This window comes from Streptomyces scabichelini (genome assembly GCF_011045015.1).
In the GTDB taxonomy this organism is placed as follows: domain Bacteria; phylum Actinomycetota; class Actinomycetes; order Streptomycetales; family Streptomycetaceae; genus Streptomyces; species Streptomyces scabichelini.
This window is the reverse complement of the sequence record NZ_JAAKZY010000012.1, coordinates 1-57,671: the sequence shown is the minus strand read 5'-3', so window position 1 is coordinate 57,671 and position 57,671 is coordinate 1. Positions and strand designations below refer to the sequence as shown.

The 57,671-nt window shown below is 70.1% G+C and carries 46 protein-coding genes and 1 tRNA gene (1 of these 47 running past the window's edge); 24 read left to right on the top strand and 23 right to left on the bottom strand.

Translation table 11 applies throughout. The features are described from left to right. The 3 genes in view from iolD to iolC are tightly spaced (each overlapping or abutting the next) and all read right to left on the bottom strand, a layout consistent with a single transcriptional unit that may run on beyond the window. Positions 1–1,633: the 5' portion of a 3D-(3,5/4)-trihydroxycyclohexane-1,2-dione acylhydrolase (decyclizing) gene (gene iolD / locus G5C60_RS06195; protein WP_165255374.1), read on the bottom strand. The gene continues 269 nt to the left of window position 1, outside the view; only the first 1,633 of its 1,902 coding nucleotides appear in the window; it begins with the start codon at positions 1,631–1,633; the stop codon falls past the left edge of the window. After that, a complete protein-coding gene (iolB, locus tag G5C60_RS06190) occupies positions 1,630–2,469 on the bottom strand; it encodes a 5-deoxy-glucuronate isomerase (RefSeq protein WP_338145714.1) in 840 nt (279 codons plus the stop codon). The genes iolD and iolB overlap by 4 nt, the downstream gene beginning before the upstream one ends. Further along, positions 2,403–3,386: a 5-dehydro-2-deoxygluconokinase gene (iolC, locus tag G5C60_RS06185; RefSeq protein ID WP_165255371.1), complete on the bottom strand. Its 984-nt coding sequence runs from the start codon at positions 3,384–3,386 to the stop codon at positions 2,403–2,405. Before iolC ends, iolB begins: the two co-directional genes overlap by 67 nt. Positions 3,387–3,612: 226 nt before the next feature. Here iolC and G5C60_RS06180 point away from each other — a divergent pair, with 226 nt between their 5' ends. After that, positions 3,613–3,813, top strand: a complete 201-nt coding sequence (locus G5C60_RS06180; RefSeq protein ID WP_165255368.1) for a helix-turn-helix transcriptional regulator — start codon at positions 3,613–3,615, stop codon at positions 3,811–3,813. Between the two features lie 315 nt (positions 3,814–4,128). On the opposite strand, the gene G5C60_RS06175 is transcribed toward G5C60_RS06180, so the two are convergent. Continuing rightward, positions 4,129–5,496, bottom strand: coding sequence for a M1 family metallopeptidase (locus G5C60_RS06175; protein ID WP_338145716.1), 1,368 nt, complete (start codon positions 5,494–5,496; stop codon positions 4,129–4,131). Between the two features lie 98 nt (positions 5,497–5,594). After that, on the bottom strand, positions 5,595–9,470 hold the full coding sequence (locus G5C60_RS06170; protein WP_165255361.1) for a Pls/PosA family non-ribosomal peptide synthetase: 3,876 nt from the start codon (positions 9,468–9,470) through the stop codon (positions 5,595–5,597). 368 nt (positions 9,471–9,838) lie between these two features. Between G5C60_RS06170 and G5C60_RS06165 the strand changes: the two genes are divergently transcribed. The 4 genes from G5C60_RS06165 to G5C60_RS06155 all read left to right on the top strand — a co-directional run bounded on the left by G5C60_RS06165 (position 9,839) and on the right by G5C60_RS06155 (position 12,843). Beyond that, entirely contained in the window at positions 9,839–10,615 is a 777-nt protein-coding gene (locus tag G5C60_RS06165) for a DeoR/GlpR family DNA-binding transcription regulator (protein WP_338145713.1), read from the top strand. Between the two features lie 85 nt (positions 10,616–10,700). Beyond that, positions 10,701–11,795, top strand: coding sequence for a glycoside hydrolase family 76 protein (locus G5C60_RS06160; protein ID WP_165255359.1), 1,095 nt, complete (start codon positions 10,701–10,703; stop codon positions 11,793–11,795). A gap of 164 nt (positions 11,796–11,959) precedes the next feature. Further along, complete coding sequence (locus G5C60_RS50960; protein ID WP_206439145.1) at positions 11,960–12,151, top strand: hypothetical protein; 192 nt, start codon at positions 11,960–11,962, stop codon at positions 12,149–12,151. After that, positions 12,148–12,843 carry a DUF2637 domain-containing protein gene (locus G5C60_RS06155; protein WP_206439144.1) on the top strand — a complete coding sequence of 232 codons (696 nt, stop codon included), beginning with the start codon at positions 12,148–12,150 and terminating at the stop codon, positions 12,841–12,843. Before G5C60_RS50960 ends, G5C60_RS06155 begins: the two co-directional genes overlap by 4 nt. A 160-nt stretch (positions 12,844–13,003) precedes the next feature. Here G5C60_RS06155 and G5C60_RS06150 read toward each other — a convergent pair whose 3' ends face one another. The 4 genes from G5C60_RS06150 to G5C60_RS06135 are packed head-to-tail and all read right to left on the bottom strand — an operon-like array spanning position 13,004 to position 16,425. Beyond that, a complete protein-coding gene (locus tag G5C60_RS06150; RefSeq protein ID WP_165255354.1) occupies positions 13,004–13,804 on the bottom strand; it encodes an ABC transporter permease in 801 nt (266 codons plus the stop codon). Then, positions 13,801–14,616 (bottom strand): ATP-binding cassette domain-containing protein, encoded by an 816-nt coding sequence (locus G5C60_RS06145; RefSeq protein WP_165255351.1) that lies wholly within the window; start codon positions 14,614–14,616, stop codon positions 13,801–13,803. Before G5C60_RS06145 ends, G5C60_RS06150 begins: the two co-directional genes overlap by 4 nt. Continuing rightward, positions 14,609–15,442, bottom strand: coding sequence for an ABC transporter permease (locus G5C60_RS06140; RefSeq protein WP_165255349.1), 834 nt, complete (start codon positions 15,440–15,442; stop codon positions 14,609–14,611). Before G5C60_RS06140 ends, G5C60_RS06145 begins: the two co-directional genes overlap by 8 nt. Beyond that, the gene (locus G5C60_RS06135; RefSeq protein WP_241266544.1) at positions 15,439–16,425 is read right to left on the bottom strand and encodes an ABC transporter substrate-binding protein; all 987 of its coding nucleotides are present in this window, start codon (positions 16,423–16,425) and stop codon (positions 15,439–15,441) included. Before G5C60_RS06135 ends, G5C60_RS06140 begins: the two co-directional genes overlap by 4 nt. Positions 16,426–16,666: 241 nt before the next feature. Here G5C60_RS06135 and G5C60_RS06130 point away from each other — a divergent pair, with 241 nt between their 5' ends. Both G5C60_RS06130 and G5C60_RS06125 read left to right on the top strand, forming a co-directional pair. After that, the gene (locus G5C60_RS06130; RefSeq protein WP_165255343.1) at positions 16,667–17,725 is read left to right on the top strand and encodes a LacI family DNA-binding transcriptional regulator; all 1,059 of its coding nucleotides are present in this window, start codon (positions 16,667–16,669) and stop codon (positions 17,723–17,725) included. A gap of 49 nt (positions 17,726–17,774) precedes the next feature. Further along, positions 17,775–18,941, top strand: a complete 1,167-nt coding sequence (locus G5C60_RS06125; RefSeq protein ID WP_338145712.1) for an amidohydrolase family protein — start codon at positions 17,775–17,777, stop codon at positions 18,939–18,941. A 182-nt stretch (positions 18,942–19,123) separates the two neighbouring features. Here the strand turns inward: G5C60_RS06125 and G5C60_RS06120 are convergent. Then, positions 19,124–19,208: transfer RNA gene (locus G5C60_RS06120), tRNA-Leu, on the bottom strand. A 187-nt stretch (positions 19,209–19,395) separates the two neighbouring features. On the opposite strand from G5C60_RS06120, the gene G5C60_RS06115 reads away from it, so the two are divergent. The 3 genes from G5C60_RS06115 to G5C60_RS06105 all read left to right on the top strand — a co-directional run bounded on the left by G5C60_RS06115 (position 19,396) and on the right by G5C60_RS06105 (position 22,014). Then, the gene (locus tag G5C60_RS06115; RefSeq protein ID WP_165255342.1) at positions 19,396–20,721 is read left to right on the top strand and encodes a M20/M25/M40 family metallo-hydrolase; all 1,326 of its coding nucleotides are present in this window, start codon (positions 19,396–19,398) and stop codon (positions 20,719–20,721) included. A gap of 172 nt (positions 20,722–20,893) precedes the next feature. After that, positions 20,894–21,127, top strand: coding sequence for a chaplin (locus tag G5C60_RS06110; RefSeq protein ID WP_165255341.1), 234 nt, complete (start codon positions 20,894–20,896; stop codon positions 21,125–21,127). Between the two features lie 143 nt (positions 21,128–21,270). Continuing rightward, positions 21,271–22,014, top strand: coding sequence for a chaplin (locus G5C60_RS06105; RefSeq protein ID WP_165255340.1), 744 nt, complete (start codon positions 21,271–21,273; stop codon positions 22,012–22,014). Positions 22,015–22,112: 98 nt separating this feature from the next. Here the strand turns inward: G5C60_RS06105 and G5C60_RS06100 are convergent, their stop codons facing one another. Then, positions 22,113–22,301, bottom strand: a complete 189-nt coding sequence (locus tag G5C60_RS06100; protein ID WP_054231126.1) for a DUF5703 family protein — start codon at positions 22,299–22,301, stop codon at positions 22,113–22,115. A 47-nt stretch (positions 22,302–22,348) separates the two neighbouring features. Between G5C60_RS06100 and G5C60_RS06095 the strand changes: the two genes are divergently transcribed. After that, positions 22,349–23,068, top strand: a complete 720-nt coding sequence (locus tag G5C60_RS06095) for a hypothetical protein (protein ID WP_165255339.1) — start codon at positions 22,349–22,351, stop codon at positions 23,066–23,068. Between the two features lie 142 nt (positions 23,069–23,210). Here the strand turns inward: G5C60_RS06095 and G5C60_RS06090 are convergent, their stop codons facing one another. Further along, positions 23,211–25,556, bottom strand: a complete 2,346-nt coding sequence (locus G5C60_RS06090; RefSeq protein WP_165255338.1) for a helix-hairpin-helix domain-containing protein — start codon at positions 25,554–25,556, stop codon at positions 23,211–23,213. After that, positions 25,553–26,536, bottom strand: coding sequence for an aldo/keto reductase (locus G5C60_RS06085; protein WP_165255337.1), 984 nt, complete (start codon positions 26,534–26,536; stop codon positions 25,553–25,555). Before G5C60_RS06085 ends, G5C60_RS06090 begins: the two co-directional genes overlap by 4 nt. Before the next feature lie 151 nt (positions 26,537–26,687). Between G5C60_RS06085 and G5C60_RS06080 the strand changes: the two genes are divergently transcribed. The 6 genes from G5C60_RS06080 (at position 26,688) to mshC (ending at position 32,380) form a co-directional block, all read left to right on the top strand. After that, positions 26,688–27,743, top strand: a complete 1,056-nt coding sequence (locus G5C60_RS06080) for an LLM class F420-dependent oxidoreductase (protein WP_165255335.1) — start codon at positions 26,688–26,690, stop codon at positions 27,741–27,743. A 223-nt stretch (positions 27,744–27,966) separates the two neighbouring features. Continuing rightward, positions 27,967–28,755 (top strand): ferritin-like domain-containing protein, encoded by a 789-nt coding sequence (locus G5C60_RS06075; RefSeq protein ID WP_165255333.1) that lies wholly within the window; start codon positions 27,967–27,969, stop codon positions 28,753–28,755. A 141-nt stretch (positions 28,756–28,896) separates the two neighbouring features. After that, positions 28,897–29,583 (top strand): histidine phosphatase family protein, encoded by a 687-nt coding sequence (locus G5C60_RS06070; protein WP_165255330.1) that lies wholly within the window; start codon positions 28,897–28,899, stop codon positions 29,581–29,583. Positions 29,584–29,682: 99 nt separating this feature from the next. Beyond that, positions 29,683–30,273 (top strand): DUF3090 family protein, encoded by a 591-nt coding sequence (locus G5C60_RS06065; protein WP_165255328.1) that lies wholly within the window; start codon positions 29,683–29,685, stop codon positions 30,271–30,273. Beyond that, positions 30,237–31,049 (top strand): SCO1664 family protein, encoded by an 813-nt coding sequence (locus G5C60_RS06060; protein ID WP_206439142.1) that lies wholly within the window; start codon positions 30,237–30,239, stop codon positions 31,047–31,049. The genes G5C60_RS06065 and G5C60_RS06060 overlap by 37 nt, the downstream gene beginning before the upstream one ends. A gap of 101 nt (positions 31,050–31,150) precedes the next feature. Then, on the top strand, positions 31,151–32,380 hold the full coding sequence (gene mshC / locus G5C60_RS06055; protein WP_165255323.1) for a cysteine--1-D-myo-inosityl 2-amino-2-deoxy-alpha-D-glucopyranoside ligase: 1,230 nt from the start codon (positions 31,151–31,153) through the stop codon (positions 32,378–32,380). A 124-nt stretch (positions 32,381–32,504) separates the two neighbouring features. Here mshC and G5C60_RS06050 read toward each other — a convergent pair whose 3' ends face one another. Beyond that, positions 32,505–33,128 (bottom strand): hypothetical protein, encoded by a 624-nt coding sequence (locus tag G5C60_RS06050; RefSeq protein ID WP_241266543.1) that lies wholly within the window; start codon positions 33,126–33,128, stop codon positions 32,505–32,507. 73 nt (positions 33,129–33,201) lie between these two features. Then, the gene (locus G5C60_RS06045; RefSeq protein WP_165255319.1) at positions 33,202–34,950 is read right to left on the bottom strand and encodes a S8 family peptidase; all 1,749 of its coding nucleotides are present in this window, start codon (positions 34,948–34,950) and stop codon (positions 33,202–33,204) included. A 356-nt stretch (positions 34,951–35,306) separates the two neighbouring features. Between G5C60_RS06045 and G5C60_RS06040 the strand changes: the two genes are divergently transcribed. Then, on the top strand, positions 35,307–36,269 hold the full coding sequence (locus tag G5C60_RS06040) for an NHL repeat-containing protein (RefSeq protein ID WP_165255317.1): 963 nt from the start codon (positions 35,307–35,309) through the stop codon (positions 36,267–36,269). Between the two features lie 156 nt (positions 36,270–36,425). Here G5C60_RS06040 and G5C60_RS06035 read toward each other — a convergent pair whose 3' ends face one another. The 6 genes from G5C60_RS06035 to G5C60_RS06010 form a co-directional block, all read right to left on the bottom strand. After that, positions 36,426–37,445 carry a PAC2 family protein gene (locus G5C60_RS06035; protein WP_165255314.1) on the bottom strand — a complete coding sequence of 340 codons (1,020 nt, stop codon included), beginning with the start codon at positions 37,443–37,445 and terminating at the stop codon, positions 36,426–36,428. Positions 37,446–38,431: 986 nt separating this feature from the next. Then, positions 38,432–39,103, bottom strand: a complete 672-nt coding sequence (locus tag G5C60_RS06030; RefSeq protein ID WP_165255312.1) for a FadR/GntR family transcriptional regulator — start codon at positions 39,101–39,103, stop codon at positions 38,432–38,434. Between the two features lie 201 nt (positions 39,104–39,304). After that, on the bottom strand, positions 39,305–40,921 hold the full coding sequence (locus tag G5C60_RS06025) for a glycerol-3-phosphate dehydrogenase/oxidase (protein WP_165255310.1): 1,617 nt from the start codon (positions 40,919–40,921) through the stop codon (positions 39,305–39,307). 8 nt (positions 40,922–40,929) lie between these two features. Then, positions 40,930–42,477, bottom strand: a complete 1,548-nt coding sequence (gene glpK / locus G5C60_RS06020) for a glycerol kinase GlpK (RefSeq protein ID WP_165255308.1) — start codon at positions 42,475–42,477, stop codon at positions 40,930–40,932. A 128-nt stretch (positions 42,478–42,605) separates the two neighbouring features. After that, positions 42,606–43,394, bottom strand: coding sequence for an MIP family channel protein (locus G5C60_RS06015; protein WP_165255306.1), 789 nt, complete (start codon positions 43,392–43,394; stop codon positions 42,606–42,608). 273 nt (positions 43,395–43,667) lie between these two features. Then, positions 43,668–44,432 carry an IclR family transcriptional regulator gene (locus tag G5C60_RS06010; RefSeq protein ID WP_165255303.1) on the bottom strand — a complete coding sequence of 255 codons (765 nt, stop codon included), beginning with the start codon at positions 44,430–44,432 and terminating at the stop codon, positions 43,668–43,670. A 290-nt stretch (positions 44,433–44,722) separates the two neighbouring features. On the opposite strand from G5C60_RS06010, the gene metH reads away from it, so the two are divergent. From metH to G5C60_RS05990, 4 genes are all read left to right on the top strand, one after another. Beyond that, positions 44,723–48,241, top strand: coding sequence for a methionine synthase (gene metH / locus G5C60_RS06005; RefSeq protein ID WP_165255301.1), 3,519 nt, complete (start codon positions 44,723–44,725; stop codon positions 48,239–48,241). Between the two features lie 195 nt (positions 48,242–48,436). Then, complete coding sequence (locus G5C60_RS06000) at positions 48,437–49,132, top strand: HAD family hydrolase (protein WP_165255299.1); 696 nt, start codon at positions 48,437–48,439, stop codon at positions 49,130–49,132. Positions 49,133–49,605: 473 nt separating this feature from the next. Then, positions 49,606–51,210 (top strand): ABC transporter substrate-binding protein, encoded by a 1,605-nt coding sequence (locus G5C60_RS05995; RefSeq protein ID WP_165255297.1) that lies wholly within the window; start codon positions 49,606–49,608, stop codon positions 51,208–51,210. A 56-nt stretch (positions 51,211–51,266) separates the two neighbouring features. Next, positions 51,267–52,850 (top strand): ABC transporter substrate-binding protein, encoded by a 1,584-nt coding sequence (locus G5C60_RS05990; RefSeq protein WP_165255295.1) that lies wholly within the window; start codon positions 51,267–51,269, stop codon positions 52,848–52,850. Positions 52,851–52,930: 80 nt separating this feature from the next. On the opposite strand, the gene G5C60_RS05985 is transcribed toward G5C60_RS05990, so the two are convergent. Continuing rightward, complete coding sequence (locus G5C60_RS05985; RefSeq protein ID WP_016639462.1) at positions 52,931–53,602, bottom strand: response regulator; 672 nt, start codon at positions 53,600–53,602, stop codon at positions 52,931–52,933. A gap of 14 nt (positions 53,603–53,616) precedes the next feature. Beyond that, the gene (locus G5C60_RS05980; protein WP_165255292.1) at positions 53,617–54,597 is read right to left on the bottom strand and encodes a RecB family exonuclease; all 981 of its coding nucleotides are present in this window, start codon (positions 54,595–54,597) and stop codon (positions 53,617–53,619) included. A gap of 183 nt (positions 54,598–54,780) precedes the next feature. Here G5C60_RS05980 and G5C60_RS05975 point away from each other — a divergent pair, with 183 nt between their 5' ends. Both G5C60_RS05975 and G5C60_RS05970 read left to right on the top strand, forming a co-directional pair. Then, a complete protein-coding gene (locus G5C60_RS05975; RefSeq protein ID WP_165255289.1) occupies positions 54,781–56,379 on the top strand; it encodes a site-2 protease family protein in 1,599 nt (532 codons plus the stop codon). A gap of 47 nt (positions 56,380–56,426) precedes the next feature. After that, positions 56,427–57,329, top strand: coding sequence for a tRNA (adenine-N1)-methyltransferase (locus G5C60_RS05970; RefSeq protein WP_165255287.1), 903 nt, complete (start codon positions 56,427–56,429; stop codon positions 57,327–57,329). Positions 57,330–57,671 lie beyond the last annotated feature (342 nt).

Genomic DNA, 57,671 nt, shown 5'->3' with positions numbered 1-57,671 from the left:
CGACGGGCAGCGGCCGCCCCGTGTACGTACCGTCCTCCGACTGGTACCGGTACGCGGTGCCGAACCGCTCGCCGCCCACCGTCTCGGAGAGTCCGCCGATGGACGCGTACCCGTGGTTCTGCAGGATCACGACCTTGATCGCGACGCCTTCCTGCACGGCCGTGACGATCTCCGTCGGCATCATCAGATACGTGCCGTCGCCGACCAGCGCCCACACGGGCCGGTCGGGGGCCGCCAGCCGTACGCCGATCGCGGCCGGGATCTCGTAGCCCATGCAGGAGTAGCCGTACTCGACGTGGTACTGGTCCGCCGACCGCGCCCGCCACAGTTTGTGCAGGTCGCCGGGGAGCGAACCGGCCGCGTTGATCAGGATGTCCTCCCCGGTGACCAGCTCGTCGAGCAGGCCGAGGACCTGCGGCTGGGTCGGCCGGGTGTCCGGCTCGTCCGCCTCGTAGGCCGCGTCGACCCGGTGCTCCCAGCGTTCCTTGTCGTCCGTGTAGTCGGTGACGTACGCGGGCTCGGCGCGGTAGCGGTGCAGCGAGAGGGCCTCCGTGAGCGCCTCCAGGCCCGTGCGGGCGTCCGCGACGAGCGGCTGCCCGGACAGCTTGTGGCCGTCGAAGGGCGCGATGTTGAGGTTCAGGAAACGGACGCCCTGGGCGGCGAAGAGGGTGCCGGACGCGGTGGTGAAGTCGGTGTAGCGGGTGCCGACGCCGATCACCAGGTCGGCCATGCGCGCCAGTTCGTCGGCGGTCGCGGTGCCGGTGTGCCCGATGCCGCCGACGTCCGCCGGATGGTCCCAGGCCAGGGAGCCCTTGCCCGCCTGGGTCGAGGCCACCGGGATGCGGGTGACGTCGGCGAACTCCTTGAGCGCGTCCTCGGCCTCGCTGTGGTGGACCCCGCCGCCCGCGACGACCAGAGGGCGCCGGGCGTCCCGTACGGCCCTGACGGCGGCGGCCAGCTCCTCCGGGTCCGCGCCAGGACGCCGGACGGCCCAGACGCGCTCGGCGAAGAACTCCTCCGGCCAGTCGTACGCCTCCGCCTGCACGTCCTGCGGCAGCGCGAGCGTGACGGCGCCCGTCTCGACCGGGTCGGTGAGCACCCGCATGGCCTGAAGCGCGGCCGGAATGAGTGCCTCGGGACGGGTGATCCGGTCGAAGTACCTGGACACCGGACGCAGACAGTCGTTGACCGACACATCACCCGCGTACGGAACCTCCAACTGCTGGAGGACCGGGTCGGCGGGGCGGGTCGCGAAGATGTCGCCGGGCAGGAGCAGCACCGGCAGGTGGTTGATCGTGGCGAGGGCCGCACCCGTGACGAGATTGGTGGCGCCCGGCCCGATGGAGGTCGTGACGGCATGCGTGGAGAGGCGGCGCGACTGACGCGCGTACCCGACCGCCGCGTGCACCATGGCCTGCTCGTTACGCCCCTGGTGGTACGGCATCTCCTCCGCGTACTCGACGAGCGCCTGCCCGAGCCCGGCGACGTTGCCGTGCCCGAAGATGCCCCAGGTGGCGCCGATCAGCCGGCGCCGTACCCCGTCCCGCTCCGTGTACTGGGCGGCGAGGAACCGCACCAGCGCCTGCGCGACCGTCAGCCTTGTCGTCGCCTTTGACGTCGTCGGCTCTGTCATCGGTAGCCCTCTGTGCTTTCTACGTGTCCCGGGTGGAAGCAGATCCGCCACTCCCTCTCCCCCGGACCGGCCATCACGTTCAAGTAGTACATCGCGTGACCGGGCTGGGCGATGGACGGACCGTGCCATCCGTCGGGGACGAGGACGGCATCGCCGGTGCGGACCTCGGCGAGGACGTCGGATCCGCCCCCACGCGAGGGAAATACGCGCTGATAGCCGAATCCGTTCGGGCCGTCGATCTCGAAGTAGTAGATCTCCTCGAGCTCGGACTCGACACCGGGCCGGTGCTCGTCGTGCTTGTGGGGCGGGTAGGAGGACCAGTTGCCGTCGGGGGTGATGACCTCGACGGCGATCAGCTTGTCGCAGTCGAAGCCGTCGGCGGAGGCGAAATTGCGCACCATGGGGGTGCCCCCGCGCGAGGTTGTTCGAGCGTGGGGGAGTGCGCAGCTGCCACTGCCGCGGTCTTCGACGGGGACCTCCGGCGCGGGGCCGTAGCGGGCGGGGAGTCGGCGCTCGCACTTCGCTCCTGCCAGGGCGAAGCGGCCTCCCGCGCCGGAGGCGATCTGCACCCGGGCGTCGCGAGGGACGTAAGCGAAGTCGGTGACTCCGCTGAACACGTCCTCCCTGCCCAGGAGTTCGAGTGTTTTGTCCTCTGTACGGACGGTACAGGCGCCGCTCAGCGGAAGCACGATCCACTCGCTGTCACCGGTGGTGAACTGGTGCGGGTCGTTCTTCATGTCCTTGATCACGGGAGTCACAGGCCCCGCGCTCACAGAACTGCCCCCGCCTTCAGCGCCTGCTCGACCTCCGTCGGGGTCGGCATGGCGGAGGAGCACTCCAGACGGGACGCGACGATGGCGCCCGCGGCGTTGGCGTAACGCATGGTGTGCTCAAGGTCCCAGCCAGCGAGCAGGCCGTGGCAGAGGGAACCGCCGAAGGCGTCGCCGGCACCGAGGCCGTTGAGGACCTTCACCGGGAGGGGCGGGACCTCCGCCGAGTCGCCCTGCCGGTTCATGGCCAGGACGCCCTTGGGTCCCTGCTTGACCACGGCCAGCTCGACGCCCGCGTCGAGGAGCGCGCGGGCGGCCGCGTACGGGTCGCGCTCGCCCGTCGCGACCTCGACCTCGTCGACGTTGCCGACGGCGACGGTGGTGTGCCGGAGCGCTTCCTTGTAAAAGGGGCGGGCGGCGGCTGGCCCGTTGCTGTCGCCGCGCCAGAACATGGGGCGCCAGTCCAGGTCGAAGACCGTCGTACCGGACTTGGCGCGATGGGCCAGCGCCGCGAGGGTCGCCGTGCGGCTCGGCTCCTCACTCAGGCCCGTGCCGGTCACCCAGAAGACGCGGGCCGCGCGGATGGCGTCCAGGTCCAGTTCGTGGGCGTCGATCTCCAGATCCGGGGCCTTCGGCTGCCGGTAGAAGTACAGCGGGAAGTCGTCCGGCGGAAAGATCTCGCAGAACGTGACCGGCGTGGGCAGCCCCGCCACGGGCGTCACCCAGCGGTCGTCGACGCCGAAGTCCCGCAGCGCCTCGTGGAGATACGTCCCGAAGGGGTCGTCACCGGTGCGCGTGATCACCGCCGTACGCCGCCCGAGCCGCGCTGCGGCCACCGCGACGTTGCTCGCGGAGCCGCCGAGGAACTTCCCGAAGGACGTCACCTGCGGGAGCGGCACACCTGTCTGCAGCGGGTAGAGGTCCACACCGATCCGCCCCATGGTGATCAGCTCGTACGCACTGGACTCCGCGGACTCGCCCATCGAGTTCCCTTCGCTTCGGCTGCTCCCAGGTCTAGCCGCGCTTCTGGACGCCTGTCAATTGGTTGTCCGGACATTCGGACCAGGCCTTGCCGCAAACATCTCCTCCTTGTCACACATGTCCCGTGTACGCGGGCTCCGCGTCACACCCGAGCAACAAGCACTGGCCCGCGGTCACGCTGCGTCGTTCACCCGACACACGCTTCGTGACCGCAGGGAGGTGCCACTGATGACCGACCGAAGGCTCTGGTCGTACAAGGAGATCGCGGCGCACATCCGAGTACAGCCGGACACCGTGCGCTCCTATCGCAAGCACGGGTTGCTCCCTCCGCCCGACCATGTGGAGGCCGGCAAGCCCTACTGGTACGCGGACACCATCCACGCGTGGGTGGCTTCGCGCCCCGGCAACAGGGGGCGCAGACCTGACTGACGGTTCGTTGTCGGCTGCAGCGCCGTCGTGGCTGGTCGCGCAGTTCCCCGCGCCCCTAAAAGCAAAAGCCTGCGCCCCGACGAAACCTGCACTTGCCCACCGGCGGGAGGGGTCGTGGGCCGGTGCGTCGTACGCCCGTCGCGTAGGTTCGGTCTCAGGTCACCAGGGCCGTGTACCGACACCGGGCCGTATGCCCACCCTGCGACGGGCTGACGCACCGGCCCACGACCCCGACCCCCAACGAACCCAGGGGCGCGGGGCTGTATCAATTTGCGGCTCCGCCGCGCGGGCGCGACCAGCCACAACGACCCGCAGCTACCCCGCGCCACCCAGCGGAGCGCCCGGCGGATAAGGCGGCCGAGCCGGAATCGCCCCAGCAGCGGACGGCAACGCCGGCAACGCCGTCTCGTACAGCCAGGCGGAGAACAGGTCGTCCAGCGAAGCGTCCGCGTACCGCGCGACGTGCCGCGTAAACGCCTCCGTCGTCACCACACCCCCCCGATGCAGCGCCGCCCACGCACGCAACATCCGGAAAAACGCCTCGTCCCCCAACGCACAGCGCACCGCATGCAACACCAGCCCACCACGCTCGTAGAGCCGGTCATCGAACATCAACTTGCGCCCAGGATCCGCCAGTTGAAGATCCTGCGGCAACGAAGCCAGCTTCCGGTGCGCGACACCCGCAAGAGCCTGCGCCGTACGCCCACCCGACCGCTCGGACCACAACCACTCCGCGTACTTCGCGAACCCTTCGTTCAGCCAGATGTGCCGCCAGTCGGCGATGCTCACACTGTTGCCGAACCACTGGTGCGCCAGCTCATGAGCCACCAGCCGTTCCGAACCCCGCGCCCCGTCCACATGGTTGGCGCCGAAAAGCGACAACCCCTGCGCCTCCACCGGAACGTCCAGCTCCTCCTCGGTGACGACCACCGCGTACTCACCGAACGGATACGGGCCGAAGACCTCCTCGAACAGCTCCATCATCGCGGGCTGCCGTGCGAAGTCCCGGGAGAACGGGGTGAGCAGATGCGCCGGGATGTGCCCGGCCTGTGGCACACCGCCGAGGCCGGGGTCGCCAAGCAGCACCGTCTGGTACTTGCCGATGGACAGCCCGACCAGGTAGCTGGACGTCGGCGCCGACTGCTCGTACACCCAGGTCGTGGTGCTCGCCTTCGTCGTCCGGGTCAGCAGCCGCCCGCCCGCCACGACCGAGTACGCGGACGGCGTGGTGATCGACAGCTGGTACGAGGCCTTGTCGGCGGGCCGGTCGTTGCACGGGTACCAGGACGGCGCCCCGACCGGCTGGCTGGCCACCAGCGCCCCGTCCTCCAGCTCCTCCCAGCCGAGCCCGCCCCAGGGGCTGCGCACCGGCTTGGGGTTGCCCGACCAGTGCACCTCCACCGTGAAGGCCGCCCCGGCCCGGATCGGCTTCGCCGGGCGGACGCGGAGCCTGCCGCCCCGGTGCGTGTAGTGCGGCGCACGGCCGTCGACCCGTACCCGGCCGACCTTGAAGTCGGCCAGGTTGAGCAGGAATTCGGCGAGCGGCGCCCGGCCCGCGATGGCGTTGAGCCGGGCGGTGCCGGACAGCCGGTTGGGTCCGGGACGGTAGTCCAGGGCGAGTTCGTACCGGTGCACCCGGTAACGGGCATCCCCGTTCGCCGGGAAGTACGGGTCCACTCCCACTGTCCGCTGAACCACTGCTGTGTTCGCTCCCTGCGCTGTACTCGTACGACGTGCCGGTGCATCGACTGCTGTCCGAGGCGCCGCCGTACGGGCCGCGCCTAGGAACGCCATGCTTCGATCGGGTTGCCCAGCCAACGGGTGTCGTCGGGAACGGATTCCGCCGCCATGACGAGGGATGCGGGACCCAGTGTGCTGCGCGCTCCGACGGTGCTGCCGGGCAGGACGATTCCGCCCGGGCCCAGGGTGGCGCCCTCACGGAGGACCACAGTATCCGTCCGCAAGATCCGGTCGTGGAAGAGGTGGGTCTGCAGGACGCAGCCGCGGTTCACCGTCGCCGCGTCCTCCAGCGTCACCAGGTCCGTCTCGGGCAGCCAGTAGCTCTCCACCCACACACCCTTGCCGATCCGGGCACCGAGGCCGCGCAGCCACAGGTTCATCACCGGCGTACCGGCCACGGAACCGGCCAGCCACGGCACGGCCACCACCTCGACGAACGTGTCGGCCAGTTCGTTGCGCCACACGAAGCCGCTCCACAGCGGGTGTTCACCGGTCCGGTGCCGGCCCACGAGCAGCCATTTCGCCACGATCGACACCAGGCAGGCGACCGCGCCCACGCCGAGCAGCACCACGCCGCCGAGCAGCCACGCCCATGCGCCCAGCGCACTCAGCACCGCCACGGTCAGCACGGCCAGGGCGGCCGAGCAGAACACCGGCACGATCCGGCACAGCTCGACCAGACCCCGCGCCACCAGAAGCCGCGCGGGCGGGTCGTACGTACGGCTCTGGTCGCCGTCGTTGGTCGCACGCGGCAGCTTCACCGGCGGCAGACCCAGATACGAGCTGCCCTTCTTGGCCTTCTTCGGCGTCGCGGACAGCACCCCGACAAGCCCGCCGTCCGGCACGGAGCGGCCCGGCGCGGTCATCCCGGAGTTGCCGAGGAACGCCCGGCGCCCGATCTCGGCGCGCCCGATCCGCATCCAGCCGCCGCCGAGTTCGTACGGCGCGGTCAGTGTGTCGTCCGCGAGGAACGCGCCCTCGCCGACCGTCGTGAGGCTCGGCAGCGCGAGCACCGTCGACACCTCGGCGCCCCTGCCGATCCGCATCCCCAGCAGCCGCAGCCACACCGGCGTGACCAGCCCGGCGTACAGCGGGAACAGCGTCTCGCGGGAGCGGTCCATCAACTGCGTGACCGTCCAGGCCTGCCAGCCGATCCTGCTGTGCGTCGGGTGCGTACCCGGCCGCAGACCGAGACTGAGCAGCCGCACGGCGACCAGCAGAAGCAGTGCGTACGCGAGACCGAAGGCCAGCGTCGCCGGCACCAGCGCGAGCGCGGCACCCCGCAGCGCCTCGCCGAGCCCGGCGTCCGGCGAGACGAAGAGGCTCGCCACGAGGAGGGCGGCAACACCGGCGATCAGGGGCAGCGCCGTCAGGGCGAACCCCGTCGCGCCGTACATCACGCCCCAGTACGTCCCCTTCCGCGGGCGCTCCTTGGGCCAGTCCCGCTTCGCCTTTCCGAGCTTGACCGCGGGGGCGCCTGCCCAGCGCTGCCCGGTGGGGATGTGTCCGGACACGGCGGAGCCGGGGGCCACCTCGGCGTGCTTGCCGACGCGGGCGCCCGGGAAGAGCATGCCGCGGGTGCCGACCACCGCGCCCGCGCCCACCTTGACCGGGCCGATCTCCAGCCGGTCGCCGTCCAGCCAGTGCCCGGACAGGTCCACCTCGGACTCGACGGCCGCGCCCCGGCCGAGCTTGAGCATGCCGGTCACCGGCGGCAGTGAGTGCAGGTCCACGTCGGGGCCGACCTTGGCGCCGAGCGCCCGCGCGTACCGCTCCAGCCAGGACCCGGTGAGCGAGGTCGCGCCGCTGAACTCGGCGAGCCGCTCGGCCGTCCACAGCCGCAGATGCACGCTTCCGCCGCGGGGGTGGCGGCCGGGCTTCACACCGCGCAGGAGCAGCCGGGCGCCGCCTGCCGCGATGGCGAGCCGCCCCGGCGGGCTGAAGAGCAGGGCTCCTGCCGCGGCGACGGCCCACCAGGACGTCTGCGGAACCCAGGGGTACGGGCCGAACCAGTGGAGCACGTTGCCGAGCGCGGCCAGCGCCACGGTCCAGCGCAGCCCGAGCAGCGTGAACAGCGGGACGAGTACGAGCAGTTGGACCACTTTGGCCCGCAGCGGCACCGGCGCGATCTCGCGGTCGGCGCCGTCACCCTGCGCGGACTTCTCCAGATGCCGGGCCAGCTTGCGCAGCACGGGGTGCTGGTAGATGTCGACCACGGCGGCGCTGGGGTAGCGGGTGCGCAGCCTGGTGGTGAGCTGGGCGGCGGCGAGGCTGCTGCCGCCGATCGCGAAGAAGTCGTCCCGCGCGCCGCTCACCGGGATGCCGAGGACCTCGCTCCACTGCTCGGCGAGCCAGGCCTCGGTGCCGTACAGCTGCTCGGCCCGGCCACTCGTCTCCAGTTCGGGCAGCGGCCACGGCAGCGCGTTCCGGTCGACCTTGCCGGACGTGCGGGTCGGCAGGTCGTCGACGGGCGCGAGCAGCGGGACCAGGGCGGCGGGCAGTTCGGCGCGCAGCTTCTCGACGGCCGTGGCGTGGTCCCAGCCGTCCTGCGTCACCACATAGCCGACGAGCAGCTGGTTGCCGCTGCGCGCGCTGCGCACGGCGGCAGCCGCGCCCTGGACGCCGGGCAGCGCCTGGAGCGCGGCGTCGACCTCGCCCAGCTCGATCCGCCGTCCGCCGAGCTTGATCTGCTCGTCGGCCCGCCCGAGGAAGACCAGCCCCTGCGGCTCGGCCTTGACCAGGTCACCGCTGCGGTAGGCACGCTCCCAGCCCAGCGACTCCAGCGGGGCGTACTTCTCGGCGTCCTTCTCGGGGTCGAGATAGCGGGCCAGGCCCACCCCGCCGATCACCAGCTGTCCGCTGCCGCCCATCGGCACCGGCTCTCCGGCCTCGTCGACGACGGCCAGCTCCCAGCCGTTCAGCGGCAGCCCGATCCGGATCGGCTCGTCACCGGTCATCAGCGAGGCGCAGGCGACCACGGTGGCCTCGGTGGGGCCGTACGTGTTCCAGACCTCGCGACCCTCGGTCACCAGCCGCTGGACCAGCTCGGGCGGGCAGGCCTCGCCGCCGAAGATCAGCAGCCGTACGTCGTTGAGCGCCTCCGGCTCCCACAGGGCGGCCAGCGTCGGCACCGTGGACACCACGGTGATCTCCTGCTCCACCAGCCAGGGCCCGAGGTCGGCGCCGCTGCGCACCTGGGAACGCGGCACGGGCACCAGACAGGCGCCGTACCGCCAGGCCAGCCACATCTCCTCACAGGAGGCGTCGAAGGCGACGGACAGCCCGGCCATGACCCGGTCGCCGGGCCCGATCGGCTCCTCGGTGAGGAACAGTGCGGCCTCGGCGTCCACGAAGGCGGCGGCGCTGCGGTGGCTCACGGCGACGCCCTTGGGCTTCCCGGTCGAGCCGGAGGTGAAGATGATCCAGGCGTCGTGCTCGGTGCTGGGCCGCGCGGCGGGGGTCTCGCTCCTCTCGCCGACGGTCAGCTCGTGCCCGGCCCCGACGACCGCCCGCACTTCGGCCTCGCCGAAGACCAGCTCGGCCCGCTCGTCCGGGTCCTCGGCGTCCACCGGCACATAGGCGGCTCCGGCGGCGAGTACGGCGAGGATGGCGACGTACAGGTCATTGGTGCCGGACGGGACCCGGACGCCGACCCGGTCGCCGAGGCCGACGCCCGCGTCCGCGAGGCGCCGCCGCAGCCCGTCCACCTCGATGGCCAGCGCACGGTAGGTGAGGGGGCGGGTTCCGTCGTCCAGGGCGAGTTCGTCGGGGTAGGAGCGGACGGACGCCTCGAAGATGTCGACGAGGGTGCGGGGAGAGGACGCGGGTCCTGCGGAGAAACGTGCGGTGTCGCCGAACTGTTCGCGGAACTCGGCATCGAGCAGGCCAAGAGCACTGCTCTCGTGTAGGGCTGCCATCGGGTCCTCGCCTCTCGTTCCCGGAAACCTCCGGGGCGCTGGCGGGCCCGCAGGTCTGCCTGGGGTTGTCCGGCTCCAGCTCTGCTCCGTATCCGTAACAAGCCGGAAATCTTAGTACGACTGTGGGCTCGCCCCCTGTCGACGGCCACGCGGGAAGGCCGTTCGGGGGTGCTCGCCGGAGGCGCCCGTACGCCGTGACCTCGTGGTATGTCCGCCGGACGAGAGATCCCCCACACGCCGGGCGAGGCCCGCGACCATGAGGGAGAGCGTGCTCGACCATGAGCATCCATGTGACCGGGTTTGGTCATTAACTCATGTGTTACGGACGCGATATGGGCAATATCGGTCACAAGCTCTAGCCTTGGTGCGTGACTTCGAGCAGTCGGCACATGCGAATCGTCGAATCCCTGCGCAGTTCGGGCGTCGCCTCCGTGCGCGAGCTGGCCGAACGCCTCCAGGTCAGCGAGTCGACGATCCGACGGGACCTCACGGCGCTGGACCGCAGCGGTGAACTCATCCGCACCTACGGAGGTGCCGCACTCTCACCCCACACCCCGGCGGGAGAAGACAACGCGAACGAGGAGCCCTTCGACGTCTCGGCGTCCCACGACCGCTCCCAGAAGGAGGCGATGGCCGAACACGCGGCGGCTCTCGTCCCGGACGACGGCGTGGTGGTGCTGGACATCGGCACGAGCACCCGGGCCATCGCACGACGGCTCCGCGGGCGCCCCGTCACCGTGATCACCAGCAATGTGACCGTGCTGGACGAACTGCGCGACGACGACGCCGTCCGGCTGGTGCTGCTCGGCGGTGTGCTGCGCCGCAACTACCAGTCGCTGGTGGGCTCGCTCACCGCGGCGGCCCTCGGCCACATCAGCGCCGACCTGCTCTTCCTCAGCTGTACGGGAGTACGTCCGAGCGGCCACGTGGTGGACGACATGGCCGTGGAAGCGCCCATCAAGCAGGCGATGATCGAGGCGTGTGACCGCACGGTCCTGGTCGCCTCGGAGGCGAAGTTCCCCGGCACCGGTTCCCTGCGGCTCTGCTCGCTCTCCGACATCGATGTGCTGGTGACGACCGGCGGAGCCGACCCCCAGACCCTCGACCTCTGCCGGCAGGCGGGGGGACGGGTGATCACCGCATGAACCCGTATTTCTCAGGAGGTTGGACATGCCGAGACCGTTCCGAAGAATCCGAAGAAGCCGAAGAATCCGAAGAAGCAGGGCCTGGATGGCCTCCCTCGTCGGCGGTGCGCTGCTGGCACTGCTGATGACGGCGCTCCCCTCACAAGCGGCCACACCGGCCGGCCCGGTGACCGCGCGCGCCAGGGCCACCGCCGCCATGGACGCGATGATGACGTACTACGAGCAGGACACCGGCCGCTGGAACACCGACGCACCCTGGTGGCAGTCGGGGAACGCCCTCCAGGCGACGCTCGACTACTCGCTCAGGACCCGGTCCAGGAAATACCTGAGCACGCTCGAGAACACCGTCGAGCTCCAGCGCAAGCCCCTTCCCTGGTGGCCGGAGGGCGGTGGCGAGTTCCGCGCCGACTCCACCGACGACACCGGCTGGTGGGCCCTGGCCATGGTGAGCGCGTACGACCTGACACGCGACAAGGAGTACCTGGCGATCGCCAGGACCGGCGAGGAGTACATCCGCGGTTACTGGGACGACGTCTGCGGCGGCGGCGTCTGGTGGGACATCCCCGCGAAGAGCTACAAGAACGCGATCAGCTTCGAGCTGTACTTCAAGCTCCTCGCGTCCCTGCACAACCGGATCCCCGGCGACACCGTCTACCTCAACCGCGCGCTGAAGGCGTGGGACTGGTTCGAGAACAGCGGAATGATCAACAGCGACCACCTGGTCAACGACGGCCTGCAGACCCAGAGCGGCAGCTGCGCCTCCAACGGCGGCACGACGTGGACGTACAACCAGGGCGTGGTCCTGGGAGGTCTGGCGGAGCTGTACAAGGCGACCGGCGACCGCACCCTGCTCACCCGGGCCCGGCAGATCGCCGACGCCGTCATCGGCAGCGGCACGCTGTCGCCGAACGGCATCCTCACGGAGCCCTGCGAGGCCGACGGCACCTGCAACGCCGACCAGGCGTCCTTCAAGGGCATCTTCGCCCGCAATCTCGGCGAGCTCGACCGCGTCCTGCCGGGCCACCCGTACCACGGCTACCTCGTCACCCAGGCCGACTCGATCTACGCGCACGCCCGCAACGGCGCCGACCAGTACGGGCTGAACTGGGCGGGACCCTTCGACAGTGCCGACATCAGCCGCCAGACCTCGGCGGTGTCCCTGCTCACCGCCGTTCTCTGAGGGGGGAGTTGAAACCAGAACCTCATCCGGTTTTTCCGGGGCAAACGGGTCAACGTCGCCGTGTTGATCGGCCTTCTACCTGAAGAGTCGTTAAACGCATCAATATGTGTACATTGCTTTTAAATTGGGCGTATCCAGCTAATTTTCTCCTCGTTGGGGAGTGCATGGCGACGATGAGCCCGCAGGGCACAGTGGCGGCGGACGTTTGCGAGGAGCGGGGTCTGGACCTCGCGCCCGCGTCCAGATGCGCGGACTGTTCCGATCTGCTCCACAGCCACTTCGGCGTGCTGGAGCGGATTCAGGCCGACTTCACCCAGCGCCTCGGCGCTGTCGAGCAGCCGGCGGGGCGGGCATGAGCGGCTATTGGCTCCACCCCGACGAGGGCTTGGACAGCGCCGGGTACCAGACGGGCTCCTTCGGGGCGGATGTGCTCGATCCAACCGTCCCCGAAGGCCTGCGCACGGAGTGGGACTTCGACCGCGATCTCACCCAGCTCCTCCAGACCGGCGCGCCTGCCGCGCCCGCCTCCGTCCCGCCCACCATCCCGCGCAAGCGCGGTGCCCGCCGGCGTCCGAACCGGCTGGTGCGCAGCGTCCGCTGGATCCGGAGGCCGTGGCTGAAGGTCCTGAGCCTGTTCATCGCGGCACTGACCGCGGTGATCGTGGGCATGGTGAGCGCGCTCGGCGCGCTGATCGCCTACGATCCGCTGCGCCGCCTGGCGACCCCGGGAGCTCATGGGCTGGGCGGCTGGTGGCCGCTGCTGGTCTACGGGCCGTGGCTGGTGGCGTCGTTGTCCATCCTGCGGGCCGCGCTGCACCGCCGCAGCGCCGCGCACTCCTGGGCCGTGGTGCTGCTCTTCTCCGCCGTCGCGATGTTCCTGTGTGTCGCCCATGCGCCCAAGACGCCGGTCGCGATGGCGGTGGCGGCCCTTCCGCCGGTCACCACTCTGCTCTCCTTCCAGCAACTCGTCCGCCAGATCACGCTCACCACGCCTGCCCAGCACGTCCTGCCCCGCCAGCGGCACGCCGGGGGGCGCGTCAGCGACTGACCCCCGGGCAGGACCGCCGACAGCGCGCACCGGCCGCCGACGCGATGTCCGCGACGGTCACCCGCCCGTAGCCCCGCTCCGCTCGTTCAGTCCGTTTTGATGCACCGAACGCTTCCCCGGCAGCTGCCGCTTCCTTCGCGGCGCTGTCACTGCCGCGCTGTCACTGCCGCGCTGTCCGCGGGAGCCAGCCGTTGACGCGACGGTCGGCCCATTGAACGAGTCCGACCGCGCCGAGGGCCACCAGGACGACGGCGAGCAGTACGGCCAGGACGCTCTCGCTGTCGAAGCGGCCGCCTGCCTGGGTGAGGACCCGGCCGAGCCCGACGACGGCGATGAACATCTCGCCGTTGATCATTCCGGTGACCGCGCGGCCGATGCCGAGCCGGATGCCGGCCATGGCCAGCGGCAGGGCGGCGGGGACGACGATCTTGAGCAGGAGTTGCCGCTCGTTCGCCCCGTACAGGTGGGCCATCTCGGTGAGGTGCTCGGGGACCGCTCGTACGGCGGAGGCGGTGCTGATCACGATGATGAACAGCGAGTACATGACCACGACGGCCACGATGGACGCCCTGCCCGGCCCGAACAGCGAGAAGAAGACCGGGGCGAACACCAGGGACGGAGCCGTCAGCAGTGCGTACATGTAGACGCCGAGCGCGGCGTCCACGGGGCGGTATCGGCCCATCAGCACGCCGAGTGTCAGCCCCAGGACGAGGGAGATCGCGAACCCGAGGACGAGGTTGGTGAGACTGGAAGCCAGGCTGCCGAGGATCAGCCCGTCCACCGTCATCTCCCACAGCCGGGCGACGACGGCGCTCGCCGGCGGGAGGAAGGCCGCGTCGGCGGACCGCGCGACCACCTCCCAGAGGACCGCCCCGGCCAGCAGCCCGACCAGCGGCGGAGGCATCGCGACGCGCGGAGTCCTTCGTACGGTGCTGCGGGCCGCGGGGGTCGTGGCGGTCATCCGGCCACCTCCTGGGCGGCCGCGGCGCGGGCGGCTGTGCGGTGGTCGGGATGCATGGTGCGCAGGCTCTCCCAGAGCCGCGAGGTGATCGCGGTGAACTCGGGCGACTGCTCCAGGCCCCCGACGTCGGCAGAGCGGGGCCGCGGGATGCCGATGGGGACGATCTCGGCGATCCGGCCGGGGCGCGGGCTCATGAGGACCACCCGGTCCCCGAGCAGTACGGCCTCCTCCATGCTGTGGGTGATGAAGACGACCGTCAGCCGCCGGCGTTCCCAGATGGACAACAACTCCTCCTGGAGGATGCGCCGGGTCTGCTCGTCCAGCGCGCCGAACGGCTCGTCCATCAGCAGGACGTTCGGCTCCACGGCCAGCGCTCTGGCCAGACCGACGCGCTGCTGCATGCCGCCGGACAGTTCGCCGGGCAGCCGCGACTCGAACCCGCCGAGTCCCACCAGCTCGATCAGCTCCCTTGCCTTCTCGTGCCGGACCGCGCGGCTCTCCCCCCGGAGTTCGAGACCGAAGGCGACGTTGTCCAGCACGGTGGCCCAGGGCAGCAGTGCGAAGTTCTGGAAGACCATGGCCCGGTCGGGACCTGGGCGGCGTACGGGCTCGCCGTCGACGAGGATGTCGCCCTGGTCCCAGTCGATGAGTCCGGCGATCGCGCGCAGCAGCGTGGTCTTGCCACATCCGCTCGGGCCCAGGACGGTGAGGAACTCGTTGTCCCCGACCGTGAGGTCGACGTCCTTGAGGGCGTGGACCTCGCTGCCCTCGCGCCCGGTGAACTTCTTGGTGACGCCTCGGATCTCAATCACGTGTGCTCCTTGCGGAATTCCTGGGGGCCGCCCACGGAGTGGCTTTGCGCTCGACCCAGCGGGCAGCGGCGATCAACGCGAGGGCCTCGATGAGAATGACGACGATGGTCGCGTACAACTTGGGCGCCTCGAAGAGGCTGCGGTACTCGAGGATGAGACCGCCGAATCCGACCGACACCATGAGCAGTTCCACGATGACCATGCCGGTGACGGCACGGCCGAGCGCGAGCCGGACGCCGGTCATGATGGCGGGCAGGGCACCGGGAATGAGAATGCGCCGCCAGATCTGCGCCTCCGACGCCCCGTAGGTGCGGCTCATCTCGATGAGCGAGGCGTCGATCTGCCGTATGCCGGCACGGGCGTTGACGATCACCATGACGACCGAGAAGAGAGTCACCAGGATCACCCGCGACAGCAGCCCGAAACCCACCGACATCACCAGCAGTGGAATGACGGCGGCCATCGGCGTCACCAGCAGAATGCTGAGGTAGATGTCGGTGTAGCGCTCGACGGTCCGGAAGCGCCCCAGCAGCAGCCCGGTCGGTACGCCGAGTACGACGGCCGCGACGAAGCCGATGACCAGTGCCTGGTTGCTCAGCCAGAGCGCCTTCCACAACTCGGCCTCGCCGAGCAGCTGGACGGTCGCCACGGCCGTGTCGGAGAAGGGCGGCAGCAGGATGCCGCCCCAGTTGCGCCCGTACACCTCCCAGGCGGTCGCGAACACGGCGAAGGTGAGCAGTTGGTAGAGGAGGGTGCCGTGAACTGCCTTCTGCAGCAGGCTGGTTGTGGGGCGGCGTGTCGTGGCGGAGACACCGGTAGCGGTCATGAGCCTTCTCCCCGTTCCTGCGCGACCGGTTCCTGTTCGGCCGCCGCGCGGTCGACGAAGCTGAGATCCGCCACGTCCTCGACCGGCATGCGCTTGACGATTCCCGCGTCCGCGAAGAAGTCCACAGTCCGCTGGACGCTCCGCGGAGTCAGCCCCGCGGCATCGAACAATCCCGCGTCCACGTACCGCCGGCTGGTCACCTTCGCCGTCTCCTCGTCGTAGGCGTCCGGCAGGTACTTCTTCAGCAGGGACACGAGATAGCCCGGGTCCGCGTTGATCTTCCGGTGTTCGGCGACGATCGCGTCGATGAACGCCTGGCTGGGCTTGCGGTGTTCGCCGAGATAGTCGTCGTTCGCGTACACGGTCTGCGGGTGCAGCCCGGGAAAGACCTCCTTGAAGTCCGCCAGCCGGTGCAGTCCCTTGCCTCCGCCGGCCCGTTCCAGGGTGATGGCGTCGGTCACTTCGAGGGCGGTCGCGTCGATCTGGCCGGACAGCAGGGCCTGCGCGCGGGCGTCGGAGCCGCCGATGGTCAGGTATTCCGGTTCGGAGCCCTTGCGGCAGTCCTTGCTGACCCACTGCCGGACCATCGCCGTCGCCACGGAGCCCTCGCTGAAGATCCCGAAGGGACGGCCGTCCAACTGGTCGCAGCTGTCACGGTTCTGGGCGCCGTAGACCGCCCACTGGTTGCCGACGGCATCGGCGACGATCCGGATCGGCGCACCCTTGGACATCGCGATCAGCGCCGGGCTCGTCGCCTCCGCCGAGAACTGGTAGTCGCCGCGGACGAGACCCTCGATGGCGAGTTCCGGCTCGGCGGCCTCCTCCACCTTGACGTCGAATCCCTGCTCACGGACTGCGTCGACGGCCGCGAGCAGGGGAACCGCGGCGATGTCCGGCTCGATCAGCGCCACGGTGAAGGAGTTGTCAGTGCCGCCACCGGAACATCCGGCCAGCAACAGAGTGGCGGAAACGATGGCGCCCAACACTCTCCGGCGTTTCAGGCGGTGCCGGGAAGCTGGCGTTCTCACTGAGCGACTCGACAAGGGGTCGCTCCTCTCTGCGAAAAGCCGCCGAGGCCTTGTGTCTTCGCCGGGACGGCGTGCGATACTGGGCGTGCAATCGATTGCGCTTACGTATGCACAATCATGTGCGGGGCAGAACGAGCCCGTCAACCCGGTAGCGCCAGGAAAGTTCGCCCGCCGCCGACGAGAGAGGTAGCGACCGATGACCGCATCAGGGGGCAAGGCATCCGGCCGTGCACGAGGCGGCCAACGCCGCCCGACCATGGCCGATGTGGCGCGCGAGGCGGGCGTGAACGCCTCGACGGTTTCACGCGCCATGGACGAGCGGCACCCCTTCTCGCGAAGCGCCACGGCCGCCCGGATCAAGGAGGTCGCGCAACGTATCGGGTACTCGCCCAATCCCGCGGCGGCCAGCCTGCGCCGGCAGAGCACGCGCACGATCGGCGTGGTCGTCTCAAGGCTCTCGGACGGGGTGATGGCGATCCTGTACGAGGAGATCGCCGAAGCCTGCCGGGACCACGGACTGCATGCCCTCGTCGCGATCACCCACGACGACCCGGCTGCCGAAGCCGTCCAGGGAAGGCTGCTCCTTGACCGGATGGTGGACGGGCTGGTGCTCGCCACGGCCCGGCTGGACTCGCAGAGCGACCTCGTGCGCGAACTGGCCGCGCGGGACATCCCGTACGCCCTCGCGCTGCGGACCGACGGCCGCGGCCCGGCCTCCGTCGGCGACGACAAGCTGGGCGGATATCTGGCCGCTCGTCACCTGATCGACCTGGGGCACCGGCGGATCGCGTTGATCGCCGGCCCGCCCTACGCCTCCAACCCCGTCGGCAGGATGGAGGGTTACCGCACAGCTCTGGGGGAGGCGGGGATCACGGTGGACGAACGCCTCGTCCGGCCCTCGGAGTTCTCCATGGAGAGCGGTGAGCGGGTCGCGACCGAGCTGCTGTCCGCCCTGCCCACCGGTGAGCGCCCGACAGCCGTCATGACCGTCAACGACAACACCGCGGTCGGTGTGCTGGCAGCCGCCAGACGGCTCGGGATCAGCATTCCCGGCGAGCTCTCGCTCGTCGGGTACAACGACACCCCGCTCGCCGCTCGTCTGCCGATTCCCCTGACCAGCGTCCGCGTGCCGCTGCGCGAGATCGGACGCGGCGTGGTCGACATCCTGCTGCGGTCCATCGAGGGCAAGCCCACGGCCTCCGCTGTCTACGCGCCCACCCTCATCCCACGCGAGTCGTCGTCGCCCGCCCCATGAACGCCCGGCCGCCATCAACCACTTCATCAGCCACTTGGAGAGGAACAGCGTGCTCGAGACACCCGAAACATTTGAGACCCGCGAAACACTTAAGACGGTCGAGATTCTTGAGAAGACCGAAACTCTTGAGAAGATCGACGCCTTCTGCCATGTGCTTCCCCGCGACTACGCCGAGCGCCTGTTCGCGCTCGACGGCGTCCCGGCCGTGGCCAACCTGCGCAAGCGCATCATGAACATCCCCGCGCTGGTCGACCTGGACGTGCGCTTCCGGCAGATGGACGAGTTCGCCGGCTACCGCCAGATCATCAACCTGGCGGCCCCGCCCGTCGAGGACTTCGGCAGCCCGGCGCTGTCCGCCGAGTACGCGCGCATCGGCAACGACGGCCTGGCCGCGCTCGTCGCCGAGCACCCGGACCGCTTCGTCGGCTTCTGCGCGGCGGTGGCACTCAACGACGTCGACGCCGCCGTAACGGAACTCGACCGCGCGGTCGGCGAGTTGGGGGCGCTCGGCGTCCAGATATACACCCACGTCAACGGTCACCCCCTGGACGAGCAGCGCTTCGAACCGTTCTGGGAACGCGCCGCCGAACTCGACCTTCTCGTCCAGGTCCACCCCTGCCGCAACTCCTCCTGGCCCGACTACCCCACCGAGGAACGCTCCCGGTACGAGATCTGGTGGACCTTCGGCTGGGAGTACGACCTGTCTGCCTTCATGGCCCGCATCGTCTTCGGCGGCGTACTCGAACGCCACCCGGACCTGAAGCTGCTCATCCACCACGGCGGCAGCATGATCCCCCACTTCTCCGGCCGCGTCGGCCCCGGCTGGGACCAACTCGGCTCCCGCACCCCGGACCACCAGCGCGAGGACGTCACCGGTTATCCGCTCTCCAAGCGCCCGCTGGACTACTTCAAGATGTTCTACGCCGACACCGCGCTCTTCGGTGCCCCGCACGCCCTGCGCTGCGCCCTGGAGTTCTTCGGCCCGGACCGTGTGCTGTTCGGCTCCGACTCGCCGTACGACCCCGAGAAGGGGCCCGGATACATCCGCTCGGGTATCGCCGACCTGGCGGCCATGGACCTCACCGACACGGAGCGCGCCGCCGTCCTTTCCGGCAACGTACGCAGACTGACCACGAGAATCCCGGAGTCGGGGAGCAGCCCCAGCAGGGGCATGAACCCTGCACAGCGTCCACCGGCACCGCGCACCAGCCGCTGATCGACACTGAGACCTTCGAGCACGCCCGGGCCCTGCCGGCAGTCAAGGGCGCCGCTGCCGCTTCCCCTGCGACGCCAACATCGCCCGCTATCGCGACGCCCTGGAGGCTCGCCTACGAGCCCGGAAAACAGCTCGTGCGGGCCGGGCTCAGCTCGACCCGCACAAGTTGGAGATACGGTAAGTGTCCGAGGGGGGACTTGAACCCCCACGCCCGATAAAGGGCACTAGCACCTCAAGCTAGCGCGTCTGCCATTCCGCCACCCGGACAAGGTGTTGCTCGTGCGGGACTCAGCCCGCGGCGACAGAGAAAACATTACCAGGCTTCCGAAGGCTCCCGATCACAGGCCGACGGCGTGTGAACCCCGTGTGACGGGCCGGGCCCGGCCTTGGGGAGGGGCGGGTCGGAGAGGGAGGATGAGAGGGACCACCAGCAGTGACCGTGGGAGGCAGCAGCGTGAGTGAGTCGGATACGGCCAGGAGCATCACCGGTGAGGACGAGGTCGTCGACCTCTGCCGCGAGCTGATCCAGATCGACACCAGCAATTACGGCGACCACTCGGGTCCGGGTGAGCGCAAGGCCGCCGAGTACGTCGCCGAGAAGCTCGCCGAGGTGGGCCTCGAACCGCGGATCTTCGAGTCGCACAAGGGCCGTGCCTCCACGGTCGTCCGGATCGAGGGAGAGGACCGCTCGCGGCCCGGGCTGCTCATCCACGGCCACACCGATGTCGTACCCGCCAACGCGTCGGACTGGACCCACCACCCCTTCTCCGGCGAGATCGCGGACGGCTGTGTGTGGGGCCGCGGTGCCGTGGACATGAAGGACATGGACGCGATGACCCTCGCGGTCGTACGCGAGCGGCTGCGCAGCGGCCGCAAGCCGCCCCGTGACCTCGTGCTGGCCTTCCTGGCGGACGAGGAGGCCGGCGGAAAGTTCGGCGCGAAGCACCTCGTCGCCAAGCACCCGGACCTCTTCGAGGGCGTGACCGAGGGGATCGGCGAGGTCGGCGGGTTCTCCTTCACGGTCAACGAGAAACTGCGGCTGTATCTCGTCGAGACCGCGCAGAAGGGCATGCACTGGATGAAGCTGACCGTGGACGGCACCGCCGGACACGGTTCGATGATCCACCGGGACAACGCGATCACCGAGTTGTCCGAAGCCGTCGGGCGGCTCGGGCGGCACAAGTTCCCCGTGCGCGTGACCAAGACGCTGCGGCACTTCCTCGACGAGCTCGGCGACGCGCTCGGCACCGAGCTCGACCCGGAGAACATGGACGAGACGCTCGCCAAGCTCGGCGGCATCGCCAAGCTCATCGGCGCCTCGCTGCAGAACACCGCCAACCCGACCCAGCTGGGCGCCGGTTACAAGGTCAACGTCATCCCGGGCCAGGCCACCGCGCACGTCGACGGCCGCTATCTGCCGGGCTACGAGGAGGAGTTCCACGCCGACCTGGACCGGATCCTCGGCCCGAAGGTGAAGCGGGAGGACGTGCACGCCGACAAGGCGCTGGAGACCACCTTCGACGGGGCCATCGTCGACGCCATGCAGACCGCGCTGTCCGCCGAGGACCCGATCGCGCGCGCCGTGCCCTACATGCTCTCGGCCGGCACCGACGCCAAGTCCTTCGACGACCTCGGCATCCGCTGCTTCGGCTTCGCCCCTCTGAAGCTGCCGCCGGAGCTGGACTTCGCGGGCATGTTCCACGGGGTCGACGAGCGGGTACCGGTCGATGCCCTGAAGTTCGGCGTGCGGGTACTCGACCGCTTCATCGAGGCGTCCTGAACACCGACGCGTCCTGAATTAACACGCTGAAACGAAACTCCAATAATCGTCAGCGCGTACGGCGTCGACTGAGAAGAGTGAATGTGCTCATAGGCTCGTAGCTCTATTACTCCCTCCTCGTTACAGGTGATGCGATCCGCGGCTGGGATCGCATTGCCAACTAGGAGGAATAATGATCAAGAAGGTTGCCGCTGCTGCGGCTGCCACTGGTGGCCTCGTTCTCGCGGGTGCGGGTATGGCGGCTGCCGACTCCGGTGCTCAGGGTGCCGCCGTGAACTCGCCCGGCATTGCCTCGGGCAACGTCGTTCAGGCGCCGGTCGCTGTGCCGGTGAACGTCTGTGGCAACACGCTCTCTGTGGTCGGACTGCTGAACCCCACCTTTGGCAACACCTGCACCAACGCCTGACGTCGTGCCTCACCCCATGAGGGTCTGAAGTCGGTGGCCCCGGCAGTGCGCGCCACGCGCTCCGGTGCCGCCGACTTTCCGCATTCCGCGTACGTGCACATGGGCGCGTACGCCTTCCTGAAGCAACAAGGCAGGGAAAAGCTATGCGACAGGTCACCCGCAAAGGCCTGATGACCGTGGCGGCCGCCACCGGCGTACTGGCCGCCACCGGCGGCTATGCGCACGCCGACTCGGGGGCGGACGGCTCCGCCTCGGACTCTCCGGGCGTGGCCTCGGGGAACTCGGTGCAGGCGCCGGTCAGTGTGCCGCTCAACGTCTGCGGCAACACCGTGAACGTGATCGGGCTCCTCAACCCGGCGGCGGGCAACAACTGCGCCAACGAGGGCGGCGGTTCCGGCAACTCGTCCGGCGGAAACTCGTCCGGCGGCGGCTCGCAGGCTGGCGGACACACCAGTGACTCGTCCGGCATCGGCTCCGGCAACCACGTGCAGGTCCCGGTGGACGTGCCGGTCAACGTCTGCGGCAACGGCGTCTCCGTCGGCGGTGCCGGCAACGCGGCCGAGGGCAACGACTGCGCGAACACCCCGGGCGGCCACGGCCACGAGACGACGCCTCCCGCGGACGGGGAGCAGACGCCTCCGGGCAAGCCCGGCGATCCGTACGACCCGGAGCGGCCGGGCACGTCGCAGCAGCAGTCCTCGGACGACGAGGCCCCGGGCGCCTCGAAGGCGAACCGTCCGGGCACCCAGGTCGTCACACAGCCCAAGGGCTCCGCGCAGCTCGCGGCGACCGGCAGTGAGCTGCCGCTCGGCCTCGCGCTGCCGGTGGGTGCGGGCGCGCTGCTGATGGGCGCCGTGCTCTACCGCAAGGCGCGGGCCTCGGCGTAAAGGGAGTACATGGCGGTTGTACCGCCATAAAAGCCCTACCGGCTGAAATGGAGCGGGCCCCGCGCTCGCGGGGCCCGCTCCATTTCAGCCACTCCGTGTCACCACGTGGCACGCACCTGGCGGATGATCCGCCGGCGCAACCGCACCTTGCGGCTGCCGTCGGGGTGCAGGCTGAGGCGGTCCAACTCCCAGTGTCCGTACTCCGCATGGTCTGTCAGCAGGCGCGTCGTTTCCTTGCGGGAGACCCCGCGCGGCACGTAAACGTCGACAAATTCGTATTCCGGCATCGCATCTATTGTGCGGGCAGAGGCCCGGTACGGATAGCGTCTGCACTATGTCTGATGCTGCGCAGCCCACCGCTGCCGAGGTACGCGCCGCCGCCGAGGCGATCAAGGCTGCGCTCGACCGGCACCTTGCCGCGGTCGAGCGCAGGTCGGGTGAGGACGACCCGGCCGTCTACGAGGCGTTCAACGAGCTGGCTTCGGCCGCCGAGGAGTACGACGAGCTCCTGTACGACCGCTATGACGAGGTCACGCCCTTCGAGATCCCCGGTACGGACGACACGCTGCCTCCGTACACCGGGCCCGAGGAGCCGAACGCGCTGAGCGTGCTGATCCGCCGGGACTACGCCGTCGTGGAGCCGCAGCGACTGCTGGCGCAGGCCCAGCGGGTGGAGGCCGTGGAGGAGTCGGGGGCGGCGGCCGCGGGGTTCGACGCGGCGGCCGGCACCGTGCACGGTGCGCTGGGTGTCCTGTTCGGCGAGTTCGAGCCGGACGAGATCGCCTCCCGGCACAAGGAGTTCGGCCTGGAGGAGGGCGACTCCACGCTGTGGGTCACCGCCGCGGACGAACCGGCCGAGCCCGGCGAATGGCTGGACGCCCCCTTCGACCAGGCCGATTCCCAGCGGATCGTGTGCCGCTTCGACGTCAGTGCGGTCTTCGACGAGGAGGCCGACGACGACCTCGACGACAGCAGCGAGAACGGCCTCGGTCCGGCCCGCGGCGGAATCCTGGATGACGATGAGGACCTGGAGCCGTTGGACGCGGATCGCTGAGGAGGAGCGCGCTGTTCTTGGGGGCCGCGCCCCGCAAGGGGCGCAGCCCTTCAGGGGCGCGGGGCTGTATCAATTTCCTCCGGCGGCGGCCCGCCTGTCCGGGCGGGCCCTGTGAGCGCCGCGCCCGGCCCCCTGCCAGGGATCAGCCAGTCGTCGGGACCTGGGTCTTGAGCAGGGTGGGCAGGCGCGTGGAGCGGGGCTTGGCGGGGATTTCGGCCACCGCGCGCGGCAGGGCCTGTTCCACACCGTGGACGACGGAGAGGTGGCGCTCGGCGCGGCCGAAGGCCGTGTAGATCCAGGGCCTGGTCAGGGCCTGGGCGGCGTCGCCGGGCAGGACCACGACCGCGGCGGGCCAGCGCAGGCCGACCGCCTGATGCGCGGTGAGCGCCCAGCCATGGCGCACGGTCTGCTCGACCCGCTCCTTCGGTACGACGACGGGGGCGCCCGCACACTCCAGGTGCAGTCCCTCGGCGTCGGCCTTCACCACGCGGCCCGGAACCGTACGGCCGGGGGCGGGGGAGTAGGCGATCCGGTCGCCCGGGTCGAAGCCGCCGAAGCGGCCCGGGCCGGGGTTGAGCCGCTCCTTCAGCGCGACGTTCAACGCCCGGGTGCCCGCCGCGCCGCCATGGCCCGGAGTGATCACCTGGGTCTGCTCCGCCGGGATCCCGATGGCCCGCGGCACCGAGTCCGCGACCAGCTGCACGGTGCGGTGCACCGCCTCGCCGGCGTCGCGCACCGGGACGATCATCACCTCCTTGCCGGGGGCCTCCACCTGGTTCAGCTCGCCCACGCCGATGCCCGAGACCAGCTCACCGACCGGGCCGGGATCCGGTGTCCGCGAAACGACCTGGGGGCACACCCGTGCCGCGAGCAGATCGGCGAAGACCCGCCCCGGACCGGCCGACCACAGCACGCCGGGGTCACCGCTCAGCACGAGCCGCGCTCCGTCGGGCAGCGACTCGGCCAGCATCGCCGCGCTCTCCACGTCCAGCTGCGGTGCGTCCAGCACGACCAGCAGATCGGTCCTCAGCATGCCGTCCGCGTCCCGCCCCGGCCCCTCGGCCCCGGACAGCAGCCCGGCGACGGTGGTCACGGTTTCGCGGGGCTCGGCCGCGGGCTCCTGCTGCTCGGCCTGCGCGAGCAGGGCGGCGAACCGCTGCCGCCCGTCCACGCTGTGCGTGGCCGCGCACACCCGCAGCCCGAGCGCTCGGGCCGCGGCGACGAGGGCTGCCGGTTCCGCGCGGGACGCCTCGCCGCCGGTGTGGAGGACGAGGCCGTGGCCCGCGACGGCGCGGATCAGTTCGGCGGCGGAGCCGGTCGCGGCAGACTCCCAGTCCTTGGCCGAACCGTCTTCCTTGGGCAGGGAGTTGACCACCCGCGCGAGCCCGTCGGCGAGGCTCTCCTCGGCGAGTGCGTACCGCTCCAGGCCGATGAGGACACGGACCGGCCGCTCCTGCTCGCCCTCCTCGGCCTCGTCTTCGGACTGCCGGGGCGCCGCGGGCGCGCCGGGCTCGTCCAGCGCGTCCTGGAACACCAGGGCGTCGCCCTCGGCGATGGCGCTCTGCACGGCGGCGTCCGGGTCCGGCACCGAGCGCTGCGCGAGCGCCGCGCTGAGCGCCGCGGCTTCCAGGGCGGTGTGCCCGACGAGGGCCGCCTGCTCCAGGAGCCATACGGTGACCGCCCGGCCCCGCCGCTCGTCGTCAGGCCCGCACTCCGCGCCGAGCAGCGCGCGGGCGAACCCGTCCGCCTGCTCCGGCCGCACTCCGGCCACGCGCAGCAACTGCCAGGGGTCCTCACGCAGTTGTACGTCCGCGCCCTCCCCGAGGGCCGCGGTGACCTGCGGGGCCAGCGCGTCGGGTGCGCCGCCTTCGGCGAGTACGGCCCGTACGGCGGCGACGGCCTCGTCCGTCACCGGCGCGGCGGCGGACGAGGTCACGGGCTGCGGCCGCCGCACCGGCTCGGGCGCTGCCCTGCGCGGCGCCGACTCCTGCTCGCTGAAGAGGCTGCCCCCGGGCTTCTCGCCGCTTTCCACCGCACGCACGGCCGCGAGCAGGTCGGCCGCCGTCCCGCTCAGCTTCTTGCCGCTCTCGACGGGCCCCTGCTTCTCGGCCTTCCGCCGCTCGATCCGCTCCCGCAACTCCCGCTGGGCGGCCAACTCGGCCTCGGCCTCGGACGGCGCACCGCCCGCGTCGGCCTTCCCCTCCTCGCCCGAGGACCCCTCCTCGGAGTCCTCACCGCGGGCCGTGGCGCCCTGACTGTCGGCCGCCGCACGGCCCTCACCGGCCGCGCTTTCGGCGGCATCGCTGCCCTCGACGTCCTCTCGGTCGGCCGGGTCGGCGGCGTCCGCCGACCCCTCGCCCGCGGCGCCCTTCTCGGCCCCAGGCCCCTCGGCCCTGGCGCCCGAGTCGGCCCCCGGGCCCGCGTTCGGCGCCCCCGGCTCGGCTTCCTCCGTGGCAGCGGGCTCCGCGCCGGCGGGATCCGTGGTCACAGCGTGCTCCAGTCGTGATCGGGATAGCGGTGCACGGGCGCCGACACGTCGTCGAGCGCTCGGCAGATCTCGTCAGGAAGACTAAGGGTCTCCACTGACAACGCGGCCGTGAGCTGCAGTGCGTTCCGTGCGCCGATGATGGGGGCGGCGACTCCGGGCCGGTCGCGGACCCATGCGAGGGCCACCTGGAGCGGCGTCGCCGCGAGCCCGTCCGCGGCGGTCGTCACCGCGTCCACGATGCTGCTCGCCGCGTCGTCCAGATACGGCGCGACGAACGGCGCCAGATGCTCCGACGCACCCCGGGAATCGGCGGGCGTACCGTGCCGGTACTTTCCCGTCAGCACACCACGGCCCAGGGGAGAGGACGGGAGCAGCCCGATGCCCAGGTCCAGGGCCGCGGGCAGCACCTCGCGTTCGACGCCACGCTGCAGCAGCGAGTACTCCATCTGCGTACTGGACAGCCGCGTGCGTATCCCGGGTGCCGCGAGCTGCCAGGTCGCCGCCTTCGCGAGCTGCCAGCCGCAGAAGTTGGACACCCCGGCGTACCGTGCGCGACCGCTGCTGACCGCGAGGTCGAGGGCCTGCAGGGTCTCCTCCAGCGGCGTCTCACGATCGAAGGCGTGGACCTGCCAAAGATCCACATAGTCCGTGCCGAGCCGCGCGAGTGAGGCGTCGAGCGCGGAGAGCAGATGCCCGCGGGAACCGTCGAAGCGCCGGTCGGGATCGGGCACGCTGCCCGCCTTCGTCGAGATCACCAGATCCCGGCGGGGCACCAGCCCCTCCATGAGCTGCCCGAGCAGATACTCGGCCTCCCCGTCCCCGTACACGTCCGCCGTGTCGACGAGGGTCCCGCCCGCCTCCCAGAACGCCTTCAACAGGTCTGCGGCGTCGTGCTCGTCGGTGTCCCGGCCCCAGGTGAGGGTGCCGAGCCCGATCCGGGACACACGCAGGCCGGTACGGCCGAGATGCCTCTGCTCCATGTGGGCTGAGATTACTGGCCTGAAGTCAGTGCGGGGGAACCCTGTGGACAACGCGGGATCGCACGAGCCCGAACCCGTCCCTGCCGCCGGGCCCGGCGGCGCGCTAGGGTGCCGCACAAGGGACGTTACTGATCAGTAAGGGGAATCGGCCATGCAGCTCGGGATCAACCTCGGCTACTGGGGCGCCGGAATGGACGCGGACAATCTCGCCGTGGCCAAGGAGGCCGACCGCCTGGGCTACGCGGTCTGCTGGGCCGCCGAGGCCTACGGCTCCGACGCGGCGACCGTACTCACCTGGGTCGCCGCGCAGACCGAACGCATCGACGTCGGCTCGGCCATCTTCCAGATCCCGGCCCGTCAGCCCGCGATGACCGCGATGACCGCCGCGACCCTCGACTCGCTCTCCGGCGGCCGCTTCCGCCTCGGCCTCGGAGTCTCCGGACCGCAGGTCTCCGAGGGCTGGTACGGCGTCAAGTTCGACAAGCCACTGGCCCGCACCCGCGAGTACGTCGAGATCGTGCGGAAGGCCATGACGCGCGAGCGGCTCTCGTACGAGGGCGAGCACTGGACGCTGCCGCTGCCGGGCGGCCCGGGCAAGCCCATCAAGCTGACCGTGCACCCGCAGCGCGAGCACATCCCGCTCTACATCGCGGCGATCGGCCCCAAGAACCTGGAGCAGACCGGCGAGATCGCCGACGGCGCCCTGCTGATCTTCCCCTCCGCGGAACACCTGGCGGAGACCACGCTCCGGCATCTGCGCGCGGGCCGCGAGAAGGCCGGCGAGACGATGGACGGCTTCGACGTCTGCCCCACGCTGCCGCTCGCCGTCGGCGACGACAAGGACCTGACCACTCTCGCCGACACCTTCCGCCCGTACACCGCGCTGTACGTCGGCGGCATGGGCAGCCCCAAGCAGAACTTCTACAACCAGCTCGCCCGGCGCATGGGCTACGAGAAGGAAGCCGCGGAGATCCAGGACAAGTACCTCTCCGGCGACAAGCAGGGCGCCGCGACAGCCGTACCGCACGACCTGATCGACAAGACGGCCCTGCTGGGCTCGGTGGACCGCATCGCCGACCGGATGAAGGCGTACGCCGCTGCCGGAGTCACCACCCTGAGCCTGGCCCCCGCGGGCTTCACACTCGACGAGCGCCTCGCCTCGCTCCGCGCCGGCACGGAGGCCCTCGAACGCGCGGGACTGGCGTAACACCGGATCGACCACCGGAGGTTTTGGCGGCCGTGGTGGGGGCTCGGGGGGTCTTCCCCGCCACGGCCGTCACGGGGACCAACGCGTCACAGTCCCCGCGGTTACGCGTCCCACAGGCCCTTGACGTCCATCGTTCGGCGGATTTGTCCGACACAGATGTTGCCGCACCCCTGACAGCGCATTTGACTCGTTCTTTGCGGAGTTCTGCATGGAAGGGGCAGTGATGCTTTCGGCCAAGAGTCTGTTCCAGGAGATCCTCGACAACGACGAGTCGTTCCGGCTCTTCTGTTCCATCGCCGCCAGCGGAGAGTCACAGGGGGGCTGGGAGAACGCGCGCATCGCGGCCCTCGTGCCGCAGAGCGAGCGCGCCCTCGCACCCAAGATCACCCGGCACGGCGCGGACGAGGACAAGCACGGGCGGATCTTCAACGCCCTCCTGAAGAAGCGCGGTCTGCAGCCCGCCGAGGTCCCGCCGGAAACCGACTACACGATGATCCTGGAGAGGCACGGCATCGGCCTCGCCCACGACAGGCTCAAGAGCGACGAAGCGCTCACCGTGCAGGACATCGTCACCTACCTCGCGCACAGCAGGGTCACCGAGCAGCGCGCCTCCGAGCAGATGGAGCTGCTGCGCAAGCACTTCGCCGAGCACCCGGACATCGGCCGCGCGGTCAGGATGATCTCGAACGACGAGGACAACCACCTCGCGTACTGCCACGAGGAGCTGCTGCGCTTCGCGGCCGCCGGGCACGGCCGGGCCATCCAGCGGACGCTGCGGGAATCCGCGCTCGCCGAGATCCGGATCTACCGGGACGTCAGCCTCGCCGTGATGGACCACATGGGGCGCATCCTCGGCTGGCCCAGGGCCAAGGCCGCGGTCCTCGCCGCGGGCATCCACGCGGTGTACGCGTACGAGCGCCTGGGCGGCTGGCGCCGGATGGTCTCACTGAAGATGCCGGAACGCCGCGACGCCCTGGGCGGGCCGGCTTCGGCAGCACCCGAGTTCGCGTAACGGCGTGACCCACGCGCGCGTGCCGCTCCGTACGAGGCACGAGTACGGGGCACGCGCGCGTGGAGCCGGAAAAGTGGCCCTGCGGAACTCCAGGGCCTCCCGGCCCGTGGCGCGTTCCAGCAGCGGCTTACGCTGGGCGGCATGCCCACGCTGATCCTTGTCCGGCACGGACGTTCCACCGCCAACACCGCGGGACTGCTCGCCGGGTGGACGCCCGGCGTCGCCCTCGACGAGCGTGGCGCCGAGCAGGCCGCCGCGCTGCCCGGGCGGCTCGCCGGGCTGCCGCTCTCCGAGATCGTCACCAGCCCCTTGCAGCGCTGCCAGGAGACCCTGCGTCCCCTGCTCGACGCGCGGCCCGGGTTGCGGGCGCACACCGAGGAGCGCATCGGGGAGTGCCACTACGGCGACTGGTCGGGCCGCAAGCTCGCCGAGCTGACGGACGAGCCGCTGATGGAGGTCGTACAGACGCATCCGTCCGCCGCGGCGTTCCCCGGCGGCGAGTCGATGCGGGCGATGCAGACGCGGGCCGCCGAGGCCGTACGCGAGTGGAACGCGCGCGTGGAGCGCGATCACGGCGCCGACGCCGTGTACCTCATGTGCTCGCACGGCGACATCATCAAGTCCCTCGTCGCGGACGCACTCGGGCTTCATCTGGACCTCTTCCAGCGGATCTCTGTAGAACCGTGTTCCATCACCGCGATCCGCTACACACGGCTGCGGCCGTTTCTCGTACGCCTCGGGGACACCGGCGATTTCTCGTCCCTCGCGCCGCGCGAGGAGCCCCCGGGCGGCGATGCCACAGTCGGTGGCAGTGCGGGCGCACCGTGATCGTCAGCCGCAGTAGGGTGAAGCGGTCGAAGCAGCGCAGCAGTTGTCAGCAGCAGACGCAGTCGATGGCAGAAGCACTCGATCCAATGGAGACAGGACGTGTCCCGTCAGGTGTACCTCTACGACCCACCGGACCGTTTCGTGGCCGGTACGGTCGGGCTGCCCGGGCGCCGGACCTTCTTCCTGCAGGCCACCGCCGGGCCCCGGGTGACCAGTGTGGCTCTGGAGAAGACGCAGGTGGCGGCGCTCGCCGAGCGCATGGACGAGCTTCTCGACGAGGTCGTACGGCGTACGGGAGGCAGTGCGGCCGTCCCGGCGATGGCCCCGGCGGAGGTCTCCGACACCGAACCTCTCGAAACTCCCGTGGAGGAGGAGTTCCGGGTCGGCACCATGGCGCTGGCCTGGGACGGTGACGAGCAGCGCATGATCGTCGAGGCGCAGGCGCTCGTGGAGCTGGACGCCGACTCCGAGGAGGACCTCGCCGCCGCCGAGGAAAGGCTCCTGCAGGACGAGGAGAACGGTCCCCCGATGCTGCGGGTCCGCCTCACCGGCGCCCAGGCAAGGGCCTTCGCCAAGCGCGCCCTCGACGTGGTCAACGCGGGCCGGCCGCCCTGCCCGCTGTGCAGTCTCCCGCTCGATCCGGAAGGACACGTATGTCCGCGCCAGAACGGATACCGCCGCGAGGCGTGACCACGGCCGAGCTGCTCACCGAGGGCGAGCTGACGGTACGCGGACAGATTCGTGAGGCCTCGAACGCGGTGCTGCTGTGCGACGTGACGTACGAGGGCCGCACGGAGCCCTGCGTCTACAAGCCGGTCGCCGGCGAGCGTCCGCTGTGGGACTTCCCCGACGGGACCCTCGCCCAGCGGGAGGTCGCGGCGTACGAGGTGTCCGAGGCGGCCGGCTGGGGGCTCGTTCCCCCCACCGTGCTGCGCGACGGACCGTACGGCGAGGGCATGTGCCAGCTGTGGATCGAGCCGGTACCCGGTGCCGAACTGCTCGCGCTGGTCGACGCGGAGGAGCCCGGCGACGGCTGGAAGGCCGTCGGGTTCGCCGAGGTCGGTGAGGGGCGTACGGCGCTGCTCGTGCACGCCGACGACGAGCGGCTGCGCAGGCTCGCCGTACTCGACGCCGTGATCAACAACGCGGACCGCAAGGGCGGGCATCTCCTGCCCACCGGTGACGGGCGGCTGTACGGCATCGACCATGGGGTCACCTTCAACGCCGAGAACAAGCTGCGGACGCTGCTGTGGGGCTGGGCGGGGGAGAAGCTCACCGCGGAGGCCGTCGAGGTTCTCGGGGGACTCAAGGAAGCCCTGGACGGGGCACTGGGCCTGCGGCTGGCCGAGCTGATCACGTCGGCGGAACTCGACGCCACGCGCGCGCGTGTCGCCGATCTGCTCACCATCGGGCGGCATCCGGAACCCTCGGGGGAGTGGCCCGCGATTCCGTGGCCGCCCGTATAGCGGGGCAATGCGGACGGCAGTCGCGCACGCAAGAGCGCCCTCCCGGCCATCGGGCCTGATGCGGTTCGTATACGGAACATCCGTCCGGTTAGGCTCAAGACATGTATGCCTGGCCCGCTTCTGAGGTCCCCGCCCTGCCTGGACAGGGCCGCGACCTCCGGATCCACGACACCGCGACCGAGGGTCTGATCACCCTCGATCCCGGCCCTGTCGCCCGTATCTACGTCTGCGGCATCACCCCGTACGACGCGACCCACATCGGTCATGCGGCGACCTACAACGCGTTCGACCTCGTTCAGCGCGTGTGGCTCGACACCAAGCGGCAGGTTCACTACGTCCAGAACGTGACGGACGTCGACGATCCGCTTCTCGAGCGCGCGGCGCGGGACCGCGTCGACTGGGTCGGGCTCGCCGAGAAGGAGACCGCCCTTTTCCGCGAGGACATGACCGCCCTGCGGATGCTGCCGCCGAAGCAGTACATCGGCGCCGTCGAGGCCATACCCGGGATCGTCCCGCTCGTCGAGCGGCTGCGGGACGCCGGGGCCGCGTACGAGGTCGAGGGCGACATCTACTTCTCCGTCGAGGCCGACCCGCACTTCGGGAAGGTGTCCAACCTGGACGCCGCCACGATGCGGCTGCTGTCCGCCGAGCGCGGTGGCGACCCGGAGCGTCCGGGCAAGAAGAACCCGCTCGACCCGATGCTGTGGATGGCCGCCCGGGAGGGCGAGCCGAGCTGGGACGGCGGTTCGCTCGGCCGGGGCAGGCCCGGCTGGCACATCGAATGCGTCGCGATCGCGCTCGACCACCTGGGCATGGGCTTCGACGTGCAGGGCGGCGGCTCCGACCTCGTCTTCCCGCACCACGAGATGGGTGCCTCCCACGCGCAGGCGCTGACCGGCGAGTTCCCCATGGCCAAGGCGTACGTGCACGCGGGCATGGTCGCGCTGCACGGCGAGAAGATGTCCAAGTCCAAGGGCAACCTGGTCTTCGTGTCGAAGCTGCGGCGCGACGGAGTCGACCCGGTGGCCATCCGGCTCGCCCTGCTCTCGCACCACTACCGGGCCGACTGGGAGTGGACCGACCAGGTCCTTCAGGACGCCCTCGCCAGGCTCGACCGCTGGCGGGCCGCCGTGTCGCGGCCCGACGGACCGTCCGCCGACGCGCTCGTCGAGGAGATCCGCGAGGCCCTCGCGAACGACCTGGACGCGCCTGCCGCCCTCGCGGCCGTCGACCGCTGGGCCGCCCGCCAGCAGGAACAGGGCGGTACGGACGAGGGCGCCCCCGGCGTCGTATCGCGGGCCGTGGACGCGCTCCTCGGGGTGGCCCTGTAACCCCCGGCCCGTAACCCCTCCGCGGAAACGCTGCGCGGAACGCTTCGCGGAAACGCTTCGCGCACAGACAGGCGCCGGGCGGGTCATCTCCCGCCCGGCGCCCTCTGTGCCGTGCCGCCGCTCGCTACTTGTTCACGATGACGGCCTGGATGGCGTTGCTGTTGGACTCGTAGATCCCGATGACCTGCTGCCCGAAGGCGAAGGCCTCCTGGACCTCGTCATGCGTCACCTGGTTGGGGTTCACCAGAGGACGCCAGCCCTGGTTGATGTACAGGTACAGGATCTGCGGCTGGCCCGGGAGCGGTGTGACGACGTCCCAGAAGTGCTCGGCCACACCGCTCACCAGCGCCTGGGCCTCGGCCGCGGTCCGCAGGACCAGCGGCTGGCCCTGCTGTTGCTGCCCGCCGAGCTGCTGGAGCAGCTGCTGGAACGGCTGCTGCTGACCGAGCTGCTGGAGCTGCTGCTGCAGGTGCTGCGGAAGCTGCTGCTGACCCATGCCCTGCTGCGTGCTCATGCCCATGCCCTGCTGCGTGCCCATGCCCATGCCCTGCTGGCCGAACGGCTGCTGCGCCATGCCCTGTTGCCCGAACGGCTGCTGCGCCATGCCCTGTTGCCCGAACGGCTGCTGCTGCTGGCCGAAGCCCTGCTGCTGCCCGTACTGCTGCGGCTGCGGCGGAGCCGTGCTCGGGCCCTGCTGGCCCTGCTGACCTTGCTGTCCCTGTTGGCTCATCTGCGGGGTGGTGCTCATGCGGGTGCCACCTTCCCTCAATGGTTGGGGCAATGGTTGGGGTGAATCGTCGACGAGCGCGTCGAGCGGGTCCTCAGCCTGTGACCACCAGGCCGACGATCTCGTCGTCCGAGAACCACACACGAACGTCGGGCCGTCCTCCCGCGAAGGCGGCGTGCACCGCCTGGCGGATCTCAGGGGACGGGTTGTTCAGACTGCGCCAGTCACCGGCCACGAACAGCCGGAGCCTGGGCGGAAGTTCACGCGGATACGGCAGCAGCTCGTCCCAGTACCGCTCGGCCTGGCCCGAGCCGACCGCCTCCGGCAGCAGATGGGCGACCGCTGCCTTGATGTCGGGCCGGTTGCCGATCCGCTGCGAGGCGGGCCGGCCCGGCGCGTCCTGCTGCTGGGAGCCGGTGGCCCGCAGCACCTGGCGCGCACGCTCCGGGGACATCGGCTGCTGCCCCGCCGCCTTGAGCATGCCCTGCAGCGAGGCCAGGGCGCCGACCACCACCGGGGAGGCGGAGGAGGTCCCGGAGAACGTGTCCGTGAACCAGGCGATCTCCTCGGCGCCGCCCTGCAGATCGCCGGGCCGGTCCCAGAAGCCGCCCGTCGTCGTGACCTCACGGCCCCAGCCCTGCGCGTCCACACGCGCCCCGTAGTTGGAGAACGCGAGGCGTGAGCGGTCCGGGCCGTGGTCACGGCCGTGCGTGCCGGGCGGCGGGGCGCCCGCACCGACCAGGACCGCGCCGGACGACCGGTTGGAGGGGTTGAACGGGTTGCGCCACCACTCGGGGAATTCGTCGGGGCGACGCTCGTACACCGCGTCGTCCAGCGACTCGCCGCCGTTGCCCGCGGCCGCCACCACGATGACGCCCTTGGCGGTCGCGTACCGGATGGCCGCGAAGTCGTCAGGCCACCACTCGAGCGCGATGTAGCCGCGCTGGTCGTCGCGCACCTCGAAGTCGAACCGCGGCCCGGGGCGGTGCAGTTCGATCAGGATGATGTCGCCGGGGCTCAGCCGGTCGGCCGCCGCGTGGATCGTGGCCGCGGTGCCGAGGTCCTGGAAGGACGCGGCCGCGGTCAGGGCGTCCGGCACGATGCCGGTGATCCCGTACTCGTTGCGGTCGCCGCCGATCACGCCGATGACGGCGGTGCCGTGGTTGCGCCAGGCCAGGTCCTGGATCGGTGTGCCGACCACGACGCCCGCGAGCTTCGCGGACAGGTCCTCGTGGCCGAGCTGCCAGGCCCCCTCGACGTCGATGACGGTGACGCCCTGGCCGGAACCGCCGGGCCGCTGCCAGGCCCAGTAGGCGTCCACTCCCTCGGGCGCGGGGCGCAAGTAGCCCTGGCGGCTGGTGAAGTCGGGCGTGACCGGGGCGCCTTCCTTGCGCCGCCGGCTCTCGTCGGTGCTCTGGCCGACGGATCCCACCGAGGCCGGCACGGCGCCCGGCTTCACGTACGCCGTGGCGATCTCCGGCAGCGCCGCGATCCGCGAACGCAGCTCCTGCGCCCGGCTCTCGACGCCGCGAACCCGGTAGAAGAGTCCCAGGTCGGGGGCCGACTCGGCGCCGGCCACCGGTGGCTGCACACCGGACTGCAAGCGTTCCTCGCTGCCGAACAGCGGCTCCAGGGCGAGCTGTTCGTCACTGAGGAACATGTTGAGCGCCGATACGTCGGCGCCGGCCGCCGAACGGACCCCTTCGGCCTCGGCGCGCAGCCGGGCCTCGGGCCGTGCGACGACGATCAGTTCCTGCTCGGCTCCTCGGTAGGTGAATCCCGCGCCGTCGGGCCCCGGCCCGGACGCTCCCGGGCCCTGCGCCGGCTGTACCTGGTCGGTCATCGCGTGCCGCTCCCTTCGGTCCGTGCAGGTGCTGGATGGGTCGTGATGCGTCCTCGTCGATCCGTTTCCGTACGTCGATCGGTTTCCGTGCCGTTTCCCCCGGCCGTTCCGGTCCGTTTCCTCCGGTCGTTCCCGCGAGGCACAACCTGGCACGCCGGAGGCGACTCGTCCACCCCCGAGTTCGTCAACTGTGTTTGAAAACAAGTTGAATTGGGAACCCCGTGCAATCCGTCCGGAAAACGATGTCACGTAACAATCCGGCCAAAGGCTGCGGAGACGTCTGTCATGTGATGGGGTGACAGCGTCTGTTGACCGATTGGCCGACCACCGGTCGGCCCCTTGTGTGAGGACGTTTCATGGACCGTTCCTTCGCACGTCGAAGACTTCTCACGGCAGCCGCGGCCATGGGGGGCGCGGCATTCCTCGGCGGCACCGCACATGCCGCAGGCACCGGCCGCGCGACCGAACAGCGTTGGCCCACCCGGTTCCTGTTGCCGAACGGCTTCCAGCCCGAGGGCATCGCCATCGGCTCCCGCCCGCAGGCGTACTTCGGATCTCTCGCGAACGGCGACATCTACCGGGCGAGCCTTGTCACCGGGCGCGGCGCCGTCATCAGCAAGGGCCTCGGGGCCGAACACCCCTCAGTCGGGGTGAAGATCGACCGGAACGGCACGCTCTTCGTCGCGGGCGGCACGAGCGGCGAGCTGCGGACGGTCGACGCCCGCAGCGGGGAACTCGAGAAGGTGTACGCCGTCGGGGGCTCGGGCTCCTTCGTGAACGACGTGATCCTCACGCCGGACGCCGCCTGGTTCACCGACTCGTTCGCGCCGCGGCTCTACCGGCTCGCGCTCGGCAAGCACGGCAAGCACGGAGCCGTCACCACCGTGCCGCTGAGCGGCGACTGGGAGCAGGGCCCCGATTTCACGGCCAACGGCATCGAGCGCACTCCGGACGGCAGTGCCCTGCTCGTGGTCAACATCTTCATGGACGGCGGCACTCTGATGCGGGTCGACCCGCGCACCGGAAGCGCCCGCGCCGTCGACTTGGGCGGGGCCAGAGTGCCCAACGGGGACGGCCTGTTGCTGCTCGGGCGGACCCTCTATGTCGTCCAGCAGCAGCAGAACGCGATCGACGTGTTCCGGCTGAACGCCTCCGGGACCAAGGGCACGGCGATCACCCGCATCACCGACCCGCGCTTCCGGATCCCGACGACGGTCGCGGCCTGGGGCGACCGGCTGTATCTGCCGAACGCCCGCTTCGACGTCGAGCAGCCCACGCCGGACACGGAGTACGACGTGGTGGCGGTGCCGAAGGTCTGACCGCCGCGGAACCGGCTTCAGGACCGACCGAGGGCGGTGCGTCGCGCGCGCACCGCCCTCGGTCGGTCCTTCCGGTCATTCCGGTTCTTCCGGTTCGGTTTCTCCGACGAGAGGTTCCGTCCTACGACGAGAACGCTCAGTCCCCGAGAGGACTCCTCAGTCCTCCGACGAGTCCTCGGACGAAGACGGGCCCTCGGACGAAGACGGGCCCTCGTCCTCGGCTCCCGGCCGCTGCGGCTTCGGCGGTCGATTCCGGCCGCCCGGGTTGTCACGGAGGAAAGGGGCGTCGCCGCTCTCCGTGGCGTGTCCGCCGGCCTGGCCCGCCGCCGGGCCGTTGCCGTCCCGCCGCCGCAGATAGCGCTCGAACTCGCGGGCGATCGCGTCGCCCGACGCCTCGGGAAGCTCGGCGGTGTCCCGGGCCTCCTCCAGCGACTGCACGTACTCGGCGACCTCGCTGTCCTCCGCGGCCAGCTGGTCCACGCCCAACTGCCAGGCCCGCGCGTCCTCGGGCAGCTCGCCCAGCGGGATGCGCATGTCGATGAGGTCTTCCAGGCGGTTGAGGAGGGCCAGCGTCGCCTTGGGGTTCGGCGGCTGCGAGACGTAGTGCGGCACCGCCGCCCACAGGCTGACGGCCGGTACGCCCGCGTGTGTGCACGCCTCCTGGAGGATGCCGACGATGCCGGTGGGGCCCTCGTACTTGGTCTCCTCCAGGTCCATGGTGCGGGCCAGGTCCGCGTCGGACGTGACCCCGCTGACCGGGACCGGACGCGTGTGCGGGGTGTCACCGAGCAGGGCGCCCAGGATCACGACCAGCTCCACGCCCAGCTCGTGGGCGAAGCCCAGGATCTCGTTGCAGAACGAGCGCCAGCGCATGGACGGCTCGATACCGCGGACCAGCACCAGGTCCCGGGGCTTCTCGCCGCCGACCCGGACCACCGACAACCTTGTCGTCGGCCACGTGATCTTGCGTACGCCGCCGTCCAGCCACACGGTCGGGCGGTTGACCTGGAAGTCGTAGTAGTCCTCGGCGTCGAGCGCCGCGAAGACCTCGCCCTTCCACTCCCTGTCGAGATGCGCGACCGCGGTGGAGGCGGCGTCGCCGGCGTCGTTCCAGCCCTCGAACGCGGCCACCATGACCGGGTCGACCAGCTCGGGAACCCCCTCGAGCTCGATCACCCAGTGCCTCCTTCCGACGTTGCCTCGCGTACGCCCCAACCTTACGGCGTGTACACCGGGCGCTCGCAGCCCCCTTGCACGGGGGAGTGAACGCATCACTGCCCCGATCGCCACCCCGGAACACCCGTCAGTCATCCGAGCTGTCTCCGAGTGACTGACCATCCGGTTTCACCCGCTCGTGGGGTCCGCCGATTCGGCACCCGGTGCCGGGCGCGTGCGGGACTCTCCGTCGGGTGAACGGAGTTGCCCCAAGGTCACGTGTGCGGCCGGCCGGGATCGTCTGTCTGTCACTGCTGGGCGCGGGAACCGTGGGATCCCTGTTGGTCGCCCCGCACCTGGACGACCCGGCGTCCGTGCTTGCCGCGCTGCTGCCGAGCGGCGCCGGTGCCTATCTGGCCAGGAGCGCCAGACCCGGGCTCCGGCAAGACGATGATGCTCGTACGGCTCCTGCTGTCGCTGATCGAGCGCCGGCAGGCGGGCGAGCCGGTCCCCGTCCTCTTCCCGGTCGCCTCCGGGGATTCCCGCCGCGCTGGATCTGCGGAGCTGGATGGAGCGGAAGCTCGTCCAGGACTACGCGGAGCTGGGCGCCCGTCGCGCCGGAGTCGTACGGGTCCGCCACCCGCGCCGCGATGCTGCTGGACCGGCGGCTGATCCTGCCGGTGCTCGACGGCTTCGACGGACTTCCCACCACCGTGGCCGCGATGGCGCCGCACGGCATCAACGAGGCACTGCCGTACGGGTGCGGGTTGGTGCTGCCCAGCCGCCCGCCCGAGTACCGGGCCGCGCTCCGGCCGCGGACCGGGGAGCCCGCGAGGCTCCCCGGGACGGCAGGCATCCGGCTGGAACCCCTCGGCGGCGTCTTCACAGGTCTGTCGGGCGGGTTGCTGCTGGGCAGCGGCATCCTGCTGGAGGGCCTCGTCTGCCCCTGGACCTCCTGGCCTTCCACATCGAGTTGCAGCACCACCTGGCAGGCGCAGAACGGGAGTTCACAGCGTCGAGCGCAGCCACTGCTCCACGCTCGCGATGTGCACCGTCGCCCACGAGCGGGCCGCCTCCGCGTCGCGGTCGCGCAGGGCCGCGAGGATCGCGCGGTGCTCGTGGAGGGTGCGGCTGACCGCGTCCTCCTGGGTCAGGCCGCGCCAGATACGGGCCCGGGTGGTGGGACCGGAGAGGCCGTCGAGGAGCGAGCAGAGCACGGAGTTGCCGGAGCTCTGCACGATGCCCCGGTGGAACTCCAGGTCGCAGGCCACGAGTTCCTCCACCGAGGGTGTCGCGCCCAGCGCGTCCAACTGGGCCGTGAGCGCGTCGATCTGCTGCGCGCTGATGCGCTGGGCGGCCATCGAGGTCGCGGCCGGCTCCAGGATGCGGCGTACGGCCAGGAACTCAAGGACCGTGTCGTCGCGGTGGAAGTCGACGACGAAACTCAGCGCCTCCAGGAGGAGTTGCGGGTCCAGGCTGGTGACGTACGTGCCGTCGCCCTGCCGTACGTCCAGGATGCGGATCAGGGACAGGGCGCGCACCGCCTCCCGCAGGGAATTGCGGGACAGGCCCAGGTCGGCGGCGAGTTCGCTCTCCTTGGGCAGCCGGTCGCCGGGGCGCAGCGCGCCGGAGACGATCATTCCCTTGATCTTCTCGATCGCCTCATCGGTGACTGCCATGGCGGGCCTCCCTGTCGCTCAGACATCCGATGTCTCATTATGGGGCTTCGACGGCCCTGGTGAGCCCCGTGCGGGACGATCATCCACGACAGGCACGACATGGGCGAGGGGCGGCTTCCACCGGGTGGAAGCCGCCCCCTCCGGTCAGACTGTGCGCCCCTGCTTCTTGCCGAGACTTCTTGCCGAGCGGGTCCTCACTCACTACTTCTTGTCGAGCAGGTCCTCCACCTTGCCGCGGACCTCGTCCGTCGCGAGCCCGCGGATCGTCAGCGTCGTACGGCGGCGCAGCACGTCGTCCGCCGTCTCGGCCCACTCGTTGTCGCGGGCGTAGACGACCTGCGCCCAGATCTCCGGGGCGTCCGGGTGGACGCGCTCGGCCAGCTGCGGGTCGTCGTTCGCGAGACGCGCGATGTCGAAGGCCAGCGAACCGTAGTGCGTCGCCAGGTGCCTGGCGGTGTCGGCGGCCATGCGCGGGCCGAGGGCCGGACCGTCGACGAGCAGGCGGTGTGCGACCGCGCGCGGGTTGGCGACGCCGGGCAGCGGCAGCTTCTTGGGCAGCTCGGAGATCGGCTCGAAGTCCTCGCCGAGCGGACGGCCCGGCAGCGACTCCAGCTTCTTCATGACCGTACGGCCGATGTGGCGGAACGTCGTCCACTTGCCGCCCGCGACGGACAGCATGCCGCCCCGGCCTTCCGTGACGACGGTCTCCCGCTTGGCCTTCGAGGTGTCGCCCGGCCCGCCGGGCAGGACGCGCAGACCCGCGAAGGAGTACGTGATCAGGTCACGGGACAGCTGCTGGTCGCGGATCGAGAACGCGGCCTCGTCCAGGATCTGCGCGATGTCCTTCTCGGTGACCGCGACGTCCGCCGGATCGCCCTCGTACGCCTCGTCGGTCGTGCCGAGCAGCAGCATGTCCTCCCAGGGGAGGGCGAAGGTGATGCGGTACTTGTCGATCGGAGTGGCGAGCGCGGCCTTCCACGGCGACGTCCGCTTCAGGACGAGGTGCGCGCCCTTCGACAGGCGTATGGAAGGCGCCGCGTCCGGGTTCTCCATCCGGCGCAGGTGGTCGACCCACGGCCCGGTCGCGTTGAGCACAAGGCGTGCCGACACCCCGAACTCGCTGCCGTCGAGGCGGTCGCGCAGCTCGGCACCGGTCACCCGGCCGTTGGTGAAGCGCAGGCCTGTGACCTCGGCGTGGTTCAGTACGACGGCACCCGACTCGACGGCCGCGCGGACCGTCATCAGGGCCATCCGGGAGTCGTTCATCTGGTCGTCGCCGTACACGGCCACGGCCTTGAGATTGTCCGTACGCAGCTCGGGCACGTCCTGCGCCGCCTTCGACGGGCTCAGCAGATGGCCCACACCGTCACCGAAGGCCGACAGCGCCGAGTACGCGAACACACCGGCTCCGAGCTTCGCCGCGCCGTGCGGCCCGCCCTTGTACACGGGGAGGTAGAACGTGAGCGGATTCGCCAGGTGCGGAGCCACCTGACGGGAGACCGCACGGCGCTCGAAGTGGTTCTCCGCGACCAGCTTCACCGCGCCGGTCTGCAGATAGCGCAGACCGCCGTGGAGAAGCTTGGAGGAGGCGGAGGAGGTGGCACCGGCGAAGTCGCCGGCGTCGACCAGAGCCACCCGCAGCCCGGACTGCGCGGCATGCCAGGCGGTGGAGATGCCCAGGATGCCGCCGCCGATGACGAGAAGGTCGTACGTCGCCTTGGAGAGCCGCTCCCGGGCCTCGGCGCGGCTCGGCGTGAAACCGGAGGCCGGGCGCGCACCGAGGGCAGGCACGGACTGCAGGGTGGACTGACTGGTCATGCGGATTCTTACTCCTCGTCAGCTTCGTCTTCGAGCCAGCCCATGGTCCGCTCAACGGCCTTGAGCCAGCTCTTGTACTCGCGGTCGCGCTTGTCCGCGGCCATGTTGGGGGTCCACTCGGCGGCCCGGCGCCAGTTGGCGCGCAGGTCGTCGGTGCTGTTCCAGAAGCCGACGGCGAGACCGGCGGCGTAGGCGGCACCGAGGCAGGTGGTCTCGGCGACCATCGGGCGCACCACGGGGGCGTCCAGGAAGTCCGAGAGGGTCTGCATCAGCAGGTTGTTGGAGGTCATGCCGCCGTCGACCTTGACCGCGGCCAGTTCGACACCGGAGTCCTTGACCATGGCGTCCGCGATCTCCCGCGTCTGCCAGGCGGTGGCCTCCAGAACGGCGCGCGCGACGTGCGCCTTGGTGACGTACCGGGTCAGGCCGGCGATCACACCGCGGGCGTCGGAGCGCCAGTACGGGGCGAACAGGCCGGAGAAGGCCGGTACGAAGTAGGCCCCGCCGTTGTCCTCCACCGAGAGCGCGAGCGTCTCGATCTCGGCGGCGGTGGAGATCAGGCCCATCTGGTCGCGCATCCACTGCACCAGCGCGCCCGTGACGGCGATCGAGCCCTCCAGGGCGTAGACCGGCTTCTGGTCGCCGATCTGGTAGCCGACGGTCGTCAGCAGCCCGCTGTACGAGTTGATGATCTTGTCACCGGTGTTCATCACCATGAAGGTGCCGGTGCCGTACGTCGACTTGGCCTCGCCCTCGGAGAAGCAGGTCTGGCCGAACAGGGCCGCCTGCTGGTCGCCGAGCGCGGACGCGACCGGGATGCCGCCGAGCAGGTCGCCCAGCTTGCCGCCGGTGATCTCGCCGTACACCTCGGCGGAGGAGCGGATCTCCGGCAGCATCGCCAGCGGGACGCCGATGGACTCGGCGATCTTCTCGTCCCACTGCATCGTGTGCAGGTTCATGAGGAGGGTGCGGGAGGCGTTGGTGACGTCGGTGACGTGGTGGCCGCCGTCGACACCGCCGGTCAGGTTCCAGATGACCCAGGAGTCCATGGTGCCGAAGAGGATGTCGCCGGCTTCGGCGCGCTCGCGCAGGCCCTCTACGTTGTCGAGCAGCCAGCGTGCCTTCGGACCGGCGAAGTACGACGCGAGCGGCAGACCGGTCTCGCGGCGGAAGCGGTCCTGGCCGACGTTGCGGCCGAGTTCCCGGCAGAGGGCGTCGGTACGGGTGTCCTGCCAGACGATGGCGTTGTGGACGGGCTCACCGGTGTTCTTGTCCCAGAGCAGCGTGGTCTCGCGCTGGTTGGTGATGCCGATGGCCTTGATGTCGTCACGGGTGATGCCGGCCTTCTCGATGGCACTGGCCACGACCTCCTGGACATTGGTCCAGATCTCGGCGGCGTTGTGCTCGACCCAGCCCGGCTTGGGGAAGATCTGCTCGTGCTCCTTCTGGTCGACGGAGACGATGCGGCCGTCGCGGTCGAAGACGATGCAGCGGCTGGAGGTGGTGCCCTGGTCGATGGCGGCGATGAAGGGGCCTGCGGTGTGGGCGTCGGTCACGGTGTGCTCCTGAAAGTCCGTGGTCATTCCGTGGTCAAAGGGGCTGGCTTACGGCGCTGGGTCTCGGCTTGCTCGCGGTTACAAGTGAACGTACGGCGCTGGGCGGACGTTCGGCTCCAAGCAGAGCTCTAAGCGAAAGCGACGTTGTAGATGCCTGCGGCGATCGCTGCGCCGGCCAGCGGGCCGACGACCGGAATCCAGGCGTAGCCCCAGTCGGAACCGCCCTTGTTGGGCAGGGGCAGCAGGGCGTGGACGATACGTGGGCCGAGGTCACGGGCCGGGTTGATCGCATACCCCGTCGGACCGCCCAGCGAGAGGCCGATGCTGACGACGACGAGCGCGGTCATGAGCCCGCCCACCGGGCCGAGGCCGTCGCCCTCGCTGTTCAGGCCCTGCGTGAGGACCGCGAGCACCAGCACGAAGGTGCCGATGATCTCCGTGGCGAGGTTCTGCGCCACGTTCCGGATCTCGGGGCCGGTGGAGAAGATGCCGAGCACGGGGCCGGCCTGGGCCTCCTGCGCCTCGACGGACTTGGTGTCCTGTGCGCCGGGACCGCCGACGATCTCGCGGTCGGTGAGGTGCGCCAGGAACTGTCCCTGGTACGCCACCCAGACCAGAGCGGCACCGATCATGGCGCCCAGTATCTGGCCCGCGAAGTAGGTGGGAACGTCGCCCCACTCACCGTCCTTGATGGCGATACCGACGGTGACGGCCGGGTTGAGGTGCGCACCGGAGAGGGGCGCCGAGATGTAGACGGCGGTGAGTACCGCGAAGCCCCACCCGAAGGCGATGGCGAGCCATCCGGCGTTACGCGCCTTGGAGGCCTTCAGCGTCACGGCGGCGCAGACACCGCCGCCGAGCAGGATGAGTATGGCGGTACCGATGGTCTCGCCGATGAAGATGTCGGAGCTGGACACCCGCGACTCCTTTGTCCTTCGTCCAGGGAAAAAACCGAACCCCGGGTCCCTCCGGTGGTCCGTGCTCTCAAGGATGAGAGCGAGACCGGCCCTTGGCGTTGTCACACTCTAGCGCGTATTGCCGGTAGGTGTTCGACAATGCCGACCGATGGACGGGAGTCTTGTCCTGGTCTCAGCAGCACGTCAAGACTCCTGGTGGCGAAAACACGATCGTTACTGATCGAAAGAGGGCCGGGGCATCGACGATGCCCCGGCCCTCTCTCCTGCGGATTCTCAGAACCGCGCGGCGCCCAGGTCCCGCGACACGGCTCGCGCGCAGTCGCGCACCGCCGCGATCAGCTCGGGGCGCAGCTCCCCGTTCACACAGATCCGCTCCACGGCCCCGGTGACGCCCACCGCGCCGACCGGCATCCGCCGCCGGTCGTGGATGGGCGCGGCGACGGACGCGACGCCCTCCCAGGTCTCCTCCACATCGGCCCCGTACCCACGCGCGCGCGTGAGGTCGAGGACCTCCTCGAAGGCGTCCAGCTCGCATATCGTGCGCGCCGTGAACTCCTTGCGCTCGCCCTCCACGACCTCGCTGTGCGCCACCGGGTCGAACGCCGACAGCACCTTGCCGAGGGCCGTGGAGTGCAGCGGCTGCATGGCCCCCACCTCCAGGACCTGACGGCTGTCGTCGGGGCGGAAGACGTGGTGCACGATCAGCACGCCGTGCTGGTGCAGGACGCCGAGGTAGACGCTCTCGCCGCTGGAGCGGGCCAGGTCGTCGGTCCAGACGAGGGCACGCGCGCGCAGTTCGTGGACGTCCAGATACGTGGTGCCGAGCCGCAGCAGCTCCGCGCCCAGCTGATAGCGGCCGGATGCGGCGTCCTGCTCGACGAAGCCCTCCTGCTGGAGCGTGCGGAGTATGCCGTGGGCCGTGCCCTTGGCGAGACCGAGCGAGGAGGCGATGTCCGACAGGCCGAGCCGCCGCTCACCGCCCGCGAGGAGCCGCAGCATCGCGGCCGCCCGTTCGAGCGACTGGATGTTCCGTGCCATCGCAGTCCTGCCTCCGTCCCCTTCGACTGCCGTACGCGGTCTTCTGTGCCGCCGTTCGACAATGCTGAACACTATCGGTCGTTGCCGACCTCTCGCTAATGGATGGCCATCACATGTCGCCACAGGTTTCGGCCGGATACCCCCTGGCGCCACGTCCAGCATGCTGATCACGCACGTCCGTCCCGTGGACCTCCTGAACGTATGGCCCTGCCCCCGGCTACTCTGGCTTGGTGCGCCTTCCGCCGGGAAGCCGCATAGCCGACAGCCGTCGCACCACAGGGAGCCCATTCATGGCCTCGTCGCCAACCCCTTCCGCTGACAGCCGGACCCGTATCACCGCCTTGCGCGAGGCGCTCGCCACCCGCGTGGTGGTGGCCGACGGCGCCATGGGCACGATGCTCCAGGCCCAGGACCCGACGCTCGAGGACTTCGAGAACCTCGAGGGCTGCAACGAGATCCTGAACGTCACGCGCCCCGACATCGTGCGTTCCGTCCACGAGGAGTACTTCTCCGTCGGCGTCGACTGCGTCGAGACGAACACCTTCGGTTCGAACCACTCAGCTGCCGGCGAGTACGACATCGCCGACCGGATCTTCGAGCTGTCCGAGGCGGGCGCCCGGATCGCCCGCGAGGTCGCCGACGAGTTCGGCGCCAAGGACGGTCGCCAGCGCTGGGTCCTCGGCTCGATCGGCCCGGGCACCAAGCTGCCGTCGCTCGGCCACACCGCGTACGACGTACTGCGTGACGGCTACCAGCAGAACGCCGAGGGCCTGCTCGCCGGTGGCGCGGACGCCCTGATCGTGGAGACCACGCAGGACCTGCTGCAGACCAAGTCGAGCCTGATCGGTGCGCGCCGCGCGATGGATGCCGTGGGCGTGGACGTGCCGCTGATCTGCTCGCTCGCCTTCGAGACCACGGGCGTCATGCTGCTCGGTTCGGAGATCGGTGCGGCGCTGACCGCCCTGGAGCCGCTCGGCATCGACCTGATCGGCCTGAACTGCTCGACCGGCCCGGCCGAGATGAGTGAGCACCTGCGCTATCTGGCCCGCCACTCGCGTACGCCGCTGATGTGCATGCCGAACGCCGGGCTGCCCATCCTCACGAAGGACGGCGCGTACTTCCCGCTGACACCGCCCGAGATGGCCGACGCCCAGGAGAACTTCGTACGCGATTACGGCCTCTCCCTGGTCGGCGGCTGCTGCGGCTCGACGCCCGAGCACCTGCGCCAGGTCGTCGAGCGTGTACGCGATCTGGCCCCGGCCGAGCGCCACCCGCAGCCCGAGCCCGGCGCCGCCTCCCTCTACCAGACCGTGCCGTTCCGCCAGGACACCGCGTACATGGCGATCGGCGAGCGCACCAACGCCAACGGCAGCAAGAAGTTCCGCGAGGCCATGCTGGAGGGCCGCTGGGACGACTGCGTGGAGATTGCCCGCGAGCAGATCCGCGAGGGCGCGCACATGCTCGACCTGTGCGTGGACTACGTGGGCCGTGACGGCGTCGCCGACATGGAGGAGCTGGCCGGCCGCTTCGCCACCGCCTCCACGCTGCCGATCGTCCTGGACTCCACCGAAGTCGACGTGATCCGGGCCGGGTTGGAGAAGCTCGGCGGCCGCGCGGTCATCAACTCGGTCAACTACGAGGACGGCGACGGCCCCGAGTCCCGGTTCGCGAAGGTCACCAAGCTCGCGCAGGAGCACGGCGCCGCGCTGATCGCGCTGACCATCGACGAGGAGGGCCAGGCCCGTACCCCGGAGCACAAGGTCGCGATCGCCGAGCGGCTGATCGACGACCTGACCGGCAACTGGGGCATCCACGAGTCGGACATCCTCATCGACACCCTGACCTTCACCATCTGCACCGGCCAGGAGGAGTCCCGCAAGGACGGCATCGCCACCATCGAGGCGATCCGCCAACTCAAGCGCCGCCACCCGGATGTGCAGACCACGCTGGGCCTGTCGAACATCTCCTTCGGCCTGAACCCGGCCGCCCGCGTCCTGCTCAACTCGGTCTTCCTGGACGAATGCGTCAAGGCGGGCCTCGACTCGGCGATCGTCCACGCGTCGAAGATCCTCCCGATCGCCCGCTTCACCGAGGAAGAGGTCCAGACGGCCCTCGACCTGATCTACGACCGCCGCGCCGAGGGATACGACCCGCTCCAGAAGCTCATGGCCCTGTTCGAGGGCGCCACCACCAAGTCCCTGAAGGCGGGCCGCGCCGAGGAACTGGCCGCACTGCCGCTGGACGAGCGCCTCAAGCGCCGCATCATCGACGGCGAGAAGAACGGTCTCGAGCAGGATCTGGACGACGCTCTCCAGGAGCGCCCCGCCCTCGACATCGTCAACGAGACGCTCCTCGACGGCATGAAGGTGGTCGGCGAGCTGTTCGGCTCCGGCCAGATGCAGCTGCCGTTCGTGCTCCAGTCCGCCGAGGTGATGAAGACCGCGGTCGCCTACCTCGAACCGCACATGGAGAAGGTCGAGGGCGACGAGGCCGGCAAGGGCACCATCGTGCTCGCCACCGTGCGCGGCGACGTGCACGACATCGGCAAGAACCTGGTCGACATCATCCTGTCCAACAACGGCTACAACGTGGTCAACCTGGGCATCAAGCAGCCCGTCTCCGCGATCCTGGAGGCCGCCGAGGAGCACAAGGCCGATGTCATCGGCATGTCAGGCCTCCTGGTCAAGTCCACAGTGATCATGAAGGAGAACCTGGAGGAGCTCAACCAGCGCAAGATGGCCGCCGACTACCCGGTCATCCTCGGCGGGGCGGCACTGACCCGGGCGTACGTCGAGCAGGACCTGCACGAGATCTACCAGGGCGAAGTCCGCTACGCCCGCGACGCGTTCGAGGGCCTGCGGCTGATGGACGCGCTGATCGGCGTCAAGCGGGGCGTGCCGGGAGCGGCCCTGCCCGAGCTGAAGCAGCGCCGGGTCAGGGCCACCGCCCAGGCCGTCGTCGAGGAACGCCCCGAGGAGGGCGCGGTCCGCTCCGACGTGGCCATCGACAACCCCATCCCGGAGCCGCCGTTCTGGGGCACCCGCGTCATCAAGGGCATCCAGCTCAAGGAGTACGCCTCCTGGCTGGACGAGGGCGCGCTGTTCAAGGGCCAGTGGGGGCTGAAGCAGGCGCGCACCGGCGACGGGCCCACGTACGAGGAACTGGTCGAGACCGAGGGCCGTCCCCGGCTGCGCGGCTGGCTGGACCAGCTGCAGCGGGACAACCTGCTGGAAGCGGCCGTGGTCTACGGCTACTTCCCGTGCGTGTCCAAGGACGACGACCTGATCCTGCTGGACGAGGGGGGCAACGAGCGCACCCGGTTCACCTTCCCGCGCCAGCGCCGTGGCCGCCGGCTGTGCCTGGCCGACTTCTTCCGCCCGGAGGAGTCCGGCGAGACGGACGTCGTCGGCCTGCAGGTCGTCACCGTCGGCTCCAGGATCGGTGGGGAGACGGCGAAGCTGTTCGAGGCGAACGCCTACCGCGACTACCTCGAACTGCACGGCCTGTCCGTGCAGTTGGCCGAGGCCCTGGCGGAGTACTGGCACGCGCGCGTGCGCTCCGAACTCGGCTTCGCCGGTGAGGACCCGGCCGAGGTCGAGGACATGTTCGCGCTGAAGTACCGCGGCGCCCGCTTCTCGCTCGGCTACGGCGCCTGCCCGGACCTGGAGGACCGCGCCAAGATCGCCGAACTGCTGGAGCCGGAGCGGATCGGCGTCGAGCTGTCCGAGGAGTTCCAGCTCCACCCCGAGCAGTCCACGGACGCGATCGTCATCCACCACCCCGAGGCGAAGTACTTCAACGCACGCTGAGGCGGGCTCGCGAGGGCACGCCGACAGGACTGCGAGGGCACGCTGAGATGGCCCCACGGCGGGTCTGGAGTGTGCCCTCGCACACGTCGGTTAAACGCGGCACTTCCGCGGCGAGAGTCGTACACTGGTCGGTCCAGCGCAGGCCGGTTCCTTGAGGGGAGCCGGCCTTCTCGTCCCTCTCGGAGGTGTGCCCGGATGACCAGTACGGTCCCCGCACTCAGTACCCGTACGGCCGAAGGCTCCGCCCTCCAGGCCGTGCTCCTCGACATGGACGGAACCCTGGTGGACACCGAGGGCTTCTGGTGGGACGCCGAGGTCGAGGTGTTCGCGAGCCTCGGGCACCGGCTCGACGACTCCTGGCGTCATGTCGTGGTCGGCGGTCCCATGACCCGCAGCGCGGGATTCCTCATCGAGGCCACCGGAGCCGACATCACCCTGGCCGAGCTCACGGTGCTGCTGAACGACGGGTTCGAGGACCGTATCAGCCGTGCTCTGCCGCTGATGCCGGGCGCCGCGAGGCTCCTGGCCGAGCTCGCCGCGCACGAGATCCCCACGGCCCTGGTCTCCGCCTCGCACCGCCGCATCATCGACCGCGTACTGACCTCGCTCGGCCCGCGGAACTTCGGCCTGACCGTCGCCGGTGACGAGGTCGAGCGCACCAAGCCGCATCCCGACCCGTATCTGCTCGCGGCCGGGGGCCTCGGTGCGGATCCGGCCAGGTGCGTGGTCATCGAGGACACCGCGACGGGTGTCGCGGCCGCCGAGGCCGCGGGCTGCCATGTGGTGGCCGTACCCTCCGTGGCGCCGATCACCCCGGCCGCCCGGCGCACCGTGGTGCCCTCGCTCGAAGAGGTCGACCTGCCTTTCCTGCGGGGGCTGCTGACGGCCTGATGAGGGCCGAATGAGGGCCTGATGAGGGTCTGATGACGGGAATGCGCTGAGCGCTCACCTTCGGCGAAAAGTTGAATGCCGAATAAACTGCATGTACATGCCACTTGAGTAATTCAATTTTCGCCGAGTGGCTGAATTCCGGCGCCCCTTAACCCAGTTGAGTGTGTGAGGTTCACCACTCGCAGGGGCGTCGGCATGGGGGTCGTGGTGTGTCGCCGACCCCTTACCGCGGGTACGGGACGTGCCCTTGTGTCCCGTTTGATGGAACCGTGCACGAATCCTTCCACTGTCGGGTTTTCGGTGTGTCCACGCCCGGTTTCGCAGCGTGATGGGCAGTCAACTCCGGTATTGGCGAGACGTCCTGCTGGTGCGGACTAATCTCAGGACGTCAACCTCGCCGTAACACTCGTGACCCGCTTGCAACACCCCAGCCTGCCGGTTCGCGAGATCGACAGCTCTGGAGAACTTCGAGCATGAACCGTAAGACCTTGGTGCTGCCCGGCGTGATCTGCCTGCTCGCCCCGGTCCTGGCCGCCTGCGGCGGGTCCGGCAGCGGGAGCAACGGCGACGACGCCATCGTGGTGGGCACCACCGACCGGTTCACCGCCTCGAAGGAGGCACCGGCGCCGCTGGACCCGGCGTTCGCGTACGACGTCGGCACCTGGAACGTCCTGAGGCAGACCGTCCAGACGCTGATGACCCTGCCCGACGGCGGTGGCGACCCCCTGCCGGAGGCCGCCGAGAAATGCGGCTTCACCGACACCGGCAACGAGCGGTACGCGTGCACCCTGCGCGAGGACCTCAAGTTCGCGAACGGCGACCCCGTGACCGCGGACGACGTGAAGTTCTCGATCGACCGCGCGCTGCGCATCAAGGCCGACAGCGGTGTCTTCGCGCTGCTCTCCACCATCGACACCGTCGAGACGCAGGGCGACCGCGAGGTGATCTTCCACCTCAAGACCGCCGACGCCACCTTCCCGTTCAAGCTGTCGACGCCGGTCGCGGGCATCGTCAACCCCGACGACTACGACAAGAACAAGCTGCGCGACGGCTTCTCGGTGGACGGCTCAGGCCCGTACACCCTTGAGGCCAAGGTCAAGGACGACGAAATCGTCGACGCCGTCTTCACCAAGAACCCCAATTACAAGGGGCATTTGACGGTGAAGAACGAAAGCGTCGATCTGCGCTTCTTCGACGACGCCGACGCCATGGGCACCGCGCTCAACAAGGGCGACATCAGCGTGATGACCCGCACCATGTCGCCCGCGCAGATCAAGAAGTTTCAGAACGCCACATCCACGGACATCGACCTGATCGAGCAGCCCGGCCTGGAGATCCGCTACCTGGGCTTCAACACCAACGACCCGTCGGTGAAGGCCAAGGCGGTCCGTCAGGCGATGGCGCAGGTCATCAACCGCGGCAAACTCGTCTCCGAGGTGTACGGCGACGGCGCCGACCCGCTGTACTCCATGGTGCCTGCCACCGTCACGGGCCACGCCAACTCGTTCTTCAACAAGTACGGCGAGCCGGACGCCGCCAAGGCCAAGGCTCTGCTGTCCCAGGCGAACGTCACCACGCCGGTGAAGCTGACCCTGCACTACACGAACGACCACTACGGGCCGGCCACCAAAGAGGAGTTCGAGCTGCTGAAGGAGCAGCTGAACGGCAGCGGCCTGTTCGACGTCGACATCAAGGGCGAGAAGTGGGCGACGTACAGCCCGAATGAGCGCGAGGGCAAGTACGAGGTCTTCGGCATGGGCTGGTTCCCGGACTTCCCTGATGCCGACAACTACCTCGCGCCGTTCCTCGACAAGGACAACACCATCGGCTCGCCCTACACGAACAACGAGATCCGCAACACGCTGATCCCGGAGTCCCGCCGTCAGGCCGACCGGCTGACCGCCTCGCAGAGCATCGAGGAGATCCAGAACATCGTCGCCGAGGACGTCCCCCTGCTGCCGCTGTGGCAGGGCAAGCAGTACGTCGCCGCACGCAGTGACATCACCGGCGCCGAGCGGACCCTCAACTCCTCCGCGACCCTCCAGTTGTGGGAGCTCGGCCACGGCGTCGGCAGTTGACCACTGCGGCGTGAGCGGCTGACCGGACTTCGAGATCAACGACAAGGCACACGTACGTGAATATGCGCACCAAGTGGGCGGTTCTGCCCGTGGTGACGGGGCTGGCTACCGCCCTGCTGACCGGCTGCGGTTCGGAAACGGGCGAATCGGGGGGCACCGGCTCGTCCGTCGTCATGGGGATGACCGACGACGTCCTGGCCACCGATCCCGCGTCGGGCTACGACCCGGGTTCCTGGCTGTTGTTCAACAACGTCTTCCAGTCCCTGCTGAGTTTCCCCAAGGGCGGTACGGAACCCGAGCCGGAGGCCGCCAAGTCGTGCTCCTTCACGGACGCGCAGACCAAGGTCTACCGGTGCACCCTGCGCGACGGTCTGAAGTTCAGCAACGGTGACGAACTCACCTCGAAGGACGTCAAGTTCTCCTTCGACCGCATGATGAAGATCGACGACGCCGACGGCCCCGCGATCATGTTCCCCATGCTGGACACGGTGGACGCCCCGGACGAGAAGACGGTCGTCTTCAAGCTCAAGGTCCCCGACGCCACCTTCCCCAGCAAGATCGCCTCCGGTGCCGGCTCGATCGTGAACCACCGGGAGTACTCCGCGGACGGGCTGCGCGAGGACGGCAAGGCCGTCGGATCCGGCCCGTACCGACTGGACTCCTTCGGCGAGGACGAGGCCGTCTTCTCGGTCAACGAGAACTACCGGGGCAACGCCGACGTGCAGAACTCCGGCGTGACCCTCAAGTTCTTCCACGGCGACCGGTCCCGGCTGAAGACGGCCCTCCGCAGCAACAAGGTCGACGTCGCCTACCGCGGCCTCGCCGCCCAGGACATCGCGGACATCGAGAAGGACACGTCCAACGGTCAGGGCATCGAAGTCGTCGAAGGCTCCAGCGCCGAGGTGCAGCACCTGGTCTTCAACACCCAGGACCCGGTGGCGGGCAAGCTGAGCGTCCGCAAGGCCATCGCCTATCTGCTCGACCGTGAGGCCCTCGTCGAGGAGGTCTACGACCGGACGGCGACACCGCTGTACTCGATCATCCCGGCCGGCATCACGGCCCACAACACGGCCTTCTTCGACACCTACGGCGCGCGCCCCTCACGCACCGAGGCCGAGGACGTGCTGCTCGCCGACGGCATCACCGACAAGGTGAAGCTGACCCTCTTCTCGACGCCGACCCGCTACGGCCCGTCCACGGACCAGGAGTTCGAGGCGATCGCCAAGCAGCTCAACGACAGCGGCCTGTTCGACGCGAGCGTGAAGTCGGTCGCCTACGACCAGTACGAGAAGGACATCGAGGCCGGCAAGTACGGCGTGTACGTGAAGGGCTGGGTGCCGGACTACCCGGATCCGGACAACTTCACGGCCCCGTTCTTCGGCAAGGGCAACGTCCTGGGCAACAACTACACGAACACGACGGTCACCGGGCAGCTCATCCCCGAGACCGCCGCCCTCAGCGACCGCTCGTCGACCGAGCGGCCGTACGGGCAGCTCCAGGACATCGTCGCCGAGGAGCTCCCGGTCATCCCGATCTGGCAGGCCAAGCAGTACGCGGTCGTCCGCGACAACGTGTACGGCCTGGAGTACTGCCTCGACGCGTCGACCGTGTTCCGGTTCTGGGAGATCAGCAAGGACTGAACGGGCCCCCGCATACGGCGATGGCCGCACACCCTTCGAAAGGTGTGCGGCCATCGCCATATGCAGGGAGGGGCAGTCGGTCACTGCGCGCCGGGGCGCACCAGACCGCTCTCGTACGCGTACACCGCGGCCTGCACGCGGTCGCGCAGGCCCAGTTTGGTGAGGACGTGGCCCACGTGCGTCTTGACCGTGGTCTCGCTGACGAAGAGATCCGCCGCGATCTCCGCGTTCGACAACCCGCGGGCCACCAGCTTCAGCACCTCGACCTCACGCTCGGTCAGCGTGTGCAGTGTGTCCGGCACCGGCTCGTCGCCCGAGGGCAGATGGCCCGCGTACTTGTCGAGCAGCCGGCGCGTGATGCTCGGCGCGAGCATCGCCTCGCCCGCGGCGACCACCCGGATCGCCTGCACCAGTTCGTTGGCCGGGGCGTCCTTGAGGAGAAAGCCGCTGGCGCCCGCACGCAGTGCCTCCACCACGTACTCGTCGAGGTCGAAGGTGGTCAGCACCAGAACCTTCGCCGGTCCGTCCCGGCCGGGGCCGGTGATCTGCCGGGTCGCCTCGACACCGTCCATCCGTGGCATGCGGATGTCCATCAGGACCACATCGGGCTGCAGGGCGCGCACTTGGTCGAGTGCCTGGAGGCCGTCTCCGGCTTCGCCGACGACCGCGATGTCCTGCTCCGCCTCCAGGATCATGCGGAAGCCGGTTCGCAGCAGCGGCTGGTCGTCGACCAGTAGGACACGGATGGCCACGTAAGTCTCCTTCGCTAGTCCGGCCCCATTCTGCCCTGCTTGCCATCTCCCGACTCGGGCGCCCTGACGGGTAGCGGATACGGCGGGGGAGTCCCGCCGAATTCCGGGCATACCGCCTGGTGGTCGCACCAGCCGCACAGCTTGGTGGGCCGCGGCCGCCAGTCGCCCGTCTCGGTGGCGAGGCGGATCGCGTCCCAAAGGGCGTGCAGCTTGCGCTCGACACGCTCCAGGTCGGCGACCACCGGGTCGTACGTCAGGACGTCGCCGCTGCCGAGGTAGACGAGCTGGAGGCGGCGCGGGACGACCTTCTTCAGACGCCACACCACCAGGGCGTAAAACTTCATCTGGAACAGCGCGCCCTCGGCGTACTCCGGTCTTGGCGCCTTGCCCGTCTTGTAGTCGACGATCCGCACCTCGCCCGTCGGCGCCACATCGACCCGGTCGATGATGCCGCGCAGCTTCAGACCCGACTCGAGCCGGGCCTCCACGAACAGCTCGCGCTCGGCGGGTTCGAGACGGGTCGGGTCCTCCAGCGTGAACCAGCGCTCGACCAGCTGCTCGGCCTCGGCCAGCCAGCGCGCCAGCCGCTCACCCGCGGTCTGCTCGTCGGAGTCGGCGAACAACTCGGTCAGCTCCGGCTTCGCCGTGCGCAGCCGGTCCCACTGGCCGGGGATCAGCGACTTCGCGCGCGGCGCCGTGCGCTCGGTGGGCGGGGCGTCGAAGAGCCGCTCCAGGACCGCGTGCACCAGCGTGCCGCGCGTGGCCGCCTCGCTCGGCTTCTCGGGAAGCTTGTCGATCACCCGGAACCGGTACAGCAGCGGGCACTGCATGAAGTCGCCGGCGCGCGAGGGGGACAACGAGGCCGGCGGCACGGCTACCGGGGCGGCCGGCTCGGTGTCGCTGTCGGTGCTCGTGCCGTCGTCGCTGCCCGTGCCCGTGCCCGTGCCGGTGGCGGAGTCGGCTTGCGCGACGCCGTCGTCGGTGCTGGTTTCCATGACGACAGACCTTACGGCCCGCCACTGACATCGCGACACACAGTGACCTGCGGCCTGCACAACGGCCCGGAAAACAGAGGGGGTGCCGGGGCGGAACACACCGCGACGGCCGCATACCATCGACGGCAGAACCTCTCGCCCTGCATGACCGCGAGCGGGAGACGCGTCGAACGAGGGGACAGCGTGGACGAGAGCGGCGGGAGCGGGCAGCCGCGATCCGGTACGGACGAAGCGACCGAGCACTCCACGGTGCCGGACGCCACCACCGCACACCCGCGCCCCGACGCGGAGCCGACCGACGACACCACCGCCAACGGCCCGACGGACACGGTGGCCTGGGAAAAACAGCCCGCATCCGCACGCCGCCCCGGCGCGACCGGGGACGCCACGGCGTCATCGGCCGCGGACGCCCCGGCCGAAGGACCCCACCGCCCGGCGGACACCCCCGCTCAGGAACCTCCCGCAGCCGCGCACCAGCCGGACGTGACTCAGGCCCCCTCCCGCGGCGACCGGCCGGGAGAGGCGTTCCGCGGTGAGGACGCGGACGGCCCCGGCGGCGGTGGCCCGGACGCGCCGACCCCGGCCGGTCGCCGCGGCTCGGGAACCCGGCCGCCGAAGCGCGGCAAGGAGCCCGGTGGCGGCCTGCTCATGGGACGGCCGTTCGGCGTGCCCGTGTACGTGGCGCCCAGCTGGTTCCTCGTGGCAGCGCTCATCACCTGGGTCTTCGGCGGCCAGCTCGACCGCGTACTGCCCGAACTCGGCGGCGTCCGCTACCTCGTGTCCCTCTTCTTCGCCGTCGCCTTCTACGCCTCCGTACTCGTCCACGAACTGGCCCACACGGTCGCCGCCCTGCGCTTCAAGCTGCCGGTGCGCCGCATCCAGCTGCAGTTCTTCGGCGGCGTCTCGGAGATCGAGAAGGAGTCCGAGACGCCGGGCCGCGAGTTCGTCCTCGCCTTCGTCGGCCCGCTGCTCTCCCTCGTCCTCGGCGGCCTCTTCTACCTCGCCCTGCAGACCGTCGAACCGGGCACCGTCCCCGGCGTCCTGCTGGCCGGCCTGATGATCTCCAACCTGATCGTCGCCGCGTTCAACCTGCTCCCCGGGCTGCCCCTCGACGGTGGCCGCATGCTCCGGGCCGTCGTCTGGAAGATCACCGGCAAGCCGATGAGCGGCACCATCGCCGCCGCCTGGGTGGGCCGCGCCCTCGCCCTCTCCGTACTCGTCGGACTGCCCCTGCTCACCCAGTCCGGCGCGCTCGGCGCCGACGCCGAGGACATCGGCGGCATGGACACCGTCATGGACGCCCTGCTCGCAGCGATCCTCGCGGCGATCATCTGGACAGGCGCCGGGAACAGCCTCCGCATGGCCCGCCTCAGGGAACACCTCCCGGAGCTGCGCGCCCGCTCCCTCACCCGCCGCGCCGTCCCCGTGGAGACCGACACCCCGCTCTCCGAAGCCCTGCGCCGCGCCAACGACGCCGGTGCCCGCGCCCTGGTCGTGGTCGACGCCCACGGAGAGCCTCTCTCACTCGTGCGCGAAGCCGCCATCGTCGGCGTACCGGAACACCGCCGCCCCTGGGTCGCGGTCAGCGGCCTCGCCCAGGAACTCACGGACGGCATGAGGGTCTCCGCCGAGCTAGCCGGCGAGGAACTCCTCGACGTCCTGCGGGCCACCCCCGCCACCGAGTACCTGGTGGTGGAGGAGTCCGGCGAGATCTACGGCGTCCTCTCGGCAGCGGACGTGGAGCGCGCCTTCGTGAAAGCCATGGCCAGGCCCGGCAGCTGAGCGCTCGCGTGGTCTGCGGCCCCCGCCCAGACCGGTAGGCTGGTCACATGTCCGAACCGACCGGTGCCGCCCGCCGACGCGGGCCCTTCAAGGTCGGGGACCAGGTCCAGCTCACTGACCCCAAGGGACGCCACTACACGTTCACGCTCGAAGCCGGGAAGAACTTCCACACCCACAAGGGTTCCTTCCCGCACGACGAGCTGATCGGCGCCCCCGAGGGCAGCGTTGTCCGCACCACGGGGAACGTCGCCTACCTAGCGCTGCGTCCCCTGCTCCCCGACTACGTCCTGTCCATGCCCCGCGGCGCCGCCGTGGTCTACCCCAAGGACGCGGGGCAGATCCTGTCCTTCGCCGACATCTTCCCCGGCGCCCGCGTCGTGGAGGCCGGCGTCGGCTCCGGCTCCCTCAGCAGCTTCCTGCTGCGCGCCATCGGCGACCACGGCATGCTGCACAGCTACGAACGCCGCGAGGACTTCGCCGAGATCGCCCAGGCGAACGTGGAGCGCTACTTCGGCGGCCCGCACCCCGCCTGGCAGCTCACCGTCGGCGACCTCCAGGACAACCTCAGCGACACGGACGTCGACCGCGTCATCCTCGACATGCTCGCCCCCTGGGAGTGCCTGGAGGCCGTCTCCAAGGCGCTCGTCCCCGGCGGCATCGTGTGCTGCTACGTCGCGACCACCACCCAGCTCGCCAGGACCGTCGAGTCCATCCGAGAGATCGGCTGCTTCAACGAGCCGACCGCCTGGGAGTCGATGATCCGCAACTGGCACATCGAAGGCCTCGCCGTCCGCCCCGACCACCGCATGATCGGGCACACCGGCTTCCTGCTCACCGCCCGACGCCTCGCCGACGGCGTCGAACCGCCCATGCGCCGCCGCCGTCCCGCCAAGGGCGCCTACGGCGAGGACTACTCCGGTCCGAACGCCGACGCAGGCACCGGCCGCTGAGGCGGCCCCGTGCCGCATACAACGCACAAGCACCGTGGTGGAGTTCCCCAAGCCCTTCAGGAACTCCACCACGACGCTTTTCTGTTGACACCGCGACAGAACTCCGGACCCCGCCGTTCCCCGCCACTGTGACGTATGGCACCATGCTGGCCACCCCCACCGGCACAGCCCTCACAGGAGACACATCTCTCGTGCAGCAATCCGCCGTCCCGGAACTGGCCCACACGCACACCCGCCCGATCCACTGGGTCGCCACAGCCACCGCCCTGGCCGGAGTCGTCGCGGCCTCCGCCTTCCTCCAGCCCGACCAGGCCACCGCCGCCCAGCCCGGCCGCGGCCCAC

Coding starts and splice junctions, on each gene's coding strand:
- iolC (WP_165255371.1), bottom strand. CDS start 3,386: ATGGGCGAGTCCGCGGAGTCCAGTGCGTACGAGCTGATCACCATGGGG.
- G5C60_RS06180 (WP_165255368.1), top strand. CDS start 3,613: ATGACCGACCGAAGGCTCTGGTCGTACAAGGAGATCGCGGCGCACATC.
- G5C60_RS06170 (WP_165255361.1), bottom strand. CDS start 9,470: ATGGCAGCCCTACACGAGAGCAGTGCTCTTGGCCTGCTCGATGCCGAG.
- G5C60_RS06160 (WP_165255359.1), top strand. CDS start 10,701: ATGGCCTCCCTCGTCGGCGGTGCGCTGCTGGCACTGCTGATGACGGCG.
- G5C60_RS50960 (WP_206439145.1), top strand. CDS start 11,960: ATGGCGACGATGAGCCCGCAGGGCACAGTGGCGGCGGACGTTTGCGAG.
- G5C60_RS06155 (WP_206439144.1), top strand. CDS start 12,148: ATGAGCGGCTATTGGCTCCACCCCGACGAGGGCTTGGACAGCGCCGGG.
- G5C60_RS06150 (WP_165255354.1), bottom strand. CDS start 13,804: ATGACCGCCACGACCCCCGCGGCCCGCAGCACCGTACGAAGGACTCCG.
- G5C60_RS06140 (WP_165255349.1), bottom strand. CDS start 15,442: ATGACCGCTACCGGTGTCTCCGCCACGACACGCCGCCCCACAACCAGC.
- G5C60_RS06130 (WP_165255343.1), top strand. CDS start 16,667: ATGACCGCATCAGGGGGCAAGGCATCCGGCCGTGCACGAGGCGGCCAA.
- G5C60_RS06110 (WP_165255341.1), top strand. CDS start 20,894: ATGATCAAGAAGGTTGCCGCTGCTGCGGCTGCCACTGGTGGCCTCGTT.
- G5C60_RS06105 (WP_165255340.1), top strand. CDS start 21,271: ATGCGACAGGTCACCCGCAAAGGCCTGATGACCGTGGCGGCCGCCACC.
- G5C60_RS06100 (WP_054231126.1), bottom strand. CDS start 22,301: ATGCCGGAATACGAATTTGTCGACGTTTACGTGCCGCGCGGGGTCTCC.
- G5C60_RS06095 (WP_165255339.1), top strand. CDS start 22,349: ATGTCTGATGCTGCGCAGCCCACCGCTGCCGAGGTACGCGCCGCCGCC.
- G5C60_RS06085 (WP_165255337.1), bottom strand. CDS start 26,536: ATGGAGCAGAGGCATCTCGGCCGTACCGGCCTGCGTGTGTCCCGGATC.
- G5C60_RS06080 (WP_165255335.1), top strand. CDS start 26,688: ATGCAGCTCGGGATCAACCTCGGCTACTGGGGCGCCGGAATGGACGCG.
- G5C60_RS06075 (WP_165255333.1), top strand. CDS start 27,967: ATGCTTTCGGCCAAGAGTCTGTTCCAGGAGATCCTCGACAACGACGAG.
- G5C60_RS06070 (WP_165255330.1), top strand. CDS start 28,897: ATGCCCACGCTGATCCTTGTCCGGCACGGACGTTCCACCGCCAACACC.
- G5C60_RS06060 (WP_206439142.1), top strand. CDS start 30,237: ATGTCCGCGCCAGAACGGATACCGCCGCGAGGCGTGACCACGGCCGAG.
- mshC (WP_165255323.1), top strand. CDS start 31,151: ATGTATGCCTGGCCCGCTTCTGAGGTCCCCGCCCTGCCTGGACAGGGC.
- G5C60_RS06050 (WP_241266543.1), bottom strand. CDS start 33,128: ATGAGCACCACCCCGCAGATGAGCCAACAGGGACAGCAAGGTCAGCAG.
- G5C60_RS06045 (WP_165255319.1), bottom strand. CDS start 34,950: ATGACCGACCAGGTACAGCCGGCGCAGGGCCCGGGAGCGTCCGGGCCG.
- G5C60_RS06040 (WP_165255317.1), top strand. CDS start 35,307: ATGGACCGTTCCTTCGCACGTCGAAGACTTCTCACGGCAGCCGCGGCC.
- G5C60_RS06030 (WP_165255312.1), bottom strand. CDS start 39,103: ATGGCAGTCACCGATGAGGCGATCGAGAAGATCAAGGGAATGATCGTC.
- G5C60_RS06025 (WP_165255310.1), bottom strand. CDS start 40,921: ATGACCAGTCAGTCCACCCTGCAGTCCGTGCCTGCCCTCGGTGCGCGC.
- G5C60_RS06010 (WP_165255303.1), bottom strand. CDS start 44,432: ATGGCACGGAACATCCAGTCGCTCGAACGGGCGGCCGCGATGCTGCGG.
- metH (WP_165255301.1), top strand. CDS start 44,723: ATGGCCTCGTCGCCAACCCCTTCCGCTGACAGCCGGACCCGTATCACC.
- G5C60_RS06000 (WP_165255299.1), top strand. CDS start 48,437: ATGACCAGTACGGTCCCCGCACTCAGTACCCGTACGGCCGAAGGCTCC.
- G5C60_RS05995 (WP_165255297.1), top strand. CDS start 49,606: ATGAACCGTAAGACCTTGGTGCTGCCCGGCGTGATCTGCCTGCTCGCC.
- G5C60_RS05980 (WP_165255292.1), bottom strand. CDS start 54,597: ATGGAAACCAGCACCGACGACGGCGTCGCGCAAGCCGACTCCGCCACC.
- G5C60_RS05970 (WP_165255287.1), top strand. CDS start 56,427: ATGTCCGAACCGACCGGTGCCGCCCGCCGACGCGGGCCCTTCAAGGTC.